Annotated in this window: 56 protein-coding genes and 1 pseudogene (1 of these 57 cut by a window edge); 18 read left to right on the top strand and 39 right to left on the bottom strand. The window is 56.3% G+C overall.

What is annotated here, in order from left to right:
• Nucleotides 1–418: the 5' end (the start) of a fasciclin domain-containing protein gene (locus ACR0NY_RS00285; protein WP_170368237.1), read on the bottom strand. It extends 1142 nt beyond the left edge of the window; the window shows 418 of its 1560 coding nt (coding positions 1–418); its start codon is at nt 416–418; its stop codon lies beyond the left edge, outside the window.
• A 213-nt stretch (nt 419–631) separates the two neighbouring features.
• Between ACR0NY_RS00285 and ACR0NY_RS00280 the strand changes: the two genes are divergently transcribed.
• Both ACR0NY_RS00280 and ACR0NY_RS00275 read left to right on the top strand, forming a co-directional pair.
• On the top strand, nt 632–2371 hold the full coding sequence (locus ACR0NY_RS00280; protein ID WP_170368236.1) for a type I secretion system permease/ATPase: 1740 nt from the start codon (nt 632–634) through the stop codon (nt 2369–2371).
• Nucleotides 2368–3693, top strand: coding sequence for an HlyD family type I secretion periplasmic adaptor subunit (locus tag ACR0NY_RS00275; protein ID WP_170368514.1), 1326 nt, complete (start codon nt 2368–2370; stop codon nt 3691–3693). Before ACR0NY_RS00280 ends, ACR0NY_RS00275 begins: the two co-directional genes overlap by 4 nt.
• Nucleotides 3694–3886: 193 nt before the next feature.
• Here the strand turns inward: ACR0NY_RS00275 and ACR0NY_RS00270 are convergent, their stop codons facing one another.
• The 7 genes from ACR0NY_RS00270 to ACR0NY_RS00240 form a co-directional block, all read right to left on the bottom strand.
• Nucleotides 3887–4489, bottom strand: coding sequence for an alpha/beta fold hydrolase (locus ACR0NY_RS00270; RefSeq protein ID WP_302478010.1), 603 nt, complete (start codon nt 4487–4489; stop codon nt 3887–3889).
• Nucleotides 4490–4762: 273 nt separating this feature from the next.
• Nucleotides 4763–5839 (bottom strand): PLP-dependent cysteine synthase family protein, encoded by a 1077-nt coding sequence (locus ACR0NY_RS00265; RefSeq protein WP_170368235.1) that lies wholly within the window; start codon nt 5837–5839, stop codon nt 4763–4765.
• 393 nt (nt 5840–6232) lie between these two features.
• Nucleotides 6233–7765, bottom strand: coding sequence for a phospholipase D family protein (locus tag ACR0NY_RS00260; protein ID WP_170339286.1), 1533 nt, complete (start codon nt 7763–7765; stop codon nt 6233–6235).
• Between the two features lie 549 nt (nt 7766–8314).
• A complete protein-coding gene (locus tag ACR0NY_RS00255) occupies nt 8315–8689 on the bottom strand; it encodes a YidH family protein (RefSeq protein ID WP_093961676.1) in 375 nt (124 codons plus the stop codon).
• A 124-nt stretch (nt 8690–8813) separates the two neighbouring features.
• Nucleotides 8814–9314 (bottom strand): Dps family protein, encoded by a 501-nt coding sequence (locus ACR0NY_RS00250; protein WP_170368234.1) that lies wholly within the window; start codon nt 9312–9314, stop codon nt 8814–8816.
• A gap of 69 nt (nt 9315–9383) precedes the next feature.
• The gene (locus ACR0NY_RS00245) at nt 9384–11009 is read right to left on the bottom strand and encodes an acetolactate synthase large subunit (RefSeq protein ID WP_170368233.1); all 1626 of its coding nucleotides are present in this window, start codon (nt 11007–11009) and stop codon (nt 9384–9386) included.
• Nucleotides 11010–11060: 51 nt separating this feature from the next.
• Nucleotides 11061–11222 (bottom strand): DUF1328 domain-containing protein, encoded by a 162-nt coding sequence (locus ACR0NY_RS00240; RefSeq protein ID WP_170339293.1) that lies wholly within the window; start codon nt 11220–11222, stop codon nt 11061–11063.
• A gap of 123 nt (nt 11223–11345) precedes the next feature.
• Here ACR0NY_RS00240 and ACR0NY_RS00235 point away from each other — a divergent pair, with 123 nt between their 5' ends.
• A complete protein-coding gene (locus ACR0NY_RS00235) occupies nt 11346–11630 on the top strand; it encodes a DUF883 family protein (RefSeq protein WP_170368232.1) in 285 nt (94 codons plus the stop codon).
• 166 nt (nt 11631–11796) lie between these two features.
• Here the strand turns inward: ACR0NY_RS00235 and ACR0NY_RS00230 are convergent, their stop codons facing one another.
• Complete coding sequence (locus tag ACR0NY_RS00230) at nt 11797–12651, bottom strand: formate/nitrite transporter family protein (RefSeq protein WP_170339297.1); 855 nt, start codon at nt 12649–12651, stop codon at nt 11797–11799.
• 187 nt (nt 12652–12838) lie between these two features.
• Here ACR0NY_RS00230 and ACR0NY_RS00225 point away from each other — a divergent pair, with 187 nt between their 5' ends.
• A complete protein-coding gene (locus tag ACR0NY_RS00225) occupies nt 12839–13030 on the top strand; it encodes a PLD nuclease N-terminal domain-containing protein (RefSeq protein ID WP_093961670.1) in 192 nt (63 codons plus the stop codon).
• Between the two features lie 94 nt (nt 13031–13124).
• Here the strand turns inward: ACR0NY_RS00225 and ACR0NY_RS00220 are convergent, their stop codons facing one another.
• Nucleotides 13125–13523, bottom strand: a complete 399-nt coding sequence (locus tag ACR0NY_RS00220; RefSeq protein WP_170339299.1) for a hypothetical protein — start codon at nt 13521–13523, stop codon at nt 13125–13127.
• A gap of 120 nt (nt 13524–13643) precedes the next feature.
• Between ACR0NY_RS00220 and ACR0NY_RS00215 the strand changes: the two genes are divergently transcribed.
• The gene (locus ACR0NY_RS00215; RefSeq protein ID WP_254432855.1) at nt 13644–14336 is read left to right on the top strand and encodes a Crp/Fnr family transcriptional regulator; all 693 of its coding nucleotides are present in this window, start codon (nt 13644–13646) and stop codon (nt 14334–14336) included.
• Nucleotides 14337–14423: 87 nt separating this feature from the next.
• On the opposite strand, the gene ACR0NY_RS00210 is transcribed toward ACR0NY_RS00215, so the two are convergent.
• From ACR0NY_RS00210 to ACR0NY_RS00200, 3 genes are all read right to left on the bottom strand, one after another.
• The gene (locus ACR0NY_RS00210; RefSeq protein WP_170368230.1) at nt 14424–14993 is read right to left on the bottom strand and encodes a PRC-barrel domain-containing protein; all 570 of its coding nucleotides are present in this window, start codon (nt 14991–14993) and stop codon (nt 14424–14426) included.
• A gap of 154 nt (nt 14994–15147) precedes the next feature.
• Complete coding sequence (locus tag ACR0NY_RS00205; protein WP_170339304.1) at nt 15148–15768, bottom strand: PRC-barrel domain-containing protein; 621 nt, start codon at nt 15766–15768, stop codon at nt 15148–15150.
• Nucleotides 15769–15863: 95 nt separating this feature from the next.
• On the bottom strand, nt 15864–16061 hold the full coding sequence (locus ACR0NY_RS00200) for a CsbD family protein (protein WP_093961665.1): 198 nt from the start codon (nt 16059–16061) through the stop codon (nt 15864–15866).
• A 33-nt stretch (nt 16062–16094) separates the two neighbouring features.
• Here ACR0NY_RS00200 and ACR0NY_RS00195 point away from each other — a divergent pair, with 33 nt between their 5' ends.
• The 4 genes from ACR0NY_RS00195 to ACR0NY_RS00180 are packed head-to-tail and all read left to right on the top strand — an operon-like array spanning nt 16095 to nt 18940.
• The gene (locus tag ACR0NY_RS00195; protein ID WP_170339306.1) at nt 16095–16784 is read left to right on the top strand and encodes a hypothetical protein; all 690 of its coding nucleotides are present in this window, start codon (nt 16095–16097) and stop codon (nt 16782–16784) included.
• Complete coding sequence (locus ACR0NY_RS00190) at nt 16765–17175, top strand: phage holin family protein (protein ID WP_254432854.1); 411 nt, start codon at nt 16765–16767, stop codon at nt 17173–17175. The genes ACR0NY_RS00195 and ACR0NY_RS00190 overlap by 20 nt, the downstream gene beginning before the upstream one ends.
• Complete coding sequence (locus ACR0NY_RS00185) at nt 17168–17929, top strand: DUF883 family protein (RefSeq protein WP_170368229.1); 762 nt, start codon at nt 17168–17170, stop codon at nt 17927–17929. Before ACR0NY_RS00190 ends, ACR0NY_RS00185 begins: the two co-directional genes overlap by 8 nt.
• A gap of 9 nt (nt 17930–17938) precedes the next feature.
• Entirely contained in the window at nt 17939–18940 is a 1002-nt protein-coding gene (locus tag ACR0NY_RS00180; protein ID WP_170339312.1) for an AI-2E family transporter, read from the top strand.
• Here ACR0NY_RS00180 and ACR0NY_RS00175 read toward each other — a convergent pair.
• The 4 genes from ACR0NY_RS00175 to ACR0NY_RS00160 all read right to left on the bottom strand — a co-directional run bounded on the left by ACR0NY_RS00175 (nt 18937) and on the right by ACR0NY_RS00160 (nt 22940).
• Nucleotides 18937–20433 carry a phospholipase D-like domain-containing protein gene (locus ACR0NY_RS00175; RefSeq protein WP_170368228.1) on the bottom strand — a complete coding sequence of 499 codons (1497 nt, stop codon included), beginning with the start codon at nt 20431–20433 and terminating at the stop codon, nt 18937–18939. The two genes, ACR0NY_RS00180 and ACR0NY_RS00175, sit on opposite strands and share 4 nt — an antisense overlap.
• Nucleotides 20411–21814 carry a sensor histidine kinase gene (locus ACR0NY_RS00170; RefSeq protein WP_170339315.1) on the bottom strand — a complete coding sequence of 468 codons (1404 nt, stop codon included), beginning with the start codon at nt 21812–21814 and terminating at the stop codon, nt 20411–20413. The genes ACR0NY_RS00175 and ACR0NY_RS00170 overlap by 23 nt, the downstream gene beginning before the upstream one ends.
• 363 nt (nt 21815–22177) lie before the next feature.
• Nucleotides 22178–22723, bottom strand: coding sequence for an RNA polymerase sigma factor (locus tag ACR0NY_RS00165; protein WP_170368227.1), 546 nt, complete (start codon nt 22721–22723; stop codon nt 22178–22180).
• The gene (locus ACR0NY_RS00160; RefSeq protein ID WP_254430821.1) at nt 22716–22940 is read right to left on the bottom strand and encodes a NepR family anti-sigma factor; all 225 of its coding nucleotides are present in this window, start codon (nt 22938–22940) and stop codon (nt 22716–22718) included. The genes ACR0NY_RS00165 and ACR0NY_RS00160 overlap by 8 nt, the downstream gene beginning before the upstream one ends.
• Nucleotides 22941–22997: 57 nt before the next feature.
• Between ACR0NY_RS00160 and ACR0NY_RS00155 the strand changes: the two genes are divergently transcribed.
• Entirely contained in the window at nt 22998–23813 is an 816-nt protein-coding gene (locus tag ACR0NY_RS00155) for a response regulator (RefSeq protein WP_093961657.1), read from the top strand.
• A gap of 58 nt (nt 23814–23871) precedes the next feature.
• Nucleotides 23872–24807 carry a mechanosensitive ion channel family protein gene (locus ACR0NY_RS00150; RefSeq protein WP_170368226.1) on the top strand — a complete coding sequence of 312 codons (936 nt, stop codon included), beginning with the start codon at nt 23872–23874 and terminating at the stop codon, nt 24805–24807.
• A 1027-nt stretch (nt 24808–25834) separates the two neighbouring features.
• Here ACR0NY_RS00150 and ACR0NY_RS00145 read toward each other — a convergent pair.
• From ACR0NY_RS00145 to ACR0NY_RS00100, 10 genes are read right to left on the bottom strand one after another with little or no spacing between them, the layout of a single operon-like run.
• The gene (locus ACR0NY_RS00145; protein ID WP_170368225.1) at nt 25835–26965 is read right to left on the bottom strand and encodes a cytochrome-c peroxidase; all 1131 of its coding nucleotides are present in this window, start codon (nt 26963–26965) and stop codon (nt 25835–25837) included.
• The gene (locus ACR0NY_RS00140; protein ID WP_141138453.1) at nt 26962–27339 is read right to left on the bottom strand and encodes a hypothetical protein; all 378 of its coding nucleotides are present in this window, start codon (nt 27337–27339) and stop codon (nt 26962–26964) included. Before ACR0NY_RS00140 ends, ACR0NY_RS00145 begins: the two co-directional genes overlap by 4 nt.
• Nucleotides 27336–28142, bottom strand: a complete 807-nt coding sequence (locus ACR0NY_RS00135; RefSeq protein ID WP_093961654.1) for an amidohydrolase family protein — start codon at nt 28140–28142, stop codon at nt 27336–27338. The genes ACR0NY_RS00140 and ACR0NY_RS00135 overlap by 4 nt, the downstream gene beginning before the upstream one ends.
• Nucleotides 28143–28163: 21 nt before the next feature.
• Nucleotides 28164–29030, bottom strand: coding sequence for a dioxygenase family protein (locus ACR0NY_RS00130; protein WP_170368224.1), 867 nt, complete (start codon nt 29028–29030; stop codon nt 28164–28166).
• Nucleotides 29031–29040: 10 nt separating this feature from the next.
• A complete protein-coding gene (locus tag ACR0NY_RS00125) occupies nt 29041–30345 on the bottom strand; it encodes a TRAP transporter large permease (protein ID WP_170339327.1) in 1305 nt (434 codons plus the stop codon).
• Nucleotides 30342–30893 carry a TRAP transporter small permease subunit gene (locus tag ACR0NY_RS00120; RefSeq protein ID WP_170368223.1) on the bottom strand — a complete coding sequence of 184 codons (552 nt, stop codon included), beginning with the start codon at nt 30891–30893 and terminating at the stop codon, nt 30342–30344. Before ACR0NY_RS00120 ends, ACR0NY_RS00125 begins: the two co-directional genes overlap by 4 nt.
• Before the next feature lie 30 nt (nt 30894–30923).
• A complete protein-coding gene (locus tag ACR0NY_RS00115; RefSeq protein ID WP_170366813.1) occupies nt 30924–31997 on the bottom strand; it encodes a C4-dicarboxylate TRAP transporter substrate-binding protein in 1074 nt (357 codons plus the stop codon).
• Between the two features lie 34 nt (nt 31998–32031).
• Nucleotides 32032–32487 (bottom strand): OsmC family protein, encoded by a 456-nt coding sequence (locus ACR0NY_RS00110; protein WP_170368512.1) that lies wholly within the window; start codon nt 32485–32487, stop codon nt 32032–32034.
• Nucleotides 32488–32505: 18 nt separating this feature from the next.
• The gene (locus ACR0NY_RS00105; protein WP_170339332.1) at nt 32506–33171 is read right to left on the bottom strand and encodes a malonic semialdehyde reductase; all 666 of its coding nucleotides are present in this window, start codon (nt 33169–33171) and stop codon (nt 32506–32508) included.
• Nucleotides 33168–34052, bottom strand: a complete 885-nt coding sequence (locus ACR0NY_RS00100) for a fumarylacetoacetate hydrolase family protein (protein ID WP_170339334.1) — start codon at nt 34050–34052, stop codon at nt 33168–33170. Before ACR0NY_RS00100 ends, ACR0NY_RS00105 begins: the two co-directional genes overlap by 4 nt.
• Nucleotides 34053–34136: 84 nt before the next feature.
• On the opposite strand from ACR0NY_RS00100, the gene ACR0NY_RS00095 reads away from it, so the two are divergent.
• From ACR0NY_RS00095 to yghX, 5 genes are all read left to right on the top strand, one after another.
• A complete protein-coding gene (locus ACR0NY_RS00095) occupies nt 34137–34523 on the top strand; it encodes a YciI family protein (protein WP_170368222.1) in 387 nt (128 codons plus the stop codon).
• A gap of 33 nt (nt 34524–34556) precedes the next feature.
• Nucleotides 34557–35231, top strand: coding sequence for a GntR family transcriptional regulator (locus ACR0NY_RS00090; protein WP_480771279.1), 675 nt, complete (start codon nt 34557–34559; stop codon nt 35229–35231).
• 1 nt (nt 35232) lies between these two features.
• Entirely contained in the window at nt 35233–36531 is a 1299-nt protein-coding gene (locus ACR0NY_RS00085) for a malonyl-CoA decarboxylase (RefSeq protein WP_170368221.1), read from the top strand.
• A complete protein-coding gene (locus tag ACR0NY_RS00080) occupies nt 36528–38051 on the top strand; it encodes a malonate--CoA ligase (RefSeq protein ID WP_170368220.1) in 1524 nt (507 codons plus the stop codon). Before ACR0NY_RS00085 ends, ACR0NY_RS00080 begins: the two co-directional genes overlap by 4 nt.
• Before the next feature lie 89 nt (nt 38052–38140).
• Nucleotides 38141–39031: a YghX family hydrolase gene (yghX, locus tag ACR0NY_RS00075; protein ID WP_093961643.1), complete on the top strand. Its 891-nt coding sequence runs from the start codon at nt 38141–38143 to the stop codon at nt 39029–39031.
• 598 nt (nt 39032–39629) lie between these two features.
• Here the strand turns inward: yghX and ACR0NY_RS00070 are convergent.
• From ACR0NY_RS00070 to ACR0NY_RS00050, 5 genes are all read right to left on the bottom strand, one after another.
• The gene (locus ACR0NY_RS00070; protein ID WP_367646338.1) at nt 39630–40445 is read right to left on the bottom strand and encodes a CHAP domain-containing protein; all 816 of its coding nucleotides are present in this window, start codon (nt 40443–40445) and stop codon (nt 39630–39632) included.
• Nucleotides 40446–40488: 43 nt separating this feature from the next.
• Nucleotides 40489–41832 (bottom strand): metal-dependent hydrolase family protein, encoded by a 1344-nt coding sequence (locus ACR0NY_RS00065; protein ID WP_170368219.1) that lies wholly within the window; start codon nt 41830–41832, stop codon nt 40489–40491.
• 321 nt (nt 41833–42153) lie between these two features.
• Nucleotides 42154–43386, bottom strand: a complete 1233-nt coding sequence (locus ACR0NY_RS00060) for an alpha/beta hydrolase family protein (RefSeq protein ID WP_170368218.1) — start codon at nt 43384–43386, stop codon at nt 42154–42156.
• A gap of 306 nt (nt 43387–43692) precedes the next feature.
• The gene (locus tag ACR0NY_RS00055; protein WP_170368217.1) at nt 43693–45120 is read right to left on the bottom strand and encodes an adenylate/guanylate cyclase domain-containing protein; all 1428 of its coding nucleotides are present in this window, start codon (nt 45118–45120) and stop codon (nt 43693–43695) included.
• A 20-nt stretch (nt 45121–45140) separates the two neighbouring features.
• Nucleotides 45141–45437 (bottom strand): putative quinol monooxygenase, encoded by a 297-nt coding sequence (locus ACR0NY_RS00050; protein ID WP_093964997.1) that lies wholly within the window; start codon nt 45435–45437, stop codon nt 45141–45143.
• Nucleotides 45438–45986: 549 nt separating this feature from the next.
• Between ACR0NY_RS00050 and rsgA the strand changes: the two genes are divergently transcribed.
• On the top strand, nt 45987–47069 hold the full coding sequence (gene rsgA / locus ACR0NY_RS00045) for a ribosome small subunit-dependent GTPase A (protein WP_170368216.1): 1083 nt from the start codon (nt 45987–45989) through the stop codon (nt 47067–47069).
• Nucleotides 47070–47073: 4 nt separating this feature from the next.
• On the top strand, nt 47074–47841 hold the full coding sequence (locus tag ACR0NY_RS00040) for a VOC family protein (RefSeq protein ID WP_254432853.1): 768 nt from the start codon (nt 47074–47076) through the stop codon (nt 47839–47841).
• 604 nt (nt 47842–48445) lie between these two features.
• On the opposite strand, the gene ACR0NY_RS00035 is transcribed toward ACR0NY_RS00040, so the two are convergent.
• The 7 genes and pseudogenes from ACR0NY_RS00035 to ACR0NY_RS00005 form a co-directional block, all read right to left on the bottom strand.
• Complete coding sequence (locus ACR0NY_RS00035; RefSeq protein ID WP_170339355.1) at nt 48446–50134, bottom strand: ABC transporter ATP-binding protein; 1689 nt, start codon at nt 50132–50134, stop codon at nt 48446–48448.
• The gene (locus ACR0NY_RS00030; protein WP_170339357.1) at nt 50131–51045 is read right to left on the bottom strand and encodes an ABC transporter permease; all 915 of its coding nucleotides are present in this window, start codon (nt 51043–51045) and stop codon (nt 50131–50133) included. The genes ACR0NY_RS00035 and ACR0NY_RS00030 overlap by 4 nt, the downstream gene beginning before the upstream one ends.
• Complete coding sequence (locus tag ACR0NY_RS00025; RefSeq protein ID WP_093964992.1) at nt 51042–52010, bottom strand: ABC transporter permease; 969 nt, start codon at nt 52008–52010, stop codon at nt 51042–51044. Before ACR0NY_RS00025 ends, ACR0NY_RS00030 begins: the two co-directional genes overlap by 4 nt.
• Nucleotides 52011–53564: an ABC transporter substrate-binding protein gene (locus tag ACR0NY_RS00020; RefSeq protein WP_170368214.1), complete on the bottom strand. Its 1554-nt coding sequence runs from the start codon at nt 53562–53564 to the stop codon at nt 52011–52013. It abuts the gene before it with no gap.
• A 55-nt stretch (nt 53565–53619) separates the two neighbouring features.
• On the bottom strand, nt 53620–55194 hold the full coding sequence (locus ACR0NY_RS00015; RefSeq protein ID WP_093964990.1) for an ABC transporter substrate-binding protein: 1575 nt from the start codon (nt 55192–55194) through the stop codon (nt 53620–53622).
• Nucleotides 55195–55498: 304 nt separating this feature from the next.
• A pseudogene (locus tag ACR0NY_RS00010) lies at nt 55499–55720 on the bottom strand (integrase core domain-containing protein); the annotation flags it as partial.
• A gap of 445 nt (nt 55721–56165) precedes the next feature.
• Nucleotides 56166–56614: IS6 family transposase (locus ACR0NY_RS00005; RefSeq protein ID WP_480771278.1), on the bottom strand; the 449-nt coding region annotated here is incomplete at its 5' end.

Raw genomic sequence — 56614 nt, 5'->3', positions numbered from 1 at the left:
CCGGCTCCAGATCGCCAAGTGTCGGCAGTTCGGACGCGTCGATCACTCCGCCCTGAAGTGAGGTCACCGAACCCGCCGACGCAATCTCGGACGACCCTTGGGTGCCTGCTGCAACATGATAGGTGACGATCGTCTCAAGCAGCGTTGCGGTTTCCACCGGATCTTCGTTCAGAGAGGTCAGAAATGCGGTTACGGCTGCGGTGTCAGTAACGTCGCCCGCAAAACCCAGATCAGCTGCAAGCTGCCCGAATGCCGCGTTTGTCGGGGCAAAAACCGTGTAGGTCGCAGAAGGGTCACCGGCAGTTCCACTGAGGACACCAAGGTAGTCAGTCCCCTTCTGGTCATCGATAAAACCTATTGCTGCGACAAGAATGCTAAAGCTTGGATTTCCTGCGGCAATTCCTGCAATTGTCGTCATATTTTCCTCCACCTGAGATTTGCAAGCCAACGATTGGCTTACCGCTGGTACGGAGCGCACAGGCCGTTCGGATCAAATATTTCTGAACCACGATATGTCCCCGGCGGTACCGTGTGGATCGTTCCCGCGCCCACTGAGGCCGAAACCAAAAAAGAAATCCAACCGGGTCAGATCAGCGTATCGGTCATCAGTTGAGATCAAAGGTGACGGCCAATGGGAAAACCCAAATTCGTAGTCGAGACGGGGCGTCAGGAACTTCGCGAAGTGCGTCGAGAAAGCTGGCGGCTGTACGTTTTTGTCGGTGTTCTCAGTTGCTTCACCAACCTTCTGATGCTGACCGGGCCATTGTATATGCTGCAGGTATACGACCGGGTTTTGGGCAGCCGATCGGTGGAAACGCTGGTCGCTCTCTCGGTGCTTGTTGCGTTCTTGTACGGCATTCTGGGCCTGCTTGAATATGCTCGGGGGAGGATTTTCGGACGCGTCGCGGCCCGATTCCAGGCGCGGCTTGACCGTCGGGTATTCGAGGCGGTGCAGCGCAAAGCCTCGGTCGCTCCGGACGATCAAACGGAAACCGGCCTGCGCGATCTTGAGGCTGTTCAGCGGCTTTTGTCTTCTCCGGTTCCAATGGCCTTTTTTGACGTGTTTTGGACGCCCGTTTTCCTTTTGGGCATCTGGATATTCCACCCTTGGCTTGGTGCTGTCGCTGCGCTGGGTGGCTTGGTCATCTTGGCACTGACCGGCTTGAACCGAGTCTTTTCGGCACGCCCCATGTCGAACGCCAGCCGTGCTGTCGCCTCGTCCGAAGCGATGTCCAACCAGTTGCGGAACGAAGCCGAAATAGTTGAGGCGATGGGTATGCGCGATGCGACCTATACGCGGTGGAAGACCTTGCGCGACCGGGCGCTGAAGGAGCAGATCCGCTCGGCAGATGTAAGTGGCAGCTTTGCCAACGTAACAAAGACTTTCCGGTTGTTTTTGCAGTCGGCCATCCTTGGTGTAGGTGCATTTCTTGTGCTTCAGGGGGAACTGACTGCAGGCGCAATGATTGCCAGCTCAATCCTGCTGGGCCGGGCGCTGGCACCGATGGAGCAGCTTGTGGCGCAATGGCAGTTGGTTCAGACCGCAAAAAGAGGCTGGGACAATCTGGCCGAACTGCTCGGCACCGTACCGCCCGAACGTGTGAATACGCGACTGCCGAAACCCAAAGCCAAGTTGGTTGTTCAAAACCTGACCGTCTTTCCGCCGAACTCACGGCAAGCCGCTCTGAAATCCGTTTCGTTCAGCGTGAACCCAGGCGAAGCAGTTGGCTTGATTGGATCATCCGGCGCGGGGAAGTCCACACTCGCCAGATCCTTGACTGGCGTATGGCGTCCGCACAGCGGCACAATCCGACTGGATGGCGCCGCGCTGGATCAATACGGCTCGACCGAACTTGGCAGCCTTATCGGCTATCTTCCGCAGCGGTTTCAGCTGTTCGACGGCACCATTGCCGAAAACATTGCCCGAATGGCGCCCGAGCCGGACGATGCCGCCGTCGTGGCAGCCGCAAAGAAAGCAGATGCGCATGAGATGATACTGCGGCTCGCTGATGGCTACGACACCTACGTATCGGCGAACGGAGGGCAACTGTCCGGTGGTCAGATGCAACGTATCGGCCTTGCCCGCGCCATGTACGGAGACCCCGTGCTGCTCGTGCTGGACGAACCAAATTCAAACCTCGACGTGGAAGGCAGTGCCGCGGTCAATCGCGCAATTGAAGAGTTCAAGGCAAACGGAAAATCCGTGTTGATCGTGGCTCATCGACCGGCCGCAATCCAGGAATGCGACAAGCTGATAATGCTGGAAAACGGCACCGTCCGGGACTTCGGCGCCAAGAAAGACGTGCTTCGGAAACTCGTTATCAACCACGAACAAATCGCAAAAACCGCCAGACAGGGAGGCCTGAAATGAAACCGGAACGGTCCGACGTAAACTCGTCCCCTTCCTGGTCAGCGCGCGGACCAGTGCTCGTGGGTCTCGTGGGTCTGATGCTGTTGCTTGGGGGCTTTGGGTATTGGTCCTTCACGACCAATATTGCCGGGGCAATCGTTGCCAGCGGTCGAATTGAAGTCGATCAAAATCAACAGGTTGTGGAACACCCGGATGGCGGCGTGGTGGCCGAGATACTTGTCGACGAAGGGTCCTTGGTCGAGGCCGGTGACGTCCTGATCAAGCTGGCATCCAATGACCTTGCTACCAAATTGGCGATCGCCGAAAAAGAGCTTTACGAACTCATGGCCCGCCGTGGTCGTCTTGAGGCGGAAAGAGACGGAACCGAAGAAATCCGATTTGATCCCATACTTCAGCAAGCCGCATCTTTGGACATCGACATCGCGGACTTGGTCTATGGGCAGGAACGATTGTTTGTGGCGCGCAAGGAATCCATCGCGCAGGAGATTGATCAGCAACTCAAAAGAGTTGGTCAGATCGACAGTCAGATTGTCGGGATTGATGCTCAAAAACTGGCGCTTGCCACCCAGCTGGACCTGATACGAAAGGAACTGACGGATCAGGAATCCTTGTTTGAACGCGGATTGGCCCCCGCATCCCGCGTTCTGTCATTGCAACGGGAAGAAGCACGCTTGAGCGGCACGATGGGTGATCTGACTGCCCGTATCGCGGAATCCGAGGGGCGAAAGACCGAAATCGAGATTCAAATCCTCAAGTTGCAAAGCAAACGCCGCGAAGATGCCATTACCCGCCTCAGGGACCTGCGGTATCGGGAACTGGAATTACGCGAGGAAACGACGAATATCGCAGAGCGTATCGCCAACCTTGAAATCACGGCGCCGGTCTCTGGGGTCGTACATGGATTGAACATCTTCAGCCTTGGCGCGGTTGTGAAACCGGCTGAACCGGTATTGCACCTCGTTCCGCAGGATCGTCCGCTGATCATAAGTGCCCGCGTCGACCCCATTCACGTTGACCAGATGTTCGTCGGACAAGAAGTCGTTTTGCGCTTTTCGGCCATGGATCAGCGCAAGACGCCCGAATTGACAGGACGGGTCACCCTGGTTTCTGCGGATGCGTTCGAGGAAGCTTCGACAAACCAGACCTACTACACGGCCGAGATCGCACTGAATGCCGGCGAGCAGAAAAAACTGCCCGCGGAAACACCTCTGGTTCCTGGAATGCCGGTCGAAACCTTCATACGGACGCAGGACAGAACACCGATTGCCTACCTGATCAAACCGTTCAGCGACTACTTTGCGAAAGCGTTTCGTGAGACTTGAGTGTGGGCCCTTTGCCGACGTCAAATCAAGCCACGAGCGATTCACATAGGTCTTTCCGGCCCTGCGCGGGAAACACGTGCGCTTAGACCGGCACGAAGATAAACCCGCTTGGCTCTTGAATAAACGCCAATGAAACTTCAACAGCTCGAACTCGGCTGTTTCCTGCAGAGCGCCCTGCCGCCTGCAGTGCCCATCACTCAAGAAAGTCGGAGACCAGAAGCTGGAATAGTTCAGTTTTCTCGGGATGAACCGCATGGGCGCAACCCGGCACGACCGCAAGCGAGGTCTTGGAGATTTCTTGCCAAAGCAACTGAGTCTGACTCCACGGATAAGTCCGATCCCGATCGCCCCAAAGCACAAGTGTTTCCTGCCGGATTTGGCTGAGGTTCTGCTCTCCGGACCAAGAGTACATCGCGTCCAGGCCAGCGTTTGTTGCAGCCAGTTTGCTTTGCGCGGCGACGGCGGCGCAGTGCTCAAACCCTTGTGCGGCTTCACGATCCAGAAACCAAGTTGCAGCGATCCGATGGGCGGTTGCGGCGGGGCCGTCCTCTGCCGCACGCTTCTTACTTTCCTCAATGGTCTCGAACCGCCCGGGCAAAACGCCAATCGCGCCGGTTGCGTACAGCACCAACCGGTCCACCCTTTCAAAATCCCGCCGGGCGATTTCCTGAGCGATCATGCCGCCCATCGAATGCCCCAGAAGATGATACACCCCCAGCCTGAGGCTGCGGAGGTGCTGGATCACCCAATCCGCCCTGCGGAAGGGCGCCCGAACACTGCTCAGTTGGCGTTGCAACTTCTGCGCTTCCCACTGAGTAGACAGTCTTTGGTCACCGACAGGCTTTCTCGATCAACGCAATAGGTCAGTATGCACCCGCACAGGCGATGATACAGGACACTCGGCAGCCATCCGTTGAAGTCGGTTCAACTTCTGCAGCGCGACCCAACCGGAGCGTTTGATCGTCCAGCCACGCATTGCTATAACCACGTTGTCCGCAGAATTTCCGACGGCATCAACGCTACAGATCGAACGTTCTAATACCCGGATCGATGAGCGACGAGACCTGGCTCACTCAGACGGCATTTGCGCCGTTGGTGTCGACATGGAAATCGCTCGTTCCTCATCCGTCATATCTTCGGCAATCCCGTCAAACAGCGGTGTCGAAAGATACCGCTCGCCTGTGTCGGGCAGCATCACCAGCATCACCGATCCGTCCGGGGCGCTTTTGGCCACTTCCATTGCGATGGCAAATGTGGATCCCCCTGAGATTCCGGTGAAGATCCCCTCCTCTGCGGCCAGACGCCTGGACCAGGCAATACCATCCGCTCCGGCGACAGGGAGCAGTTTATCATAATATGCATTGTCCAGAGCTTCCTGAAGCACATACGGGATGAAGTCGGGCGTCCAGCCCTGAATGGGATGCGGCTCGAAGGCCGGATGGCTCTCAGTGGGCTGATGGGCCTCGTTGCGGGTGTTCACGTAGCCAGACCCGACAATCGCAGCGTTTGCAGGTTCGGTAAGGATAATCTTGGTGTCGGGGCGATCGCGCTTGAGCACGCGCGACACGCCCGAAACGGTACCGCCTGTTCCATAACCGGTGATCCAGTAATCCAGCCGCTCTCCTTCGAAATCGCTTAGTATTTCCCTCGCTGTCGTGGCCTCGTGGATGTCGGCATTGGCGCTTGTCTCGAATTGGCTGGCGAGAAACCAGCCATTTGCCTCGGCCAACTCCTTGGCCTTGGAGTACATCCCAAAACCCTTGAGCGCACGAGGCGTGAGCACAACCTTGGCCCCAAGAAACCGCATCAACCGGCGGCGTTCCACCGAGAAGCTGTCAGCCATAGTGACCACAAGCGGATAACCCTTTGCGGCACATACCATCGCAAGACCAATCCCGGTATTTCCCGAGGTAGCCTCGACGACCGTTTGCCCGGGTTTAAGCCGACCTTCCCTTTCACCAGCTTCGATGATGTTCAGCGCAAGGCGGTCCTTGACCGAGCCCGCGGGGTTGAAGGCTTCAAACTTGACGTAGACCGTCACGTTGGCCGGCGCGATTTTGTTGATGCGAATGCACGGCGTGTTGCCGACCGTGTCCAAGACGCTGTCGTATAGACGGCCGCGCCCCGATGTGGTTCGAATTTCCATCTGCCCCTCCTACTTATCCACTTTTCTTCAAATGCGACGAAGACTGCCACAAGCGCGATGCAATTGATAGAACGTCGACAGCACAGCAGAAGAACGGACCTTCTCGAAGCACGAGCAAGTCAGACACGCGTGACCCAATTTCTTGATCGATTAGATTGCCCTAGAGTTGCCGCCATTAGGCTCAATCGTCTGGACCGCCGAGGGCCATTGAAGCGATTTGCCTGGAGATGACTGCCGCCTTCTGCATCGATAAACTTGCCCGTAAACCGGACGCGCTGACCTGGGCGCCTGACCGAACCTTCGAGAACGTGGCTCACTCCAAGCACTCGACCGATTTCCCGGATAGGGGGCGAGGTTGCGCGTCTCCGCTCTCACAGGCCCTCTCCGAAGCCACTAAAGCTGAGAGCCGATTGGCAAAATACTGAAAAATCCAGCTACGATATGATCCCATGCCGAACCGGTTGGTTCTGAGTCATATTCGAGAACTTCTCCGTTCTCGCCCCGGGTTCTCCATTTAAGTTGGCCAGCACTCTCCAGCGTCACATGATATGTATATGCTGGAAGCGCATCGTCCAAAGCACCCATGGTTTGTGCGGTCAGCGCCGGAGAGTCGATGAGAATGCCCATTTCCGTGTTGATGTTGACTGAACGAGGGTCCCAATTGAACGAACCGACAAACAGATATCGGTCATCGACAGCGAACGCTTTGGAATGAAGACCTGACCGAGATTGAGCCCAGTTTATTCCACGACGTTGGACCTGATAAGCGTCAGGCCGCAATTCATAAAGCTCGACCCCACCGCGCAGCAACGCCCGGCGTTTCTTGGCGTAGTGCGCATAGACTGGCGCTACGTCGTTTGAAGCAAGCGAGTTGGTTACGACTTTGACTTCGACACCTCGGTTTTCCAGTTCGGTCATCCACTTCACGCCGTTGTTGCGTGGCACGAAGTAGGCCGAAACGATATTGACCTCCCTGTCAGCACCTTCGAAGTAAGGCAGCAGTTGCGACGCGAGAATTGGATCTGAGTTATCAAGCCCTGCGGCTTTGGAAGGCGGGTCGGCGTAGAGTTTTGCAGGCACCCAATCCAAGGAAAGCGTGCCGTCTGCAAAGCTCTCCCTTGCAGATTTTCTGAGAGCTTCGCCGTACTGGGTCCGCTTTGCCGCCTCCACGAGCTCATTCAGTCTGCTTCGCGCTTGGCCAAGCGAAAATTCTTCAGGTTGCCCGACGACCACGCGGGCCGGAACCGCGAACTCACTGTTCCAATATTCGTCAAAACTTTTGGAAACTTCATTTACGACGGGACCGGCTGCCAGAACATCCAGATCCGCATAGTTCATTTCCTCCCGTGCCAGGAAGTACTCGGCGCCTATGTTCCGGCCACCGACAATTGTGAACACATTGTCTGCGGTCATCGACTTATTGTGCATTCTGCGATTGATCCGCTTGAAATCCGTGAGCCCGGCGATAATCAGGCTTTGATTGCGCCAGAAAGGATTGAACAGACGGATTTCAATATTCTCGTGGTAGTCCAATGCGGCTGTCATCGCGTCATATCCGGATGTGTCCATGTCATCCAAAAGCAAGCGAACACGTACGCCTCGGTCCGCCGCCTGCAAAAGACTGGCCGCAAAGAGATGACCTGTCGGGTCGTTATGCAAAAGGTAGTATTGAGCGTCGATCGATTGTTCAGCTGCTGCAGCGAGTAGAAGCCGTGACACCAAGGCTTGTTCACCGTCGCTGATCAATTTGACACCGGACCGGCCGTCTTTTGGGTCCCCAAGCCGGGTCGCCGCCTGCCCAAGTGCGTTGTTTGTCCTAGCCGAAAATGAAACCGAATTAACCTTCTCATATGTACGAACTTTCGGGGTACAAGCGACAAGAGCGAATGTGCAGAACGCACAAAACATGATTGTCCAAGGCTTCATCGACTTCCTCCGCTCGTCGCTCATAGGTGACTACGCCAAGAGGCACGATTGCAAGTATGTTCCGAGAAAGGTGGGGAGGTTTCTTGGAGTCGTGTCGTTCCAGAGGAATTGCGGCTCAAAGCCAGTCAGCCTGTCATACTAAAAAATTTGATCGCCTGACGAAGCACCCTGTCCAAAATCGCAAGGCAAACCGCAACCTCAGAAGCTCTGAATTTGGAATGTGCACAGAAGACAAGATATACGGGCGCGAAGTCAGGGTTCGTTCTATCGACGCGTTCTAAATAGCCCGAGCTATTGGGCAAACGGCCGATAGCTCCAATGAGAGGTCACAAAGCAATTCCGCGAAGGGCCACTTCGAGCCCAAAATTTCGATGCTGCAAAAAACAAACAAAAATTAGTGCACTGCTCCCCGGCATTGGACCGCCGAAAGCTGGATTTTTCCTGGACCAGTGCAGGCAGAGCAACTGGGGATCAGGCAAGCGGGAAATTAGGGTTGGCTTTCTTTGGCCGCACCGTAAACGAAGTCAAACAACGACGGCACAAGGGCGTCTAAACCAACCACAACACAAGGCAACACGCGACTGAACCTAGGGACAGGCTTCCGACAACCAGTTGCAAGTGGAAGCGAGATGCCGGTTGGGCGCTGTGCGCTTCCAATCGGGAATACACGCGGCGGGCGTTCATCCACGCTCCCCAATAGATCAGCAGCGAGATCAACACAAAAAGAGTGGCTGCGGCTTTCGCCAGCCACTCGGGCTCGACGGCGGAAAATACGGCCTTGAGGCCAAGGGCGATGGCCACGCATGCCATTCCGGTTCTCATCCATCCCGCAAATGTACGCTCATTTGCCAAAATGGTGCGGTCTTCAGCCCAGTCGGTCCGCTCTTCGGCCAAGTTTTGGCTTATTGTGTTTTTTTCAGACATTGCCGCCCTTTGGACTGGTCACCAGATCAGAATGTGCAGGCTTGCCGGTTTTTCGGCAAGCCTGCACAAGACCATAAACGCGCACACTTGGGTCGCAAAACGACACACGCGCCCGGTCACCCCGTCAGCTTGATTTCGAGATCGCCCGCAGCATCCACGCTGCCTGCTCATGAAATGCCGAACATTCGGTCGCCAGATCTTCGGTCACGACGTCTTTGCGGCTTCCTGCAAGCTCGGTCAGGGCGTGCAGGCGGTGCGCCACCCGCTCGTGATCAGCAGCCAGATCTTCGATCATTTCGGCGGCGGACAGGTCCCCTTCGCGATCGTTGATGGCCGAGAAATCCAGGATGTCGGACATCCGCGAGGGCGCCAGATGGCCCAGCGCGCGAATGCGTTCCGCGATCTCATCAGCGGCGGCGAACATGTTTTCGTACTGTTCTTCCGTCAGCTTGTGGATCGAATAGAACAGCGGGCCTTCCACGTTCCAGTGATACGCATGTGTCTTGAAAGTCAGCCGGTAGGTGTCGGCCAGAACATCAGCCAGACCCTTGGCCAAGGGCGCGGTGTCGCGCACGCCAGTCGAAACGGGGTTTTCGTTCGGGACAACGTTCAATGCGTCGGTCATGACAACTCCTTTTTTCTACTGGGGAAGAAACGCCCAAAGCCGGATATGGTTCCACTTTCGGCGGAAAAATCAGGTGACAGTCGGCATCCCGCCATCAGCCGAATAGTCAACCGACACCCGCAGCAGGGTTGGAACGGCGACGTCAGCCGCCGCCTGCAGCGCAGGAGCAAGTTTGCTGTGACTTTCGATATCGTGGTAGACCCAGCCAAAGGATCGGGCCAGCGACTCCCAATCGGGGTTGCCGAAGGAAAACTCGCGCGCACCAGGTTGTTTTTCGTCGATCAGACCATAGCCGTTGTCTTCCCAGACCAGAACGGTTACGGGCACGCACAACCGGGCCGCCGTCTCCATCTCCTGGACGTTCATCAGGAAATCCCCATCACCGCAAACGGCGATCACCCGACCCTCGTCCAACAGACGGGCCGCCTCGATCGCTCCGGGCAGCGCAAGGCCCATACCGGCCAGGCCGTTCGGAATGATGATTTGCCCCGCCCGGCGCGCTTGAACCTTGCTGGCGACCCAAAGTTTGTGCAGGCCAACGCCAGACAACAGAACGTCGCTTTCGCAAAGCGTTTCGGAAATCGCCTGACAAATGTCCGACGGCGCGACACAAGCGGCATCGGGAGGTGTTGGTCCACCTTCCAGCGAGGCGTCAATCCTCCGCTGGAGATCTTTGAACCAGCTTTGCGTGGGACGTTCGGCCGTGGCCTTCGCCAGAACGTCGATGCAGTGCGGAAGGTCGCCTGTCAGAGCGGCCTTTACCGGCCAGTCCACATCAACAGTCGAGGCCACGTCCGAGATCTCGAGAACCGGCTTCTTACCGCCTATCGAAATGTTCGAGGGTGGATATTCAACCGGGTCAAACCCGATGGCAATGATCAGGTCGCACAGGTCGAAGGCTTCAGACGCCAACTCCTTGCCCGGCTGACCGATCGAATGCAGCGAGAGCGGGTGCCCCGGAGGCAAAACGCCTTTGGCCATGAATGTCGTGACGACCGGGGCAGAAAGGCTTTCTGCAAGTGCCCGAACGTCGCTTGCGGTGCCGGATCGGATCACCCCGTGTCCCGCAAGGATCAAGGGCTTTTTCGCCTCGGCCAGCAGGCGCGCGGAACGGATGACCGCATCGGCCGCCGGTCGCACCTCGGCTGGCGGCGGCGCCACGAAAGGTTCGGCCAGAATCGGGACCTCGGCCAGATCTTCGGGCAGGGAAAGATGGACGGCTCCGGGTTTGTCGAGCTTGCTCAATCGCACGGCCTCGGCCACGACTTGGGGGATTTCATCCGCAACCATCAGCGTTCGGCTCAACTTGGTGACTGGCGCGAAGAGTGCTTCAAGATCGATGATCTGATGGCTTTCGCGGCCCAGCCTGGACCGCGCCCCCTGTCCCGTGAGGGCGATCAGCGGCACATGGTCAAGCGTAGCGTCAGCCACACCGGTGACAAGGTTGGTCGCTCCAGGTCCAAGCGTCGAAAGGCAAACCGCCGGGTTCCCCGTCAATCGACCGTGAACCGATGCCATGAACGCCGCCGACTGCTCGTGCCGGCACAGGACGAAGTCGATGCTCGACTGGTCGATTGCGGCGATCAGATCGGTTGTTTCCTCACCCGGAACACCGAATGCACAGGTCACGCCGTTGGCCTCGAGGCAGGCAATCAGCAATTCGGCGGCGGTTTGGGTATGGACGGCATCTTTCATGGGGCTTTGAACCTCGGGGTACTGTTTCAGGGAGTGCGGATGCGCCGGAGTTTACCCACGGATCAGCCGCAAGATCAGCGAACCGATGAACAGGACCAGAAAGATCACGAAAAGGACCTGTGCGATACCGGCCGAGGCCGATGCGATGCCGCCAAACCCGAAGATGCCAGCAACGATAGCAAGTGCGAAAAAGATCAGCGCCCAAGACAACATGGGATTTCCTTTCATTTTTGTGACTACTGACGGGTCAACGCTTGGAACCCCAGATTCGTTCCGGATCATTTTGGTGGAACCTTTGGCGACCGCCCGCGTTGGGTCGATGAAAGGAGATCTGACATGACACAGAAAACGGCGAAGAAGGCCCCTCAGGACACTCCCCATGTCGGGATGGCGGCGCGGATCGACGAAGCGGCCAAGGAGGCAAAATCAGCGTTGGAAGATGGCGTAACCGCAACGCGTGACACGTTGAAGACGGCGCGCGACGAGGCGCAAAAGCAGCTGACACAGACATCCGAGAAAAGTGCCGCATTCGTGCGCGAGAACCCGGGCTTGGCAATGGTCGGAGCGTTGGGCGTGGGTGTCCTGCTGGGCCTCGCGTTGCGCAAGGCGGACCGCGGTTAGAACACGCGGTACACCGCGACCGATATGGGCATCGAATACGTATTGCCGGCCATGCTCGGCTTGGGTTTGGCCGGTCTACTGATCTGGTTTTTCATCAGGAATCGCTGACAGCGCTATTCGTCAATGCCACGCCAACCAGCCCGCCATCCCAACGACCCAAAGCGCCTCAGCCGCGCTTTGGGTCTTCTTCTATTTCGGGTTTGATCTGGGCGTAGGCCAGCATCGTGAAGACAGCGGTTCCTCCGATGATGTTGCCGGCGAGAACGGGTAGGAAAAAGCTGAAAACGGCTGCGCCTACTGGCAACTGCCCCTGAAGCATCAGAACCGCCATTTCCACCGATCCGGCAACGACGTGGGTAAAGTCACCGGCCGCAATCATCCAGGTGAAGATTACAATGACCAGCACCTCGTTGTTTTGTGCCGATGGCAGCATCCAAACGATCGCCGCAATCAGGATCCCTGCCGGTATTCCGCGCAGAAAGCCAACCCGGGCGCCCATGCCGGTGGCGTGATGGCTCAGGTCGTTGATGACTGAGACGAGCTGGGGCGACAACACAGGCGTATGGATCAGGAAGGCAGATATCGCAAACGCCCCAAGCACATTGGCACCCAGAACGATTGCCCACAACCTCGCGGTTTTGGTGAAGCAGGCAACAGACGGATTAATCATGGCTGGAACGACGGTCGTTATGGTGTTCTCGGTGAACAACTGCATCCGCCCCAAAATGACCAGAACAAAGCCGAGAGAATAGCCCAGGTTCTCGATCAGGAACCGACCGCTGGTGTCGGGCAGATGTGCCCGCAAGATCGCTTCGCCCAGCACCGAAAAGCTGATCAGCACTCCTGCGGCAATCCCGGACCAGAACAACGCTTTGGTCGGCCGATCCAGTTCCTCCTCGCCGTTTTGGCGGATGGTCTCGAATATCAGGCGCGGAGACAGCCCCGACGCTTCTTCGACCGCTTCGCGCTCGCTTTCTTTCTCGACAAGATCTTTTCGCGGCGCTTCGTGTGTATCGGACATTTTGACCTCATGTATCGACCTTCAATCCCAACGTTCTGCCGGTCGTTTTGGTTCCGTCAGGCGAAGAAATCCTCAAGACTTCTACGAGAACAGGTACCACACCCAGATCTTTGTCGGGAACTTTCAGCCACCTATCGCGTTGTATCCTCGTAGGAACAACGACACGTAATTCGAAAGGAACTTCGGTATGGTGGAAGTATATGGCATTGGCGGTCTGATCGTCCTGGTTTTGTCGATCTGGGCCATTATCTCGATCATCGGTTCGTCTGCGACGACCGGTGCAAAAATCCTGTGGGTCCTTTTCGTTCTGTTGCTTCCGGTCATCGGATTCATCTGCTGGCTGATCTTTGGCCCGAAGGCCGCGCGCAGCGCGATCTGATCAGTTCGGAAATTGTCAGTACAAAACAAAGCGCGGCATCGGCCGCGCTTTTTTCGTTCAAGGATATTGGGGGCACAATGCGCCCTGCGCCGTTTCACCCAGGATCAGAACCGATCTTCAAGCCGTTCCCACTGAAATCAATGGATGCAATCGTGCGGGCAATATCCGCGGCCGTGAAAGGCCGTGTCAGAGCCGCGCATTCAAATTGAGCTTGCACCTCGGGGGACGGGTCCAACAGCAACAGTGCACTGCCGCGTTCAACCAACAGCCGCGCGACGGCGTTGAATGACGTCTCACTTCTGCGATAGCTCAGAACGCCTAAGACCGGGGCGAATTGGGGATCCTGCCAGAAGTGCCCACCCGCGTGCAGCTCGCGTATATGGACAATGCGATCGGGCGAAACTCCGGGGACGGCATCACTGATGTCCGCTGCTTCGATAAAGTTTTCCGTAACAATCAAAACATCTGCTACGCTGCGGGAAGAGACTTTCATCAATACCATCCTGAAATCTGTTCGATGCCACCGTAGGGCAATCCCGCAGCACCGCAATAAACTATGACACAGCAACGGAAAATTTCTCTGATCGCATGTGCGGACTGTCCGCTGAGGCAGATGGACGTCTTCCTGCCGTTCGCGGAAGACGACCTGCGGTTCATGCAGAGTTTCAAAACCGGCGAGATGCAGGCCGAACCCGGAACGCAACTGTTCATCGAGGGCACGAAATCCGCGCATCTGTTCACGGTTCTGAGCGGGATGGGCGTTCGTTACAAAACGCTCGAAAACGGTCGCAGGCAGGTCATCGGTTTTGTGCTTCCCGGCGATCTCGTCGGGCTGCAGGCTGGCGTCATGGGCGAGATGCGGCACTCCGTCGAGGCGACAACCGCGATGCGGCTGTGCTTGTTCAATCGCTCGCGGCTGTTCGAGTTATATCAGAACCAGCCTGATCGGGCCTTTGACCTGACATTCCTGGCAGCCGTCGAAGAGCATTTCCTGGGCGACGCCCTGACAACCGTTGGCCAGCGCGGCGCGATCGAGAAGATCGCGTGGAGCCTGCACCGCTTCTACACACGGTCCCAGGCCGTCGGATTGGCCAAAGGCTTGCGGTGTCCGCTGCCCTACCGGCAGCAGGATCTTGCGGATGCGTTGGGCTTGTCGCTGGTTCACACGAACAAGACCCTGCGCCGGCTGAAGGATCTCGGCCTGGCCGAGTGGGCCAACAATGTGCTGCAGATTAACGATCTTGAGGGTCTAGCCGAGCTTGGCTTGGTCGAAATCACCGAAGCCGTTCCGCGCCCGCTGATCTAAACGTGGCGGATGGACAGGAATAAAAGAACCGCCGACCGAAGAATCGGCCGGCGGCTTGACCACATACTTTGCGACTGAGCAGCCGGTTTACGACCCTTCGTAGGCCGGCATGTCCTTCAGCATCTCCTTGTCCGCGTGAACGAAGGCATAGGTGGTGTCACCATCGACTTCACGCATCAGCGACACGCGCGAGAAATCGATCAGAACATCCTTTTCCCCCAAGCCGAGGAACCCGCCGACGCCGATCACGGCCCCATCGACCGATCCGTCCATGTCGACGACAACCTCTTCGATCTCACCGATCCACTCTTGCGAGACGTCATAGACGCGCATGCCGGTCAGATCTTCGGCCGGGATGGTGCCTTGGGCAACGGGGACATAACCCTCGATCTCGATGGTGGTGGGATCAACTGCATCGGCCATCTGCCCAGCTTTTTCGCTGATGTACTCACCGGTTGCTTCGGCGGCCTGGTCGACGTCTTCCGCCGTGTTCTGCGCAGCGTTCTTGATGTCCTGCGCGGTATTGGACAGTGCATCACCGGCTGCCTCGGCTGCCTCTTCCAGATTCTTGCCGACTTCTTCGACATTCGAGCTTTCTGCATAGGCCGATGCCGACATCACCAGAACGATCGAAGTTGTGGTCAGAAAACGTTTCATAGCTCACTCCTTTGGTCTGTTCTGACCGCATTTCCCGCGGTCTTGTTGAACAAACGAATGACGCCGCGACTTGTTCCCAGAAAAATGCAAAAATATTTGTTTTAAAAAGAAAAAACCGCGCATCTGCGCGGTTCGACAAGTTGTGTCCAGATACTCAGACCGGGTGCAGCGGGTCGGAAGACCTGGATAGAACCATGTAGTGTTCGTCGTCGGGAATATTGCGTAGTTCAGCGAACGGAAAACTCAGGATAGCTGGTCGCCCGTCGATCAGGAGAAACCGCAGAGCCTTGGTGTCTGGGTCGAGCTCAATATCCAAAAATCTGCCCAACTCACCAGTCGAGTCAAACGCAGGGTTGCCCTGCAACTTCGTAAACCATCGGAAGTTGCTACCGGGTGGCGTGGGTTGGGGGCATTGGCGGAGGGCGTCATTCAGGACCGCCCCCATCACAACCGGCGCAATCGCGTTGCCGAACGGCCCTACGACCAGGGGCGGCAGGCCTTCGATGTCCACTGCCAGGGGATCTTCGTCGTCTTTGCGCTGGCGCAGATGATCCACTTGCTGTTGGGAAATCGCGCACGTTACCTCGCTTGCGCCAAGTTCGAGCGTATCGGCCGTGAACGCCACCGGGTCATTCCCTCCGGTGAGGCTCAGATTGACCAAGACGTACTCCAACTCGGTCTGCCCAGCGCGGATGGCGATATCGGAAACGCGACCAATTTCTTGGTCGGTTCCGGCTGGGACAACGGGCGTGTTGATGAGGTCAGACAGCTTCATGGCGGTGGTGATTTCGTATTGGGGTCGATCTTGGGAGCCGGTGGGGCGCCATTGACTTGATGCCGCCCCACGCGATGTGCGTATCCACCTTTGGGCTACATGTCCTTCATCAGGCGATCCACGATTTCCCGCACGTCTTCTTTCGAATCTCCGTATTTCTTCTGGATGATGCCTTCCAGTTGCTCGCGATCGCCCCGGGCTTGTTCGATCTCATCATCAGTCAAATCGCCGAAACGCTCGATCAGCTTGCCTTTGAATTCGGTCCAGCGTCCAAGAATTTGGTCCCAGTTCATCGTAATTTCCTTTCGATTGCTTCGTCGCTGTCAGTGAAACGCGCCAAACGCGAGCTGGTTCCGGGCGCCGGCGATATTTCTGCGTTGGCCCCGGAAAAAAAGGGGGTCGGGCAGTTACCGAACTTTGTCCTCAGTGGCGTTCGAACTGGTCTTGGGAACAATCTCGCCTTCCATGCGTTGGTGGACCGAGACCTCAACACAGGAGATCGAACCATGCCACGTCGAACCGAGACCACGGAGAACGCAAAAGCCCATGCCCAGGACTTGGCCGGCAAGGTCAAAGACACCGTGACCGCCGAGGCATCGGCCCGGGCCGAATCCTTGAAAGACAGCGCAGCGCAGGAGGCTAAGAGCGCCGCTCATGCAGCTGACGCAGCCGCCGATGCATTTCCCGACCAATCTGTGCAGCATCAGGTCCTGTCGAGGATTGCCGACAACATGGAGGCTGTGGCTGGGCAGGTGCGCTCTGCCGACTTGGCCAGTATGAGCCGAAAGGTATCTGATTTCGCTCGCGAAAACCCGCTGTTGTTCGTCGGATCGGCTGCCCTGGCAGGGTTTGCCGCAGCCCGTTTCCTGAGTGCGCGCAATACGGGCGCGGCCCAATCCGCATCTTTTGGTGCAGATCCGTGGGATATTGATCCGTCGCCGTTGCATGGGACCTCGGTCGATACCTCGGGCCACACCAGCGCGTTGGCGCGAATGAATGGTGGCCGCGATGCATAACCCCAACGATCTGCGATCTGCACCGGGGCTTTTGGCACACGCGCTCAAACATCTGTCGAGTTTGCTTCAGGCTGAGGCGAAGCTTGCCAAGGAGGAGTTCTCCCGAAACCTGACGCGAGCGGGCGTAGGGCTGGCCTGCATTGGCATTGCTCTGATCCTGTTGATGATCGCGCTGAACCTCATGGCAACAGCCCTGGTCGCGTATATCGCCGCCAATGGATTGTCGGTGGGTATGGCCTCGTTGCTCGTTGGCGCGGGCTTGGCACTAGTTGCTGCGTGCCTCGCGCTTTTTGGCCGGTCCCGCATGTCCGCCACCGCCTTGGTTCCCGAGCAAGCCATGAAAAACCTGCAGCGCGACATCGAAGCGATGAAGGAGTCCACCCATGTCTGACCTGACACCCCTTGAAACGCAGATTGCATATGAACGCAGCGCCCTTGCGCGCTCGCTGAATGCTCTGTCGGATACGCTGGCGCCGCAGCGCCTGGCCGACGAGGCGAAATCGACACTCGAAGCCTATGGCGGGCAGATCGGTGCGCAACTCTGGTCCGCGGCTCGAAAAAACCCGGCCGCCTTTGCTCTGTTCGGTGCAGGAGCAGCCCTTTTTGTTGCGGGTCCCGGGTCTGGCGCAATAAGCACCCAATCCCCGCCCCAGGCCGTACCTCCGCAGCAGGCGTTCGACGGGTTTGACCGGCGTGTTGCCGACGCTGACAGCCGCATGAAACAGGAGATGACCGGTATGACTGAACACAGCCAATCTGCCAGCGTGCTGTCTGCAGCCTTGGATCGTGGTCTGGACAAGCTCTCACCCCAGGCCCGTGCCCGTGTGATCGAGGCGCGCAAGGCCGCAATCGGTGCGCAGCAAGCGGTCGAGAAGCGTGCGCAGAAGGCGGCAAAGGCCTCGCAAACCTTCGTTCATGATCAGCCGCTGGCGGCCGGAGCATTGGCGCTGGGCGTAGGTATTCTGGCTGGCGCTCTGCTGCCCAACACCCGCAAAGAGGACGAGTTGCTGGGCCATCGGCGCGATCAGCTGATGCGACACGCCCAAAGGGTTTTGAACGAAGAACTGGACAAGCTGCATGCCGCGGCCAACGCACGGCTGGATGAGGCGGCTGATCGGGCCTCTGACGCTTTGCGCAGTCAGTGAAGCGCGCCCATGCCAACTGCCTTCAGCTCTCCATCGGCCTTGCGTGCAATGTTGGCGATCCTGACCGGGATCGCCATCATCACCGCTTTGTACCTGGCCCGGTCCATCGTCGCTCCGATCACCTTTGCGTTGGTTTTGGGGGTCGTGGTCGCCCCGCTTGCCGACAAGCTTGAGAAGGTCGGTTGCCCACGTGTGATATCCGCTTCGTCACTGCTGTTCGTGACCAGCACCGTCATCGTCGCGGCTTTCCTGCTGCTCGAACCATTGCTGTCCGCGCTGGTCGAACAGTTGCCTGCCATCAAACGCGAGTTGCGCTCTTGGGTCGCTGCGATGTCCGAATTCATTCGGGGTATCGAAACGCTTGGACGCGAGATCGAGGAAACCGTCGGCGCCGATGGGGCAGCGGAAACGGAGTCCGCCCTTCCGTCAGTGATGGATGCCTTGTGGCTGGCGCCCAATTTCGGATCAAAGATCCTGATTTTCATCGGCACGCTGTTCTTCTTCGTTTTGACCCGACCCGAGCTATATGCCGCAGCCGGCCCGTTGACGGAGCGGCTGTATCTGGCCGACCGCGCGGTCTATCGCTATTTCGCTGCCGTGACGTTGGTCAATATCGGCCTCGGGACGGTAACGGCCGTGGCCTTGGGACTGATAGGCATCAATGATGCCGTGATCTGGGGGGTGGCCGCCGGCCTTCTGAACTTTGTGCTGTATCTGGGGCCTCTGATGATCATGACCGGCCTTCTGATTGCCGGTTTGACTCAGTTCGGCGGGGCAGCGGCCCTGTTGCCCCCGCTGGTTTTCCTCGCAATCAATTTGTCCGAGGCGCAATTCGTGACACCCGCCTTCGTCGGCCAACGTCTACAGGTGAACCCGCTGGTCGTGTTCATCGCCATCATCTTCGGACTTTGGCTGTGGGGGCCGGTCGGGGCCATCGTCGCGCTGCCGATCCTGTTGTGGTTCGGCGTGTTGATGAACCCCAAGGTCATGAGTTCGATCGAAAACACCTAGACGATGTTTTCAGTAACCCCCGGCAACGGTTGCCGCATATCACGCGCGACATCGGCGTCATGCGGGACCAAGAAACCACTGCGCGCTTCGGGGCGACGCAGGCCGTTGGCGCGAACCTCTCGCTTCCACCACGCGAACATGGCATCGGGCTCGATCGGTTTGCTCAGATCATCCGAGAACCACCAATGGTCCACCAGGGCCTGCCGCAGAACCGCAACCCGCTGCCGGTCGGTTACCCGAAGGGCGACTTCTGTGTCCCACCGCAAAGACCGTCCGTTCAGGTTGGCGGACCCGACCAAAGCATGATGGTCATCCACCACCAGAACTTTGTTGTGAACGTGAATGATCGGAGACCCGCTCAGAACCTCGGCGCTGGCATCGGCCCCACTGGCTGAAATCGGTTGGACCGGGGTCGACACCGAAACCCGGTCTTGGAACCCCTGCTGGATGATCTCCAGGCATTTGGCTTGCAGGTCCAACCCGAATTGCGCATCCAATCCGTCATGCCCGCCAAAGGCCACTTCCTCGGGCAAGGCTGGCACAACAAGCACCAGTTTCAGATCCTGCTTGGAATGGCCCGCCTCAGCCAAGGCCTCGGCCAGCCGGGTTGACCTGAAATACTGGGTCTCGATGTGCAGAAGTTGCCGCGCGGCCTGAAAGGCGGCGATGTGCTCGTCCTCGATCTCATGCGCGATGGTCTTTGGCGACAGCCGCCAGAACGCAAACCGGCGTGGGCTGGACAGGGTGCGGCGCAGATGGGTCGTCTGGGGGTCCGGTTGTCCGGTTGCGATTTCATGTTCGAACCGGTCGATATGGCGCGCGGCCTCGGCGGCCTCGGGTCCGCGGACCAGCAATTGAACGTCTGACCATGTGTTTCTGGCCAGACGGTCGTGATCCGGTGTGTCAAAGCGCCTTTCGTTCAAGTCCAATCCGCCGAGGTAGCAGACCTCATTGTCGATTACGGCGACTTTCTGATGGTGCGACACGGTGTGAAGCCGGGGCAACATGTCCGACCCCAGCCGTACCGCCTGCCGTTCGCGTCGTTCGCGGGACAGTTCCTGCATCCGCTGCGCCTTTTTTCGCAAAACCGCGGGTAACAGCGTGGCCCAAGGCAATGCGCCGGCCTGCGCGGGATGCATGGACACGCGAACGCTCAAGCTCGAAGCCAGTTCGGGACCCAGGATTTCCGCAAGCGCAACTGCCTGCCGTTTGGTGCACCAGCTCAGCTCGTGCAACTCGGTCGCAAAGATCGGGTCGAAATCGCTGATGACCAAATGAAACGAGACACCCTTGCGGATGACATGCTCGATCAGGTCAAACCAGGTATCGCCGATCTGGCGCGCCTCATCGCTGCGCAGCCGCGTCATGAAATCGAATACCCGAAAACTTGCCTTGATTTGGTGCCGGGCCTCCAGAACCGCTTTTTCCAAAGCGGGCCAGGCTTGCTCGGCCGTGATCAGGACCTCAAAGTCATTCTGCTGCGGCACGGGCATCACCGCCTCTCTCATCCGCAATGGTCTTTTGTTCGCTATCCCCTTCTACTTCGGCGATATCGAACGTCACCTCATACACATAATGCGAGGACGTCTCGGTTATGGTTTCGGAACCGTCCAATTGGCGGAGGAAGGCCTGCATCAGCCGCTGACCGATCCCGCCACTGTGGAACAGATCCGCACCGTCGTCCGTCTGCCCGCGCGTGTTGGAGATTTTCAGATGCAGGGTGTTCTCCTCGGGTCGGGTCAATTCCACCGAAATTGTCGGCGGTCCGTCCTGCGGAACGCCTACGTATTTAACCGCGTTCGTCAGTGCCTCGGCCACCAGCATCGACAGCGTGACGGCCTGGTCCTGCCCCAGTTCGACCGGAGCGATCCGACAGTCGACCTCGACCACCTGACCCAGAATTGGCGGTCGATGCGCCAGTTCGGCCACCAAATGCCCGATGAGCGCCTCGGTGTTGATCGTCGTCATCTGCGAGTTCTGGTTCAAGGTTTGGTGCACCATGGCCAGGCCGCGAACCCGGCGCTGCAACTGTTCCAGCAAGCGCCGGGCCTCGGGGGTTTCGGCCTTGCGCAAATGCATGTTCATGATCGAAGCGATCAGTTGCAGGTTGTTTTTGACGCGATGATGCACCTCGCGCAACAACAGCGTTTTTTCCACAAGATCGCGTTCGTGCTGCGCCTCAGCCTCGCGGATCAACAAGACCATGCGGTTGAATGCTGTCTGGATTTGCTGAAACTCCTGCGGCGCGCCTTCCAGGCTTTCAATCGGATCGCGCTCACCCAACGCAAAACGACGCACGGCCGAACGCAAGCTGTCGAGGTGCCGGATCACCAATCGATGCAGGCCCCACAGCGCCACCCCCAGCCCCGTTACCCACATAAGGATCGGGAAGGCAATGGTCAGGGCGGTACTGCCGGCGCCGACCGAAGCCAAGGCCACGTCTCGTGGCCAACTACCAATCACGGCGACTTCACCCGGAATGATCGTCGCAACCGCGAAGATACGCTCCTCTCCGAGCGGTGTACGGTCAGAGAACGTCTTTCCCGAGTTGGAAAGCACCAAACGCTTGTCCGGCGCGGGAGGCAAATAGCCGCTCACTTCGTCGAGACCGACATTCGACAAGAGCACCTCACCGCTCGCATCGAACAGGGCAATGACGACGTCGCTTTTTTGGTCCTCGACATCCAAAGGAATGCTGGCGAGGGCATGGGGGATGGATATGGATACGAACCCCAGCAGCTGTGCCCGATCCATGACCGGTCGGGTGACGATAATCACGGATTGCCCTGAAACAGCGCCGGATCGGTTGACGGAAAAAGTCAGCTGCGGGTTTTCGATAATTTTGGAGAATCCCGGAGCGTCGGACAGGTCCATGACTTCGTCCGCTGTCGAACACGCCATGATACCGTCGGGTCGGATGAACCCGGCAAATACAAATTCCGGCGCACTTTTCAGGAACCGATGCATAAGGGCGGAACAGCCGACCCCATCTTCTCGCACCTCCGCCAGCGCCGCCGCCAAACCGGCGCCGGCGCCCACGGCCTTTTGCAACAGCTCTTGTTCCCGGCTGGCCGCCTCGATTGTTCGGGCCAAAACCGAGGAGCGCGAGTTGTCGTCGGCTTCTGCGATGACCGCACGGGTCTGGAGGACGGCAATCAGACCCAACGGCAGAAGCGCCAGAGTGACCAGCGCGGCAAGATAGACGGTCAGGCTGCGCGGCTTCGCATCCATCGATCGTCAGGCCGCCGGTTGCGTCTGAACGATTGCCGCCGTTACCGCATCGGTCAATTCGATGGGTTCGTCATCTTCCAAATCCATCAGTTCGGCCAATTGCGCGCGGGCCCGGTTCACCCGGCTTTTGATCGTTCCAAGGGCGACGCCACACATCTCGGCCGCTTCCTCATAGGAAAACCCTTGTGCACCGACCAACACCAAAGCTTCGCGCTGCTCATCCGTCAACTGATCAAAAGCAACCGCAAAATCCTTCAAGGCCAAACGTCCGTCATGGTCGGGCTTCTGCGACAGGCTCTCGGCCATGGCACCATCGACATCCTCGACCTCGCGCTTGCGTTTGCGGTGCAGGGAAAAATAGGTGTTCCGGACTATGGTGAACAGCCAGGCCCGCATGTTGGTGCCTTCCTGGAACGAGTCGATATTACTCCATGCCTTGATCAATGCGTCCTGCACGATGTCATCGGCCGTGGCCCCGTTTCGGCACAGGCTGGTCGCAAAGGCACGCATCGCGCCAATATGTTCGACCAGCTCTTCTCGGGGATCAACCATCCGAGCCTCCCGTGTCACCGCTCTTGGGAACACTGGTCTGATTGCGCAGTTTTTCAAGAAGATCGACGAACCGATCCGGAACCGGTTCGCTGGCAACCTCATCGAAAGCCCGCTTGAGGTTCTCGTCGATCCTTTGTTCTATTTCTTGCCGATGTTCTCGGCTGGGCTGTGGTTTTGTCATGGCATCATCAAAAATTTTTACTTTTGCTGGAACCATAACGCCCCAGTATGCGTTTGGTTCCCGAGTTTAGAGAAAAAAATGAGGAAAACATAGATGACTGAGCTGACCGGAGTTTCCGTCGCAGATCAAATTGGCCCGCTGCTGCCGTTTCTGCGCCGTTATGCCCGTGCCCTCACCGGCTCACAGGACAGTGGCGACGCCTACGCCGCAGCATCGCTTGAAGCGATCCTTGCAGATCCCGCGCAGTTCGATGCCGATCTCACGCCGCGGGTCGCGTTGTTTCGTGTTTTTCACGGTATCTGGTCAACGTCGGGAATGCCCGTTGACGCCGATGGCGGCAGTTCTGACATTCAATCGCGCGCTCACGCCCAGTTGGCACGCCTGACGCCGAACACGCGCGAGGCCTTGCTGCTGCGCACGGTCGAAGAGTTCTCGGTCAGCGATATCGCCGCGATCATGCAGATAGAACCCGCCGAGGCTCAGAAGCTGATCGATATCGCCTACGAGGAAATGGCCCGCCACACCTCTGGGCGCATTTTGATCATCGAAGACGAAGCAATCATCGCGATGGATCTTGAGACGATGGTGACCGACCTGGGCCACCGGGTCACCGGGGTCGCTCGCACCGAGACCGCCGCCATCGACCTGGCCGAGCGCGAGCCGTTCGACTTGATCCTGTCAGACATCCAACTGGCGGACAAATCCAGCGGGATCGATGCGGTGAACCGCATCATTGCCCAGCACGGCGATTGCCCCGTCATTTTCATCACCGCCTTCCCCGAGCGCCTTCTGACGGGCAAAGGCCCCGAACCGGCCTTTTTGATTTCCAAACCCTACACCGAAGAACAGGTCAAATCGGCCGTCAGCCAGGCCATGTTCTTTGCCTCTAGCGCAGTGATCGAGGTCTGACGCGGCAGGACCGCGCTGCAAGACACGAAAACTCAGGCGATGAAACACGAGGAACACCATGGAAAACGAGATTGCACAGACCGCAGAGACCGTGACGAACACCGTTTGGGCCGAACTGTCGCAAGTTCTGAATACCGAGCTGTATGACGGGAAATCGCTAAGCGACCTGCTGACGCTCGAGGCCCTTCTTGGCCTCGTCGCGAACACGATCGCGGCTCTGATCCTTCTGGTTCTTGGGCTTGTGATTTCAAGATATGTCAGCCGGAAGATCCGGGGCGTCGGTGAAAAATCGGAACGCCTGGATGATACGCTGTTCAACTTTCTCGGCAATCTGGCGCGCTATACGATTCTGGCGTTTACGGGGCTGTTCATTCTGAACACGTTCGGGGTGCAGACCACGTCGATCATCGCGCTGATCGGTGCCGCGGGTTTGGCCATTGGACTTGCGCTGCAAGGCACATTGTCCAACGTTGCAGCCGGCGTGATGATCATCCTGTTCCGGCCACTCAAGATCGGCGATTTCGTCGACGTGAACGGCGTGCTCGGAACCGTAAAAGATATCACCCTGAACTACACCGAAATTGCGGATATGGGGAACGTCAAGGTTATCGTTCCCAACGCCGAGGTGTGGGGAAACACCATCAAGAACTATTCCGTCTATGAGACCCGTCGGGCCGAGTGGACGTTTGGCGTTGGATACGGCGTAAACCTGGCGGAGGCCGAGCATGTAATTCGCGACACGATCATGTCGGACGCTCGTTCGCTGGCAGACCCAGAACCGTTCATCCAAGTGAACAATCTTGGCAGCAGCAGCGTCGATTTTCTTGTCCGCGTTTGGTGCAAGTCTTCGGACTACTTCCAGTACCAGGCAGACATGAAGCGCAAAGTCAAAGAGGCACTGGACGAAGCCGATATCAATATTCCGTTTCCGACCCGCACTTTGTTGGTTGAAGGCGAAAAGACTCAGCAAGAAAAAGCGATCGCTGCGGAGTGACTTTGGATTTGGCCTAGGGCGGACAACCAACAGTCTTCCGGAACGTGGTGTCGGACGGATGAGAACCAGTCTCCGCAAAGGCAGTGCCGGTCGCCGTTGATCCCCACAAACATCTCATCCAAGCGCCATCGCCAATTGGAATATCCGCGCATAAGCTGGAAGTGTTACCTGCGCATCTCAGCCGCAAACTGTGCGCAAACCGCCGCAAGGACCGTACCGATGTATTGGTCACGTCGATGCAGCGCTCGTGCTCAAGATCCTCCAGATTCCGCAGCGGCAGCGGAAACCGAATGCAGTCTTTTCCTCCAAGCGAATAATCTCTGGCCTGGTCCGAAAAAAGGAACAGAGACTTGCATCAAGAATGCGCTCTCAATCTGCAAATCGGGCCGTCTCCGATTGAGGAATGCGGCACAACCCACGGTAATGCCGACAGAAGCCTGTGACGGAAAAGTTAAGTGCAGAGTAGCGGCGCTGTCAGACGAATTCGAATTAGTCTCAGTTTACTGCGGAAACCACAAACCTATCCGGAACAGAGTTGACACCACTCGCTGAGACCGGCGGCACGGATCAGCCTGAAGGTGCCCGGGCTGGTTAGCGATCTTTCCTAGTTGAGGTGGTCAAATTCAGAGGATTTGAAGGCGGCTAATTATTATAGATATCGCATGTGTTTGAAACGCTGTAACGCGAGGTCGAGTCGTCGAAACGGCAGGTGGGAATTCTCGAGGTGGTTGTTGAGTCACCTGCCCATTTGCCGTTTGTTGATAGCGCCCAACCCAATTCCCTTAGTGCAGCCTTGCAGGATGCGAAGCGACCCGTGACGAGAGTTTTTGTGGGTAGGCGCTGGAGCAATACGAAATTTTACTCGGGAACGGCCCAACCACGGTAGCCGACAAGGTATTCGGCATAGATCATTCGGACGACAGCAACGACCTTGGTTTGATGGCCACACTCTCTGACGTGGAGATGGGGTCAACCAAATGCGGCGTGCCGCATAACTCGGGCGGCACTTAGGCTGAAATAGAGTATTTCAACGCCATGTAACGTCGGACAAAGTCTCCAAAAACGTAACGAGATCAGCGATCTCCTGCTCGGACAAGCTCAGTTCCGAAAGTATGGCCTCACCGTCGGCATGCAGCCTTTCGGTATCAAGCTCGCTGTAGTGCCGGACCACCGCATCCAAGTCGATCAGACTGCCGTCGTGCATGTAGGGCGGAGTTTCAGCCACACCTCGCAGGCTTGGCGTACGAAAGGTCCCAAAATCAGAATGACGCCTACGCACACTGCGAACCGCCCATGCACCTTGCTTGGCGGGATCGTCGTTCCATTCCCCGTCCAGTGTGTAGACGCTTGAAAACAGGAAGTTCAACCCGCCGAACCGTCCTTCATCGACTTCGGTTTCGCTTAGGAAGTAAGGCACCCCGGCGTCGTGAAATTCATTGTTGGAAAATGCCGGGCCATTGTGGCAAAGGGCACATTTCCCGCGCCCCAGAAAGAGCTTTAGACCTCTCTGAGCAGCTTCGGGATAGTTCGCAGCCGCCAACAGATCTCCGCGTTCCAGCGCATCGCGGAAACTGTCAAATTGTGTCCGCTCGGTTCTAAGCGTCTCCAAATAGGCTGATAGAGACTTGGCAGTGTTGACCAGCACCAACTCCGGGTCTTGATTTCGGATATTGCCAAAAATGGACTCAAAATCAGCAGCATAAGAACTCTCGGAAATTGCCGCCTTTAGACTTTCGCTGCTATGAGCCATCTCTTGTTCTTCGATGATCGGATGCAGACTTGCTGCCCAGAGACTATCGCTCTTGCCGCTCCAACCGTACCAGCGCAGACCCGCAAGGTTTCTCAGGGATGGGGTGTTCCGATCCAACCTGACACGGCCGAGCGCCCGCGCCTCGGATGTTGCAAATGCCTGTTCGGGGTCGTGACAACTCGCGCAAGAAAAAGCGCCGTCTACCGACAGCACCGGATCGTTGAACAAAGCCGCGCCGAGCGAAATAGCTCTTATGTCACCTGAAACGCGATTACTGGGGTCTGGCTGGTATGTTGGCGGCCACGGCCCGAAGGAAAGCGTTTGCTGTATTTCCTCTTCGGACAATAGAATTTCTGAGTGTACAGTAACCGGAAGCGTCATTAGCGCGGTTAAAGCCCAGAACTTCATTTGAGCGTAATCTCTGACGTGTAGGACAACGATCGCCCTCCAATATCAACGTCAGCCTGCAGTTCCCAAAGTCCCGGCATGTGAAACAGCAAATCATCGACCCGGAACTTTCCGTCGCCCAATGGCGAAACTTCGGGAGCGTAGTTCAACCCGTGCTGATGAGCGGGCATGATTGCATCAACATGCATCTCATGTGCTGTTGCTTCACCGCAGACTGAAATCAGAACGGAAAACGGTTTGGCCAACGGAATTTCGATGACATCCAAGTAAACCTCAGGCGCATCTGGGGCTTCCGACCCCATGCGTTGCCCCACAGCGTCACAAGCAATTGCTGCGCCAGGTGAAGCAAGAAGCCAGACAACCCAACGGATCATTCTGATTCCAGCAAACGTTCAGCGTTGGCATAGGCGATGTTGTCTGCGATCCGATCCGGCAGCAGATCCAGCCATTCACGCGAAAAATCTGCGTGCGGGCCAACATAGTACCAACGTTCCGGCGCAAATGTGTCCGTCCCAACCATGAACCGTTCGGGATGCGCCTCGAACGCGGCCTTCCAATCCGGGTCCAAACGGCCGCGTGAAACCATATCCGACCGAAAAGCCAAGTCCGCCCAAAGCCTGGGATAGGTATTCAACGCGTCAGACACACTGGCCGGGTCATCAAAGCCAGAATGCGCCCACAAAACCCGCGCCTCTGGCCAAGTTTCGAAGATTAGGTCAACTGCCTCTCGATCACCGTGGTGGTGTAAAATGAGGTTCCGCTCTTTGGCCAGTGCAATCATACGCTGGATGACCGGCGTTTTGATATCGTCGCCGTAAGCGTGAAACTCGCCGATAGCTTCGTAGTCGTTTTTGGCCAGGTTTCCTTCCAGATAGTCAATTACAGTTTCATCGTGCATCCAGGTGTTGATTTCGCCGCGACGACGGTACGGGCGCAACGCTGGAACGACGATGTCCGGTGCCGCGGCCAACAACAGCTGAGTGCCATTGTCGTCTGAGCTGGAAACTAGCGCTTTCCGCACGCCCGCATCCCGAAGGATTTTAGCCACCTGTTCTGGTGGCACCAGTTCGACGGCGTCGTGGCTGTAATGAATATGCGCGTCGAAGATGGGGCGCTCTTGTGCGATGGCGGCACTGCAAAACAGCGCAGTGCCCAAAATGAAGATACGTTTCAGCACCTCAAGCCTCCTATCTGTCAATCAGTCCTTGGCAAGCGTCACGTCGAAATTCACATGCAAGAAAGGTTCAGTGATCTTACCAGAAAGTTCCATGCCATCAGGAAATTCAGAAGCTGGGCGTTCAACATAGGTCATCACTAGATCGTCGCGCACGCCAAACACCGTGTCTTCATCCAGATAGGGATCATCGTCGGGAAATATCTCGGTCACCAAAGTAAGATAACCGGGAGCTTTGACGATGTAATGCAGGTGCGACGGTCGCCAGGGATGGCGACCACAGGCTCGCAGAATGTCTCCGACTGGCCCATCAGATGGCACCGTGTATTCGACTGGTTTGACTGTGGTGAAAGCGTAACGGCCATCTGAGCCGACCGTCATCAAGCCATGAAAAGAGTAGATATCCTGTTCCTCATCCTGACTGGCGTAGAGCCCGTTTGGCGCTGTTTGCCAGATGTCGAGCTCGGCACCCGCAATCGGATTGCCCCTTGTATCCCGGATCACGCCTTCGGCCAGCAGAACCGGCCCTCCATAGTTACGTTTCATATCGCCACCGATCGGCAGCGGGGGTGCGCCCGAGACGTGAAATGGACCCAACACAGACGAGCTGGTCGCGTCAGGGCTGGAATGCAGCATGTCAACCAATGACGACAGGCCCAACACGTCCGAGGCTAGCACGAATTCATGCCTATCCTCGGTTTCCACCGCGGCGCAGCCTTCCAGAAACGCAATCCCGGCCCGCCACTCGTCATGCGTCAGGTTGGTTTCCCGTGCGAAATCGTGCAGGTGTTTGACCAGAGAGCCCATGATTTCGCGCATCCGTGGATCGGTGTCTTTGGACAGGTACCCCATGAAGACGTCAGTGATATTGTCTTTGGTGACAGAGCGCATCTTGGCCTCCTTAAATCAGGGCAAGGCTGAGGATCGGGAACTCGATCAGAATGAACAGAACGATCAGCATCACGAACGCAAAGGGAAGTGCGCCCATGAACACGTCTTTGAGTGATATGCGGTCATCGTTGATCGTGGATTTGATAACGAAGCAGGATATACCCAAAGGTGGTGTCAAAAGCCCGATTTCGGCTCCAACCACGGTGATAATGCCGAACCAGATCAGCGACATATCCAGCGCTTCAGCCATGGGCAGGAACAACGGAACAACGATCAGAATGATCGACGCTGTGTCGAGCAATGTTCCCAGAAACAGCATCAACAGAACATAGAGCAGCATGATCGACCAGAAAGATGCGGAATTCCCTGCCAGCAAGTCCTGCAACTGATTGGGCAACCCCGCCAGTCCCAGCATGCGGCTGTAGATTGAAGCGGCCGTGATCAGGAACAGGATCGCCGCCGTGATGTGACCGGTTTCCAGCAATGCGTCCCAGAATGCGCGTGGTGACATCGACTTGCGGGCAACCGCTATGATTAGCGCGACAAAAGCCCCGGCGGCCCCTGCTTCTACTGCTGTCAACCAACCCGTATAGATACCACCAAGAACGATGGTAATAATGAACAGTGTCGGCAGTGTCTTGGAGGCGATCTCGCGCCCAGACATCCACTCAGTGTCTTCAACAACACGACCACCGACGAAAGCTGGGGTGAAGCGCCCCATGACCCAAATTGCGCCGACATAAGCGATTGCCAGCATAATCCCAGGAATGACCCCCGCCAGGAACATGTCCCCAACGGATTGTTCGGCGACGAAGGAATAGATGATCAGCATTGCCGACGGCGGGATGATCATCCCCAGGACCGAAGACCCTGCTACTACCCCAACCGCAAAGCGCGGGTTATAAGCCTGCGCCATCATTTGCGGGACCGAGACTTTGGTAAAAACGGATGCAGATGCAATTGACGAACCGGTAACCGCGGCAAAGACGGCGTTGGCTCCGACAGTTGCCATACCGATACCGCCTTTGACCTTACGAAACCGCATGGTCATGACTTCGTAAATGTCGCGACCCAAACCCGCCTTCGAAACAATCAGCCCCATAAAAGTAAACAGCGGGATGGTCGCAAAACTATACTCCATCGCACTATCGCCAACCGCCACTTTCAACAGGTTGAGCGCAAGCGTGAAGTTGTCCCGCATCAGCCAGATCGACACGAACGAGACCACGCCCAGAGCGATAGGAATGTAAACGCCCGCGTAAATCAGAAAGACGATGGCGATGACCGAGATCAGGCCAATCTCGATCGGAGTCATTTTGCGGCCTCGTCATGCTCTGGGGTGCGGACAAGTTGCGGGCGGTCCTGCGCCGTGACGACCTTGAGCAGGAAGATCACGCAGGCAAGCGCAGTACCGCACGCGATGACCAGTTTGACCGGCCACCAAGGCAATGTGAAAAGACCCGGTACTCCGAAGTAGTCCTGTGTCTCCCACATAAGAAGAAATTCCGGGAAGGTTACATAAGCGATCAGGGCCATGAAGATTGCGGAAATCGCGTTGATGATGCGCCTGAGATTGGCTGTCAGACCGGGGCGACGATGGTGTAGCAGGTTCAAAAACCCGTCCGAGCGCGTCAATCGATCCACTCTGACCACATCGGCCAGCTGCAGGAACACGATCATCACGACCGAGAATTGCACCATCTCATAGGTTCCGCGCAGCGGGGCCGAAAACAGACCCCGCGCAATGACGTCAACATTCAGAATGACCACCAACGCAAGGACGACAAGCGTACCCAATACGTTGGCGGCGATTGCAAGCGAATTGGCGACCCGCGACAAGCCAGCAACTGCGGTCTTCAGCATGAGAGGCCCCTTTCGTGGATCGCCAACCGGTTATTTGGCCGTCCAGTCACGAACTCCGGTGAAACCGGCGTCCTGCAGCTTGCCGAGGTAAGCGGCCAAAATCGCGTCGCCTTGTTCTCCGTTTTCATTCAGGGTGGCTGCCCATTCCTGTGCAACATTTGGCATAGCGTTGGCCCAAGCCGCTCGTTCTTCGTCCGAAACTTCGACAATCGTTCCGCCGGCTTCGGTATAGGCATCCCTAGAGGCCGCGGCGCGGTCCATGGCGATACCGGCCACATGATCACGGTAGTCGATGGCGACGGCCTTAAGAACGTCTTTGACTTCGTCCGGCAACTTTGCCCAATAGTCAGAATTCACAGTTATCGTCTTGGAATTCACCGCACCCAAGTCAGCTTTGAGCATGTAAGGAGCTACTTCGGCGATCTTGAATGTTTTGGCAGCCTCGGGCCAAAGCATCGCACAATCGACCAGGCCAGTTTGAAGCATATTGTAGAAATCGGTCAGGCCACCACGCACCCCGGCCGCGTCTTTGATGCCTTCAAGATATCTGAGGTTCAGTCCAGCTCCGGCCACTTTTCGGCCTTCCAGATCTGAAACAGCCGAAACCGGCTCTGTACAGAAAACCTGATAGGTATCGAGCACGACACCAGTTGCCAGGTAAACTTGGTTCTGCGCGGCAAACTCATTTTGCATCGCCGGGAACTCACGCGCGATTTCATCCACGGCTTTGGCCACAGCACGGGCGTCGGATGCAACGAAGGGCGTCGAACCCGAGATACCCTGACTGGGAAGCTTTGAAGAATGGAAGATCGTTGTGACGATCCCAATATCTCCAAGGCCAAGCTGGACACCTTCCAAAACACCCTTCGGCTTGACGATCGAACCGCCATAGTTCTCTTGCCAATTCATCCTGTAGTTACCGGACTCAGCCAGCCGCTTGTCAACTTCTGGAATGAAGAAATTGGTGAATTCCTTCACCCATAGGGCCCGATCTGGGTACCCATCAATCACAACGGCTGAAATGGTCTCTTCCGCCTTGGCAGGCATCGCCATGACGCTTGCCACAGCAGCCGCAACAAGGCTGCGTTTGGTCCAGTTTTTCATTTCTCTCCTCCCAGAAAGTCGGGTCTATTGACTTTTAGCTGCTTGTTTTGACCCAGTTGACGGTCAGGTCAGTGCCTGCCGCTTCGAACAGCTTTGCGATGGCACAGTATTTGGCCGTTTCCTCACCCACGCGTGTCAGCTCCTCCTGACTGGCGGGTGTTTCACAATTTACGGTGAGTACGATTTCCGGAAACGGAACATCGATCTCTTCTTCCATTAGGACGCCGCGCCGATCCAACCTGCATTTCGCGTCTATCGTCACTGTGCCAAGATCAATTCCCAAACGGTGCGCATTCTTGTGCCCAATGACGTTGGTGCAGGCGATCAGCGCTGCCATCGCGGTTTCGGTCGGAGACGGGCCAAGATTTGTTCCGCCCCGTTCGACCGGTTCGTCGACGACAACATCCAAATCACGAATGGAAATTTCGGTACGCGCGCGCGTCGGGCATTGAGCTGTCGTGCGGTACGTGACGACAGGTTTCAATTTCATGGCCACTGGGTCACCTCCTCATGCATAAGAGCAAACCTTTTCGAATGGGAAGCGAGGCAGCTTGTGAAACAGTCCCGTTTCATCTGCGTAGCCCAGATTGCACAAAAAGTTCGACTTGAGCGTTGTTCCTGCAAAGAACTCCTCGTCGACGATCTTGTTCGAAAAGCCTGACATCGCACCGACATCCAACCCTACCGCTCGGGCGGCGATCATGAAGTAAGCGCCCTGAAGCGTTCCATTGCGAAACGCTGTATCGGCTACATATTCGGGATTGTTCTCAAACAATGGCCGTCGGTCTTCGTGCGGGAAAAGAAAAGGCAATTCCTTCCAGAAGTCCATGTCATAGGCAATGATCGCCGTGACCGGCGAATCCATCATTTTTGGAACGTTCTTTGGCTTCAACGACTTGGCAAGCCGCTCTTTTCCTTCGGCACTTTTCACGAAAACGAAGCGGGCGGGCAGCGTATTCATGCTGGTCGCGCCGTTGATCGTGATGTCATAAATCTCTTCGAGCAGATCGTCAGAAACTGGCTGGTCGGTCCAAGCATAGTGAGACCTGGACTCGCGAAGGATCAAGGCAATTGCATCGTCGGACAAACGCGGAATGCGCTCGCGCAGATCACGATGATCTTGCTGCGCCTTGGCGCGAAGTGCTTCCAGCTCTGCCCCGGTTGGTGCGGTCATGCTGCGGCCACCTTGGACTTGGCGTCTTTTTCGTCAATGACTGGGCTGGCGCAAATTCCAATGCCTTCAATCTCGACCTCTACGGTTTCGCCGGGCTTCAACCAACGGGGATTGGGCTTTTTGGCGTGTCCCACACCAGGCGGCGTGCCCAGCGCAATCAGATCCCCCGGCTCCAAAGTGGTATATTCCGAAATCGTCGCAATTACCTGCCGGACCCCCCAGATCATGTTGGCCGTATTCGAGCTTTGTAGGATTTCATCGCCCACACGGCTTTCGATCTTCAGACCTGATGCCCCTTCCGGCAACTCATCCGGCGTCACGGTGAAAGGACCGATCGCGCCCGTGTCATCAAAGTTTTTGCCGGGCGTCCACTGAACGGTTTTGCGCTGATAGTCCCGCAGCGAACCATCGTTGAATACAGTGTAGCCAAAGACATAATCCAGCGCGTCCTGCTCCGAGATATGGCGGCCGCGTTTTCCAACGATCAGCATTAGTTCGGCTTCGTAGTCGAGTTTTTCCGAACACGCAGGCCGCACCATAGGCTGGCCTGCCGCCATGATCGAATTCTTACCGCGCATGAACAGCGTTGGATATTCGGGGATGTCGTAGCCGCCCTCTTTGATGTGATCCGTATAGTTCAAACCCATACAAATGATCGTGCCGGGTGACGCCACGGGCAACGCCGGTGTGACTGAGGATAACGGCACACTATCTGCCGAGGTGATTTCTTCAGCCAGCGAGTCGGCCAGGCCAGGCTTGCTGATCAAACCCATCAAGTCGGAACCGACGGCAGGGTCCAAAGCCGTTAGATTCACTGCGTTTTCACCGTTCACGGCAAAAACCGCTGTGCCTTCCGAAGTCTCTCCCACCAGGTATTTCATTGTCACCTTCCATGTTAGCTTGCTTGATTTTTGCCGACTATTTTGCCATATGTCAAATAATATCGATATTTTTGGGGGCCGCGAATGGTTGCTTGGGCAGACTACAAATCAGAAGCAAAAAGCCGCGGTGCGCTTGCTTTGGAGCTTTACGTCGCATTGAGCTCGCCAGCTAAAGCGCCCGAAGACGTAAAGGCTTCACTGCCGGATCACCTGGCGTATCAGGCGAAGCTTGAACATTCGGGGCAGCTGGCTTTTGCAGGTCCCATGTCGGATGAAACCGGCGAGCATATGCAGGGCATTGGCCTCATCATCTATAGGGCCGACAGTCTCGAAGCCGCCCGAAAGCTTGCAGAAAATGACCCGATGCACAAAAGCGGGGCACGCAGCTTTGTACTTCGGCGATGGCTGATAAACGAGGGCTCGCTGAACATCTCAATCGGACTATCGACTGGAACGAGCACGCTCAGCTAAGAGCTCCCAATAGACTGCGCCACGAAGAAGGGAATGCCAGACATGGATGCCATGCTTGATACCGAGGGCAAAGAGACATCCGCCACTCATGGTGCGTATCGAAAACTGCGCGAAATGATCCTGACTGGCGAGCTGCCGCCCGGTCAAAAGCTCAAGATCGAACAGCTCCGCGGGATGCTGGACACCGGCGCAAGCCCGGTTCGCGAAGCACTAAGCCTTTTGACATCGGATATGTTGGTGGAACGAATTGACCAGCGCGGCTTCAGGGCGGCACCAGTTAGCAAATGCAACTTCGAGGAAATCCTTATGTTGCGATGCAATCTTGAAGAAACCGCGTTGCGTACGTCCATCGCCAATGCAAACTCAGCCTGGGAAGACAGGCTTGTTTTGCGGCACCACCATATGAAGAAGGCGAGCCAAAAAGGGGCACACGACTTTGAAGACGCACACAAGGCGTTTCACATGGCCTTGTTGGACAATGCGAGGCTTCCATTACTCTTGCGGTATTGCTCGCAGCTTTACGATCTGAACATCCGCTATCGTTATCTGGCGGCTGGCGGGTCGAGTTACAAAAAGCGCGATATCAACGCAGAGCATCAGGAAATTTTGGACGCAGCACTGGATCGAGATGCAGAAAGCGCAACCCGGCATTTGATCGATCATTACCGTCGAACAGGTGACTATCTGAGCAGTCAGATGGAGTCGTGAAATGCAGCGGAACTGGTTTCTGGGCGATCTGCTTGATCAGCTGTTCGACCGCCCCGGCAAAAAGCGGGGCATAGATGACAAGCGATCCGTATCGGAGCTATGTGAAGCACTTTTATCTGCGGAAGGTGAAGTATCAGGTTTCGCGCTCGCATCAACGATACTGGATCGATACCAGACCTTGGACGACCCGGAAAAACTGGACTTCTTCGCCTATTTGAATGACCAGCTTGAGTTAGACGCGGATCAACTGTGTGAGACGGCGCGTCATTATGCCGAGTATAGAAGTGTAGATCTGTATAAAAAGCTTAGCGAGGCGGCCGAACCCAAACGGCAAGAATTGCTGCGCCGTCTGAATCAACCTTCCGGCGCGACGCAAGAGCTTGTGGCAATGCGCGTTGACCTGTTGCGTTTTCTCAAATCCAACCCCGAACTCAAGCGCACAGATGTAGATTTTGTGCATTTACTGCGAAGCTGGTTCAACCGGGGTTTTCTAGTCCTCAAACAAATCAGTTGGGATACACCAGCCCGCGTTCTGGACAAGATCGTCGCGTATGAGGCCGTCCATCAGATTCATGATCTGGACGACCTGCGGCGCCGGCTATTCCCGCCCGACCGACGCTGTTTTGCGTTTTTTCATCCCTCAATGCCGGATGAGCCGCTGATTTTTGTCGAAGTGGCTTTGACGACTGAGATTCCGAACGCGATTGATGTGCTTTTGTCCGAAGTTCGAGAACCGATCGAACCAGAACAGGCAACAATCGCCGCATTCTACTCAATTTCAAACTGCCAGAGGGGTTTAACGGGTATCAGCTTTGGAAACCTGCTGATCAAACAGGTTGTGACCGAACTCTCGCGAGAGCTTCCGGGCCTCGACACATTTGTGACCTTGTCTCCGATACCTGGTATGAACCGATGGTTAGCTGGCGAAACAGGGCATCTCGAGCATGGCCATGCTGCCGAAGCCGTACTTGCGGGAACAGCCCCTCCGCAGGACGTGCGGGCGATGGCCGCCCGATACCTGTTACTCGCCAAGCGCGAAGATGGGATGCCGCTGGATCCTGTGGCCCGCTTTCACCTGGGCAATGGCGCCGAGCTTCACGAACTGCATGCCGGGGCCGATCCGTCGCAGAACGGACGATCCCAATCCGGCGGCGCAATGGTCAATTACCTTTACGACTTGAAAAAGACTGAACGTAACCACGAAGAATTTGTGGCGCACGCCACAATCGAAACCTCGCGTTCCGTGCGCGCGGCTTCAACCGCAGTACTTGCGGCCAGACCAGAGGAAAATCCAGCGTGACTAACACTCTCTACGACAGCTTGTTTGCCCACCACGCGGGAAACGAGGTTCCGTTCCTGCTACTCGATGACGGAGAGGTAGTGTCATATGACTCGTTTCTGAAACGCGCGGCACAGATCGCGCATGTTTTGCAGAACAACGGAGTTTCTCCTGGCGACCGCATCGTTGTGCAGGCCCCAAAGTTGGCCGATACGATTGCACTCTATGCTGCTTCAGTTCAGGCAGGTGCTGTCTATTTGCCGCTAAACACTGCTTACACAATGGCAGAATTGGACTACTTCGCATCTGACGCCCAGCCTGCGGTGATCGTCTGCGACGACAACGACGCAGCCGAGATCAAAACACTGGCGGATCGGTATGGCGCAAGGCTGCTTACCCTTGGTGGTGAAATATCAAGCTTAAGCCGCCAGGCTGACGCGCAGCCCCGCGAGTTTGAAACCGTTGATCGCGCCCCGGACGACCTTGCGGCTTTGCTTTATACGTCGGGAACCACGGGTCGCTCTAAGGGCGCAATGTTGAGCCACCAGAACCTTTTGTCCAATGCGCAAGCTCTCGCGGATTTGTGGGGTATCACAAACAACGATCGCTTGGTTCACGCGCTGCCGATCTTTCACACGCACGGGCTTTTCGTGGCGATGAACACGTCATTAGTCGCCGGGTCCGAGGTTCGGCTGATGGAAAAATTCGACATTGGAATGATCTTGGAGGAATTACCGCATTCAACCCTTCTAATGGGTGTCCCCACTTTCTACACTCGATTGCTGGCGGATGACGGTTTCACCAAAGAGATAGCGGGGAACATGCGGTTGTTCGTGTCGGGCTCTGCCCCATTGCTGACCGAAACCCATCAGGCGTTCGAAGCGCGCACAGGCCACCGCATCCTAGAGCGCTACGGTATGACCGAGACAAACATGAACACCTCGAACCCTTATATCGGCGAACGTCGCGCAGGAACTGTTGGAATGGCATTGCCCGGCATCGAGGTGATCGTCACTGATCCTGAATCCGGTGAGCAACTGCCCAGAGGGGCGGTAGGAATGATCGAAATACGCGGCCCTAATGTTTTCCAAGGCTATTGGCAGATGCCTGAAAAAACCGCTGCAGAACTTCGCGAGAATGGGTTCTTTATCACCGGGGATCTGGGTAAATACAGCGAGGATGGCTATCTGTCGATTGTAGGTCGTTCAAAAGACCTCATCATCACAGGCGGTTACAACGTCTACCCTAAGGAAATCGAAGACGTTTTAAACGACATCGATGGCGTACTGGAGTCGGCAGTTTTTGGCGTCCCTGACAACGACTTCGGGGAAAAGATCATCGCCGCTCTGGTTGCTGAGCCAGGCTTAGAGCTCGACACGGATCAGATTGCATCAACCGTCAGGGAAAGGCTGTCGCGCTTCAAACATCCGCGTCGCTACGAACTCGTCCAAGAGTTGCCACGAAACACAATGGGCAAAGTCCAAAAGAACGTTCTGCGCGATCAGCACACAAAAAAGGAATCCGCATCGGCAATATCTTAGCCGACCTGCCTAGAACTTCGAACAAACCATAACCCTTTGAACTGATAGTATCCCATGGATTGAACCACCACCTCATCAGGAGATTGACCATGACTCGCATGACAGCAAAAGACTTCGATCAGGAACTGCTGGATCTGTACGACTATTATGCGCACGGAAAGATCACCAAACGCCAATTTCTGGACCGCGCCGGAAAATTCGCGGTTGGCGGCTTAACGGCTGCCGCGTTATTGAACATGCTCAGCCCGAACTATGCGCTGGCACAGCAGGTGTCGTTCAACGATCCCGATATCCACGCAGACTACATAACCTACCCCTCTCCGAACGGAACGGGTGATGTCCGAGGCTACCTTGTTCGTCCCGCTGGTGTGGAAGAACCCCTGCCCGGGGTGCTCGTGATACACGAAAACCGCGGTCTGAATCCCTACATCGAAGATGTGGCGCGACGCTTGGCGAAAGCAGGCTTTATGGCACTGGCTCCTGACGGCCTAACGTCGGTTGGCGGATACCCCGGCAACGACGCAGATGGGCGCGAGTTGCAGAAGACCGTCGACCGGGTTGAGCTGATGAATGATTTCTTCAATGGCTTCGAATACCTGTTGAACCGGGAAGACTGTACTGGGAAAGTTGGCGCTGTAGGTTTCTGCTATGGCGGTGGTGTGGTCAGCGCAATTGCCGTGGCCTACCCCGAATTGGCCGCCGGCGTGCCATTCTATGGCCGGCAGCCGGCCGCTGAGGATGTGGCTAAAATTCAGGCACCGTTGCTGATTCAGATGGGCGAGCTTGATGAACGCATCAACGCAGGTTGGCCGGAATTCGAAGCTGCGCTGCAATCCAATAATAAGGTTTACGAGGCCTACATCTACGAAAATGCCAACCACGGCTTTCATAACGACAGCACGCCTCGTTATGACGAGGAAATGGCAAACTTGGCCTGGGACCGCACCATTGATTGGTTTAACACCTACCTAAAGTCCTGAACTGAGTTCGCGGAATGGCGAAGCGACGGCAAAAACCTGTCGTCGCTTCGGTGTTCAAAAAGCTTCGAGAGAGTGTCATCAAACAAACCCAAAGCATTCTCGGCCAGCCCCAAATAGCTGCCTTTTTGCTGCACCAAGCTCGCGCCACTCGCCGAGTGGTAGCGTTGCATGTCAGCTTCAAGGTGTCTCGATTGGTAAGAGATCGCTCCTGGTTGAAGTGATTTTAGAGGGAGGAGTGAACGTCCGCGAGTTTTTGCAATTTTGCATCCGACTTACTGGCTGCATAGTATGTCGCGAACGGTTGTTTTGGTCCGGGACCCGGTCATTCCGGATCGCAATCTCGCTGCGTTCTGCCTGAACGTCCGCATTTTCCTCTGTTATGCAGCGGGTGATTTTCGGCGGTGCGGCGGGTAATCTTGCTACGCGCGCTCGCAGCGTAAATTATTCACTTCTACGGAGGGCTCGATGCGGTCATTCGCTCTACCGCGAAGATTATCCGATTTGCGGACCTTTTCCGTCACTGGCCCGCGTGCACTGCTGAGCCGCTTGTGACCCATCCGTCGGATACGCACAGTATGCGGTTCACAATTGAATAAAATTATTCGCCAACTTTGGGATAAATGAACCCGTTCACCGGGTAGAAGCTGCCATACCGGCCCGGATGGCTTTCAACGCGGACCAATGTCCAATCATTGTTTTTGGATACATCCTTGACGCCCATTTTCAATGATACCTTGTTGCGGTGCCAGTTGGCGTGGTTCACGATGACTTCTCTGTCAGTGACGACATCGGATACGACAGCCACGTGACCAAGCGGCATCCCTCGGGTTGCTCGAAATGACATGACCGCACCAACAACCGGTTCATTGCCTCGCTCAAAAGTATTGCGCGCCTTCCCCCACCAGTCCTTGGCGTTTCCGCGAATTTCGATACCGCTGAGGTTACGTGCGTAGGGTACGCACCACACCCTTTGCCCTCGAGCTTGTTTTTGAGAGACCTGGCGCAATGCCATAGCCTGACGTTCTGGATCGAGATCCGCGTCGTTTGAGCCCTGAGCGCAGGCCGAAACAAGAGCAAAAAGCCCCATCGCAAACGCAGCGCGAGCAGCACCGGGCAAGCGCGGCCGTTTCGTATTCGTTTTGCTGTCGCTGTTTTTCAAGAAATTACATTGACGGTTTGTGGAGTTGACTAGTTTTATGGTGATCTTGTGGCTTATGAAAAGAGCCCGGCCTGTTTCCCGGCAGAAATCTGCCAGTTGATATTCATCCTCGATGGGCCGAGCGCGAGACTTTGTAAAGTCAGCTTTCTGCGCACAGCCGCCGTCGGTCGATCGCGCAGCATTCGGTAGTTTGGGCTCAGAGCGGTCATTTGTTGCATTCGCCATGAGCAACCGCTGTGCGGACTCTTCGGTCATTCGCATGCAACACCAGTGTCTATCTTGACCCTTGGCAAATGGCTCAGGCCAGATTGTTCTTGTGCGCTTTGCCGTTCTTCATAATCACATCGAAATTGTCCGCAGAGCCCATGACCGTAAGGTCGGCAATCGGGTCTCCGTCCACGAGCAGAATATCGGCGTAGGCTCCGGGTTGGATGACACCGACTGGACCAGCCTGGTAGGGATTACGCGGGCCGGTCAAGTCCCAAAGCTGACCATTTAGACCAGTTGCCTGCCGCAAAATCTCGGCGTTGCTGAACCATGGCGTCCTGAGCTGCAATTCCTCCAACTGCGTTGCTTTCGTTTGCCTCGATCCGACGAAGTCTGTTCCGAGTGCAATTTTAGCTCCGGACTCTCGCGCTAATCGAAGCATGGCGTCGAGACCATCAAACGCCATCTTTTGGCGCTCTGCCTGGGCGGGTGTGAACCCTGCCGGAATTTCTGCTGCAAAAAAGCCAACCTGGGTTGAAAGCCAGACCCCTTTTTCCACGGCCAACTCCATCGACTCAGGCGTCATGAGGTTGCAATGTTCAATACATTGGTAACCTGCCTCAATGGCGGCCCGAACCGATGTGTCCATGTATGCGTGCGAGGTCGCGTAAGTGTTCCAACGTTTGGCCTCCTCTACTGCTGCTTCGAGTTCTGCCGGCGAATACTCGTTGATATCCAATGGGTCGTAGAGGCCAGTCACGGCGCCGCCTGAAAAGACTTTGATGAAGTGCGCGCCCTGCCGGAACTGCTCGCGTGCAGCCGCCAGAACTTCAGGAACCCCGTCTGCGAAAAGTGTGATCCCAAGTCGCTCCGCTTCTGTGAACGGCGGCCCGCCGAAGGCTCTCGGACGCACGGATCGCGGCCGAAGGTCGCCATGACCGGCGGTCATTGAAATCGCAGCGTTCGAGGCCTGAATACGTGGGCCGGGGTGAAGCCCTTCATCTATGGCGCGCGCCATACCGAGAATGCCGCCACCGGTATCGCGGACACTGGTAAAGCCACGCATCAGGGTGGCTTCACTTTCGCTCAATGCCAATGCAGCAATGTAATCTGGACGTGCCGTCAGGAAGCCAGCAGGGTCCTGGTTCCACTGCAGGTGCACATGCATGTCGAGGAGCCCCGGCATCAAGGTCCGTCCATCTCCATCGATGCGCGGCACCTCTGGCGCGGCATCAATAGCGGGCGAGACATCCTTGATCATTTCCCCTTCGACAAGAACGCTCGTGAGTTCGGTCAACTCATCGGACATCCCGTCATAAACACGCACGTTCGTGAAGAGCGTTGCATCTGGAGCTTGAGCTCGGGCTCGCGCCGGCACCAGCGCCAGCGCAGCGGTCGATGCAAGGCTGGACAAAAATACGCGTTTGGAGATCATAACTGAACCCTCAAGATGGCGAAGAAGTTATTGAAGGCTAACTCAGGCTCACCTGTAAAACCATCTGGTAAACCTAATGAAGAGGGTGACGTAAGGTATCGAGCTATTTGGGCGTTAAACTGAAGGTAATCCTACGTAGCAAGAACGCCCGCTTTGGGCTCGTAGCGGTCTTCCGGCAAGACTCAGTGTATGACTTCTCCGCGGACAGAAGCTGCAATCCCAATCATATCGGTAAAGCTTGCTTCCAGACAGAAACGGAAATTCGCATAAGCATCTGGAAAAAAACACGGAACTGACAGGGTCGCAATCCAATTCATTGTTTCAACGTTGATCCTGAAGACGCCGGATGTAGTCGCTGACGATCTCTTCCCAGAGCATCGGCCACCACAATACCCAATGACCTTTGTTGTAGCCAGGAACGGCCACGATATGAGTCTCACTATTGGCACCCATCGCTTCCATTGCGGTGAGGTTGGATAGGGAATGCTCGATGCTGTAGAACATGTCATCTTCCCCATAGATGGAAAGCACCGGCCCATCGAATGTTCCAATACGTCGAAAGAGCGTCGGATTGATTTGGGGATCACCGGAGCCCTCTGCCATCCATCCCCCAACGAAGTTGATCACACCAGCGGTGTTTCCCGGATCGTCGCCGGCCTGCATAAGGGCAACAATGCCCCCGCGCGAGAAACCAATCAGTAGAACCGATCCATCACTCACATCCGGTCGTTCCTGCAACGCATGCAGCGCTGCTTTTGCATCCATCAGCGCACGTTCCGCCCCTGCCAAAGATAGCCGGGCCTCCGTCGAATAGCCCTCGGTCCGATCTTCAGCAAAGCCTTCGTCATACAATCCGTCGGACCCGCCCCGACCGCGGCGCTGCGGGAACGCGGCGATCCAACCGTGTGAGTTCAGAACGTCCGCAAGCCAGTCGTTGGAAAAGAATCGATCAAAGGCCTGCGGATCGGTTCCAGAGCCGGTTGAGCCGTGATGAACAAGAGCCAACGGGAAAGGCCCATCACCGGGAGGTCTATAGATAGCCACAGCAAGCTCGACTGTTGCGCCGTCCTCTCGGAGTTCCGTCGCAAGGAAGTCTCGCGTTCCAACCTCAAACCACTGGCGGTTCGCCGTCGCGAGGACCTCTGAGAGGGTTTGTCGCTCGAGAATTGCAACGCGATCCTCGGATGGATAGATGCCCCGCAGTCGCCCGGTACCCGAAATTGAATAGCGCGCCGCGAAGTCATTGTCGGTGAACACCAAAGTGTTCCCATCTAAACGCGCCTTGCTTCGAAACCAGTTTCCGCGGCCATGCTGGCCACGTCCGACCGAGTAAACAACATTGAACAACCCATCCTCATCTCGGCTTTCGACGACGAGGATATGACTTCTCCAAGAGTCCCATCTCCCCGTCCAAATTCCAAGAAAAGGAGAATCTAGCGTTACATCAATTGCAATTTCGGCAGGAAGCGGGGCGTCCCCGATGAGAACGGAGTCTTGCGCAAAAGACTGAGTGGCCAAGACAACGAGTGTTGCGATGGCAAGAGAAAAGCGCATGACGAATGCCCCGATTCTGTACGTGATACGAGTCCATCCTTTTTTAGCACAGTACACGGTGCGTTTAGTGCAACTCATCTCTCTGGACTGCCAAGCCTGATACTCACCATCTTGTGAAGCATGGTTGGCATGGCCTTTGGTTCCCACTTGCACGCGTGCAAGTGGTCCTTTGCACACGCGAATTCTCAATGAAGCAAGTCCTGGCGTCGCAACGCGGCGGGAAACTGGCCTTTCGATTGTCGTGCAGCCATTTTTAAGAGGTGAGGTTACAAGTTTTGGACTGAGCTTCCGTGACCGAAAATTTGGCTAGTCGCCCAAACCTGAAACAAGGGACTTTAGTCGGAGGATTGCCCCCTTGCTAATGCGAGCCCGATCAACTGTAAGAGAAAAGCCTTCATCTTCCTCGTGAATAATGCGGCTATCGCGGTCGGCACTTTCATAAATCGCGGTCGCAGCATACGTCCGAATGGGATTTTGAAACCCCTTCACTCGAACAGGCTCTCGTTCCTCAACCTCAAGCCAGTCTTTTACCAAAGAATAGGTTTCGGCAGCGAGTAAGAGACCTCCGGGATCACACTCGGCCTCAAGTCTCGCAGCAAGGTTCACTTCGCGTCCAATAGCCGTGTAGTCCATCCGGTCTTCCGAGCCGAAGTTTCCAATCGTGCAGTAGCCAGTGTTTATGCCCATGCGAGCGCGAAATGGTCTATCGATCAATCCTTTGCGCTGCCATTCCGTTTGCAAGTGACTTAGGTTGCGTTGCATATCTATTGCCATTCGCACACATGCAGCGGCATCTTCTTCTACCCCGAGGCTTTCGGGTTCGCCAAAGTACAGCATCATGGCGTCACCAATAAACTTGTCGAAGTATGCGCCGTGCTTCAGGGCGATTTTGGACATTGCTGAAAGATACTCATTCAACAAAGTGGTCAGCTCCTCGGCTTCGAGTTGATCTGTGATTTCGGAGAAGTCGACGATGTCAGAGAAGAAGATCGTGAGCTTTCGGCGGCGGCTTTCGATGGCCGCTTGTTGGTCACCGGCAATGATTGACTCGTAGAGTTGGGGTGGCATGTATTTGGCAAGCTGTTTGGACAGGTTTGTCAAAGTTTCATTCGCTTCACGCATCTGGCTCAGCAAGTGTAAGTTGTCCAAGGCGATGTTCGCTTGTGCCGCAAATGTTGTGAGAATATCGAACTGCTCTTTTTGAAGTTTTCCGGTTGAATGCCTCAACACGGCGAGAGCTCCAACGGTTTGTCCTCCTTGTGAAATCGGCACCATGGTGACTGCCTGAAACCCTGAGGCGAGGAAGTTTCCAGCCCCAATGCGAAACCTGTCTTTCGATGCGGCGACGTCCGGCAAATCAATCGCCTCGCCGTTCAAAATGACATGTCCATGGATTGTCTCTGGATGAAGTGGCGCCGGAAATCGTCGCCGCCAAGCCTCGACGCCAGCCGGTTCGGGACCAGAAATTGCTCCCAATATCAGTTTGTCGCCGTCCTGTAATCCAATGCTGATTGTCGACTTTGGGAAAAGCGTTTGACCCGCTTCAACAATCGAGTTGAAGACAGGCTGAGGGTCTTTGATAGAGCTGTTGACGACCTCCAGGATTTTGGCAGTCGCCCTTTGCCGATCCAGCGCCTCCCGCAACCGGAGTTCCAAGGCCGCCAAGTCCTCAGCCTTCTGTTCGTTCGGATCAAGGACGCGTTCTGGCAGCGATTCCCCCCTACCCTTCGACATCCTGATCCTCCCGTTCGCGATTAGCCGTCGACCAAGTCATAGTGCTTGATGGATCGAGACTCGACGAGGTCTGCTTCTATTGGATCGATGTGCGGACTTTGATAGTCCTCACCCACAAACGACTTCAGTGCCTCCAGGCTCTCCCAAACCATAACGAAACTGAACTCTCGTGGCGCATCCTCTCTCGGCGCACCCGGAAAAAGGTGCACGATTCCAGGGGTGCTTTTCATCAACGGGATCGCAGTGTCGCGAAAAAAGCGGCCAAACTCCTCTTCTTTTCCCGGCCGCGTTGTCACCTGAAAAATGCGCATGATCATACATCCGTCCTCCAAAAGATGCGGTTTCTGAATGTATGTGTGCCTCACACGATCCAGCTTAGCATACTCGATGGCGAGTGTCAGATTATGGCTCCGAGCCGTCTCTCGGTGAGTTCAGTTCAGCAAACGCCTTGCAGACGAAGCTGCCTAATATTCAGCTTGTTGGTATGTCTGATAACGGCCCAAGGCGGACATTGGGGGAATTTTGGCTCGGTGCGGTCAACAGCTGTTTTTGGCGTAAGTGGCTGATACGGGGTAAAGCTCACACAGTCTTCTTCGTGTTGAATGGTCGCTACAGAGAACTGAAGAAGTGCGCCAAATCACTTGTCAACTGTTGTGTTGTGCCCGCAGTCATCCTATGTGCACTTCATCTGAAATGGAGATTTTATGTCCCGGTAAGGAAGGGAGGCAGCGCGCCTCCCGGAGCATATTCAAGATCTGAAGCACCGCCGTCGCTTTGTTGCGGACGGAGTTCTTCGATGTGCGCACTCTTTCCTACCATCAGCGCCCAAATCTGACTTGGGCCGGAGACATGAAAGTGAACACCCTATGACCAGGGATTACTCCGATTTCCTTCCGCTTCGCGCACGCGACGCCGGATCGCACGCCAATCTCAGCCCCCTTCAGGCATTGGGATGGCAAACGTATTTCGCCCAACAGATCAGCGTAGAGGACTTGTCGGCGACACCTCCCGTTCGCGTTGTCGAAGTGCATCGCAATGGGCTGCATGTCGTCGGTGACGGCATAGATACGGTACTTCCGCCGGGAGCCGACGCAACTGTCGGAGACTGGCTGATGCTGGACTCCACACGTCCGCGCTCCAGTCGGGTTCTTGAGCGCACAAGCCTCATAAAGCGGCGTGCGCCCGGAACCGACCGGCAGGAACAACTGATCGCGGCGAACATTGATACGGCCTTTATCGTCACGTCTTGCAATCAGGACTTCAAGGTGGCCCGGCTGGAACGCTATGCAGCTCTGGCTTTGGAGGCACGGATGACACCCGTCATCGTCGTCACAAAGACCGACCTCGTGACAGACCCGCAGAACTATATCGACGCTGCTCGCGCGGTATCGGACATGATCGACGTGGTCGCCTTTGACGCCCGCGGCGACGCGCCCCGGACAAAACTGCTTCCCTGGTGCAAACCCGGCAAGACGGTGGCGTTTCTCGGCTCATCTGGTGTTGGTAAATCAACGTTGGCCAATGCGCTGCTCGAGAGTCAGTCCATTGAAACCCAAACCATTCGTGAGGACGACGCAAAGGGGCGGCATACGACAACGCGGCGCGAGCTTCATGCTATGCCCAATGGCTGTCTGGTCTTGGACAGTCCGGGCATGCGGGAACTGCAGCTCACCGATGCAGCGGAAGGTATCAATGATCTTTTCGCCGACATTCAGGAGTTGGCCGCGCAGTGTCGATTCAAGAACTGTCAGCACGATTCTGAGCCGGAATGCGCTGTTCTGAAGGCTATCGATGAGGGTGTTCTTGATAGCGATCGGCTTCGCAGATGGCGCAAGCTCATGGCCGAAGATGCGTTTAACTCGGCGAGTCTTGCGGAACGCAGGTCGCGCGACAAGGCGTTCGGGAAGATGGTCCGCGGAGTCAAAAAACTCAAAGATGTCAGGAAGTAAGGCGATGACACAGTCGAAGGCCGGTCAAATCGTATGGCATGACCTTTTCACACCGGACAGGGCGCGTTCAATGGCATTCTACCAGCACGTCGCCGGCTGGTCTTATGAAGTCGAGCGGGCATCGGATTTTGCATGGGGTGGCGGCGAGCAGGATTTCGTCCTCGCCCTTTCCGGTGACGAAGCGGGCGCGGGTTTGATCGAGACGCCGCCCGAGCAAGCGAAGGGCTGGGTCGCCTACATCGAGGTCCCCGACGTGGACCTGGCGGCCAAGCGCGTCGACACGCTCGGAGGCAAAATTGTTCGGGAGCCATTCGAGGTGCCGGGCATCGGGCGCAACGCACTCGTTCGCGATCCGCTCGGCGCTTTGGTGGGGATTTCGCTGTCTCGGCACAGTTTCCCCGTGCCGAGACGGCAGTTTGGCCCTGAAGTGTATATCAGCAACGATGATGGCTTTCCGCAGGCGTTCTACATCGAACTCTTCGGATGGCAGGTGTCTCCCGATCGGGACCAGGATTGCGCCACTCTCCTCGGGCCTCGGGGCCGTCTTGTTGCAATCCAGCATGCCGCGACTTGGGCAACCGCCTCAAACGCATCTTGGGTCCCGAGCCTAAAAGTTGCTTCAGTCCCTGACGCCTTCCGTGCCGCTGAAACCAAGGGGGCGCATCCGGCCTCCTTGAACTTAAGCGAATCCGTTCAAGCTCAAATCCCCATCCTGTGTGATCCGGACGGAGTGCCGTTTGCGTTCGGCGGCAAGCAGGCAAACCCTTTCTAGCCACCTGCAGATTCTATTCAGGAACTGCAGAGCGGATATTTTCCGCTCTGCAAGGTCCGGAACTCAGCGCTTATGCGCGCTAGTGGACAGTGTATTGGTTGGAATCCAGCCGCAGACTTGTTTCTGAGGTCAGTTCTCCGATGCTTTGGTCCGGCATAGGGGGTGTGTGCCGTAGCCGCTCGGTTTGAAACCAATGACCGACACCTAGTCCCCTACAAGTCTCGCGTACTGCCGTGTCGAGATGTTTGGTGAGGCGCGGAAAGCTGTCTTTCAAGGGATATCCTGAATTCTGAAGTCGCAAACCGCATTACTGCCGTCGGCTGCGACTTCGACACAGATGAGTCACTTAGGCCTGAGAATGGGGTTTGTTTTGGGTCACTCGGCGGCCACCATCACGCTTTTTGCGACGCAGACCTCATTGACCGAGATTGCATTTCATTCAGCTTCGTCCGGGTCCGAAGTTGGGTCGATAACGAGTACCAGACGCTTTGCGATGGGGCCAACTCAAGTCGGTGTTTGAGTTCAAACTACCGTTGATTGCTTGCGCGAGCACCTCTCAAACAACTACTTCTGGAATAACCGATGCAAAACCAAACCGTTAGGGTTATGCCAATTGCTTCAGCCGTGGCATCAAGTCCAAGAGTTCCCGTGTATACGGATGCTCTGGTGCTTCGAACAACGAGTCCGTCTCCTGAACCTCAAGCAGCTTCCCATGTCGCATCACGCCCACCCGGTCACACATCTGACGTACGACCGGGAGATCATGGCTGATAAAGAGCATAGTCAGGCCCAGATGTTCTTGCAGGTCTTTGAGAATGTTCAGGATTTGCGCCTGAATGGATACGTCCAGGGCGCTGGTCGGCTCATCGCAGATCAGAAAACGGGGCTGAGTTGCGAGGGCGCGAGCAATACAAATGCGCTGACGCTGCCCACCAGAAAACTCGTGTGGATACTTACGCCACGCGTCCTTGGCCAGGCCAACCCAGTCAAGCAATTCGCGCACGCGCGGTTCAATAGCGGGCTTGGGCAGGATTTTGTGATGATGAATGGGCTCAGCCACGAGGTCCCCGACCCTCATGCGGGGGTTAAGGCTGGAGAACGGGTCTTGAAAGATCATCTGGATCTGGCGGCGGTAGGCTTGCAGGGCCTCTGCCTCCATCACTGTGACGTCTTCGCCATCAAAGATCACCCGCCCACCGTCCACGGGATAGAGTGTTCCAATCATCCGGGCGACTGTGGACTTGCCAGAGCCACTTTCGCCGACAAGGCCGAAAACCTCTCCGTCGCGAATGTCGAAACTCACTTGATCGACGGCAGTGAAGTACTTGCGTTGCGATGGCAGCAGCCCGCCTTTTTGCAGGAACGTCTTAGTTATGTTTTCGATTTCCAGCAGTTTGCCGGATTTCGACAGATCGGTCTTGTCCCAATGGGCCGCCAGATCTTCGATCTTGAAGGTTCTTTCCCGCTCGCCATAATTGACCACTGGGAAACGCTCGACTTTGGTATGCGGCCGCGGCACGGCGGCAATCAGAGATTTGGTATACTCATGTTTCGGTGCGCCGAGGATCTGATCAGTCGTACCGCTTTCAACCACATGACCGGAATACATCACGGTCACCGAGTCGGTGGTGTCGGCGATAACGCCCATATCGTGGGTGACGAGGATCACGCCCACCTGACGCTCTTTCGCCAGTTCCTTGATCAGATCCAGCACCTGCGCTTGGACAGACACATCCAAGGCCGTTGTGGGTTCGTCCGCGATCAGAACGCTGGGCTCGGTACAGAGTGCAAGCGCGATTACCACCCGCTGACGCATCCCGCCGGAAAACTGGTGTGGATACTGGTTGAAACGGTCCGCCGGGTCTGGGATGGACACTCGATCCAGCAGCGCAATGGCGCGCTTTTTGGCCTCGGAAGCCGAAAGGCCGAGGTGCAGCTGGATCGTCTCGACCAATTGCTCACCCACGGTGAACAACGGGTTCAGCGAGGTTAACGGGTCCTGAAAGATCATGCCGATCTCTTTGCCTCGGATTCGGCGTTTGTCCTCGGCGTCCAGTTCGTCAATCCGGCGACCGTTCAGCCAGACCTCACCTTCGGAGACGTGGGCCGGGGGATCCAGCAGGCCGATCACGGCATTGCCGGTCATGGACTTGCCAGCACCGCTTTCGCCGACGACGCCTCGGATTTCGCCAGGATGCAGATCGTAGGTCACATGCTCGACCGGCTTAAAGATGCCGTGGCGAGTGGGGATTTCCACTGTCAGGTTGCGGATCGAAAGAACTGGATCGGTCATTTCAGCCTCGGGTTCAGAACGTCACGCAGCCAGTCGCCCAGCAGGTTTACACTCAGCGCCAATGCCAGCAGGGTGCATGCCGGGAAGAACAGAATCCACCACTCACCCGAGAACAGGAAGCCCTGCCCGATGCGGATCAGCGTCCCCAGCGAGGGCTGTGTCGGTGGCGCGCCAACGCCAAGGAAACTAAGCGTCGCCTCGGCAATGATAGCCAGCGCCAATGAGATAGTCGCGATCACCAGCACCGGTGACAGCACATTGGGCAGGATATGGCGCAGCATGATGGTCAGCGGGCTTTGCCCGATGATGCGAGCGGCGGCGACGTAATCCTTGTTCTTCTCAACCAGCGTTGCGCCCCGAACTACCCGAGCAAACTGCACCCAATCGGACAGTCCAATGGCCAGAATCAACACCCAAATCGCCATCTGGTCGCGATACTCCACCGGGGTAATGCCTTTGGCGATCCCAAAGATCAGCATGGCCAGAAGGATCGATGGGAAAGTCAGCTGCACATCCGCCGTGCGCATGATGATGGTTTCGGTCCACCCGCCGAAATACCCCGATAGCAGGCCCAGTATGATCCCAAGAACCATCGCGAACAGAACGGCCGCCACCCCAACGAATAGCGAGATCCGCATTCCGTAGAGGATGGTCGAGAACACATCGCGCCCCTGATCGTCTGTGCCCATTACGAAGGTTTCGCCTGTAAAGGCATTGGGTTCCATCGGCGGGGTGAAGCCATTCATAAGGTTCAGGCTGGCCGGGTCAAACGGGTTTGTCGGCGCAATCAGTGGTGCGAGGATCGTGGCTAGGATCAGGATCAATGCCACCGTCGCCGACACCATGGCGACAGGCGAGCGGCGGAAGGCGTAGAACTGGTCGCTATCCAGAATGCGTTTCACACGGCTCATGCGCTGACCCTCAGGCGCGGGTCGATAAAGGCGTAAAGGATATCGACCGCAAGGTTGATGGTGACAAAGATGACCGAGATCATCATCAAGTATGCTGCCATGACAGGGATATCCACGAATTGGATTGCATTGATGAACAGAAGGCCCAGGCCCGGCCACTGAAACACTGTCTCGGTGATGATGGCAAAGGCGATGATGGCGCCCAGTTGCAGGCCGATAATGGTAATGACCGGGACCATAGTATTCTTCAGCGCATGGCGGAAATTGATGGTCCGGTCACTCAGCCCACGGGCGCGGGCAAAGCGGATATAGTCTTGCCGGAGTACTTCCAGCATCTCGGAGCGCACCAGCCGCATGATGAGGGTCATCTGGTATAAACCCAATGTAATCGCGGGCAGGATCAGCGCCTTGAGGCCACTGCTTGTCAGCAAGCCGGTGCTCCACCAACCCAGGTCTACGACTTCTCCGCGTCCAAAGCTGGGCAGCCAGCCAAGTTCGACCGAGAAGATGTAAATCAACAGGATCCCGATCAGGAACGTCGGCAGGGACACCCCGATCAGAGAGGCTGACATGATGAAATTCGCTGCAAACCCGTCTCGCCGGATTGCGGTGAACACACCCAGCGCGATGCCCAAGACTATGGCAAACACGGCTGAGACCAGCGCCAGTTCCAACGTTGCCGGAGCGCGTTCGGCCAGGATTTCCGCGACCGGACGCCCTTGACGGAAGCTGACGCCGAAATTGCCCTGTACCGCTTCCTGCAGAAACTTCACATATTGCACCGGAAACGGCTGATCGAGCCCCAACTGCGCCCGCAGACGTTCCACATCTTCCATGGTCCGCTCTTGTCCCAGCATATTGTCGATCGGATCGCCGACAAAGCGGAACATGGAAAAGGCGACCAGGCCCACTACGAACAGAACCAGCGCCGACTGAGCCACACGCCTGATAATGTATGACAGCATTTAGTTGACCGTTACCCAGCGCAGAAGGAAGAAGTTGTCGGGCCGTTGTGTCAGCTCGATATTGCTGCGCGCGCCCCAGACCAACGGTTGAACGTATAGCGGTACATAGGCCACCTCGTCGTGCAGGATACCTGCCACCTCGTCCAGCATTGCCTGACGTGTGGGTTCGTCAATCTCGGACTGGATCAGCGGCAGCAATTCATCCACGCGAGCGTTCGAATAGCCGCCAAAATTCCACGAACCCAACTTCTTTTCCTCATTTGGGGTCGAAGCGAGGAAACGCACGGGATGCTCGGCATCGAACGTGCCGGGTGACCAACCCAACAGATACATGTCAAAATTGTCTGCCCGCAGTTCGGGCCAGTAGTTCTGAACCGGCATCGCATCGAGCGTCACGTTCAGCCCGGCCTGAGACAGCATGGCGGTGATCGCCTGGCAAACGGCTTCGTCGTTCAGGTAGCGATTGTTGGGGCACTTAAAGCTGATCTCGGCCCCCTCAGCGCCAGCCTCAGCCAGCAAAGCTTTGGCACCCTCGGGATCGTAGACATAGGGATCCGCGTTCGCAGCCGAATAGCCGCGCATCGCAGGACTGACCAACTGGCTCGCCACCTCAGCATTGCCACGCATGATGGTTTGCAGGATAGCGGGAACGTTTACTGCCTTTGCCACCGCCTCGCGGACGCGCACATCTCGGAACAGGTCCGAGCCAACCTGCCCGGCTTCGCTCGCGCCTTCCTGCTGATCAAAGCCCAACATGATCACGCGCGCTTCGACGCCCTGAATGACCTTCACATCCGGATTGCCTTGCAACCGAGCCACATCCTGAATTGGGACCGGGTTGATGAAGTCCACATCTCCAGACAACAAAGCCGCCAGAGCGGTCGCCGGGTTTTGGATTGGCACCAGTTCAGCGCGGGTCAGGTTGTGTTCTGCTGTGTCCCACCAGCCGTCAAACGGTTCCAGAACAGTGCGCAGGCCCGGCTCTCGCGCGGTAACTCGGAAAGCACCGGTGCCATTGGCGTTCAGGGTCGCATAGTTGCCCGTTTCTTTGTCAGGCAGTGCTGCGTCGTTTGCCTCGGCCCAACCGCTATCCATGATCATCCAGTTGGCAATGCTGTCCGGGAAAATCGGGTTCGGCGCGGTGGTCATGACATCGACGGTGTAGTCGTCAACCTTCACTATCTCGCTGACGGGCGCGAACCAGCTGCGTGTGTCCGAATTTTCGTCAGACGCCCGCTGGTACGAGAAGATCACGTCATCCGCATTGAATTCAGAACCATCATGAAACGTTACGCCCTCGCGCAGTTTGAACCGCCATCCAGCTCCGTCCCCGATGGTCTCCCAACTCGTGGCCAGCGCCGGTTCAATGGTCATGTCCTTGCCCCGGCGCACAAGCCCTTCGTAGACATTGTTCAAGAAACCTAGAACCGGGGCAGAGTTGACAGCATGAGGATCCATTGTTTGCGGGTCCGTTGTAACGGCAAACGTGAACTCTTCGCCTGCGACGGGCAAGGCAAGCGCGCAGAATAGCGCGGCAGTGGTCAGACGTTTCATGATAGCTCCCACTCTTTGGTGGCGGGCCCCGCATCCCGAGGCCCGGCCACGTTTCTTAGTTCAGGCCAAAATGTTTGACCATAGGCTGATCTTCAGGATCAACGTTGATGTCCAGGTTTTCAGCCATACCCCAGTTCAACACTTGATGGTGGATCGGAATATACAGCTGTTCATCCTGCACCACGCGCCAGATCTCGGCGATCGCTTGATCTCGCGCGACGAGATCCGTGTTCGAGGCCAGCGACTTGATCTTGGCATCCAACTCATCATTGTCATACCCGGTGCCGTTCCACGTCCCAATGTCGCTTTCACGGCCATGGACTAGGAAGTTGAAGATGTATTCCGAGTCATACGTCGGAACGCCCCAGCCCAGCATGTAGAAATCGGTCTTTCCGTCCGTGATCAGCGGGAAATGCTGTGCTTTCGGTTTGGCATCCAGATTCACAGTGATGCCAATCTGACCCAGCATCCCTACAGCGGCCTGACAGATCCCTTCGTCATTGATGTAACGGTCGTTGGGACAATCCAGCCGGATCGAGAAACCGTCCGGATAACCCGCTTCGGCCAAAAGCGCCTTTGCGCCTTCAACGTCCGTTCCGCTTTCACTGTCCATCTCGGCAGTCCAGCCGTTCACGAACGGCGGGGCGATCATCCCGGCAGGTTGCGACTGACCGCGCATGACCACCTGTTGGATGGCATCTCGATTGATCGCTTTGGACATGGCCCGACGAACGCGGACGTCGGCAAGGGGGTTCTTGCCATCGACGTTATCCGCCTCGATGTCGTCCGCGCCTTGGTTCATGCCAAAGAAAATCACCCGGTTTTGCGGCGCTTGTTTTACGACCAAACCGTCCACAGCATTCACCCGGTCCAGGTCCTGCACCGGCATATCCTGAAGGAAGTTCACCTCGCCAGACAACATCGCCGCAACGCGGGTCGCATCATTCTGGATCGGTGTATAGATGATTTCGCTGATCGCCATCGGGAACTGATCGCGCCCCCAATAATCCTCGTTCCGCTCCATCACCGTTTTGACGTCCGGTTCGCGGCTGACCAGTTTGTAGGGGCCGGTTCCATTCACATTGACGGTCGCAAAGGTGATCTCACCGCCTTCAAAATCCTGAACGTTGACCGCGTTATTCGCCTCGGTCCAGCCTTTGTCCATGATGAACAGGTCGGTGAGGTTCGCAGGCAGAATGGGGTTCGGACCGTCCGTCTCGATCTCGATCGTGTGGTCGTCGACAGCGCGTACCTCGACAATCGAATTGATCAGTTCTTTCATGTCCGAGTTAGGCTGCTTCGCACGGTTGATGCTGAACACCACGTCTTCTGCGGTGAAATCGGCGCCGTCATGGAATTTCACGCCCTGACGCAGGTTGAACACCCAGACATTCGGATCGCTCTCGCTGGGGGCCCAATCAGTCGCAAGCGCAGGCTCAAATGCACCGCTCGTATCGCGAATGATCAGAGGTTCATACATCTGGTGGCGCACGGTATGCGTTGGCCCTTCGTTCTGCGAATGCGGGTCAAGCGTCAGCGCATCCCCCGAGCGCGCCCAACGCAGAGTTTCGGCACTGGCCAAAGACGTCGTCGTCATCAACAGCGTCAGTACGAGTATTGGATTTTTCATTATTTTCTCCCATGTTGCAGTCGTTTAACCGCATTGAATTCACGATACTGTGTCGCAAATTTCTGTTAACGTTATGGTTGCGGATAGCATACCAACTGCGAATGCATGTCAATCGTTCAACTCGGTGCTGATTTGCTAAACATAAGCGACCCGGGATTTTAGAAGGACAGCCACTCTCCCAAAAAACACCGCATCAAGTGTCTATTACTCAGAAGAGACGAACACAAACCGCAATAATCAAGCAGAGGTGGTCCTACCTTTTGACCAGTTTGCAGCCTAGATTAAGGTGTATCTTGGTTTCGTTTCAGGCTGCCGTTTTCTTGGATTCAGGTTTGGTCACATAAGCCTCGTTCGGGGTCAAGATGCCGTGGGTCGAGTGGGGCCGATCAGCGTTGCAATAGTCGATCCAGCGCCCGTTTCCCTCCCGTGCCTCTGAGCCGGTCTCAAACGCGTTCAGGAAAACGCATTCGTATTTCAGCGACCGCCACAGCCGTTCGATCATCCGGTTGTCGACCCAGCTCCGGCGCAGAGCTTCCCTGTTACCGTGAAAAAGTTTCCCGGTTCCACAGTTTAGGGAGTTTTGGGGCGTAAATTATTGATATCATAACGTTACCACAAAGGCGCAATCAGGAATTTCCGCCAAAGATGCCGAAATTCACTGTAAACTCCCAGCAATCAGGGAAAACCCGCGCAAAGCAACCCCGCGAAAATACGGAACCGAGACTGGCGTCAGAACCGTGCCCTAGTTGTACTTTTTGGAATCTTCTCTGATCGAGGCAGGGCGGCCCACCACACAGAAATATCGACAGGATTTCGTGGCGAAAAAATCAGTGCCGAAAGGTAGGAGTGAGTGGCGGTGCTGTCAGACGAATTCGAACCAGTCTCAGTTTACCGCGAAAACCGCGAACCTATCCGGAAGGTGCTGTCAGACGAATTCGAACCAGTCTCAGTTTGCCGCGGAAACCGCGAACCTATCCGGAACAAAGCTGACGCCACTCGCTAAGAGCGGCGGCGCGGGTCTGCTTGAAGGTGTCTCGACTGGCTAGCGATCTTTCCTGGTTGAAGTGATTGTAGACGGAGGAATGGACGGAGGCGAATTTCTGTAGACTTCGCATGCGCCTGAAACGCTGCATCGCGCGTTCGCGTCGTCGAAACGGCAGGTGTGAATTCTCGGCGCGGTTGTTGAGCCACCTGCCCGTCTGTTGTTTTTCGAACGCGCCTATTTCTCTGAGCGCAGCCTTGTAGGAAGCGAAGCGATCTGTGACGACCTCCTTGGCGCAACCGTGCCGTTTCATCAATTTCCTGAGGAATTTTAGGGCTGCAGCCTTGTTTCGGCGCTTGGTGACAACTGCTTCCAGCACTTCACCTTCGTGATCTACTGCACGCCACAGATAATGTCGCTTGCCATTCACCTTTACGA

This window comes from Ruegeria sp. BJ5, assembly GCF_056537865.1.
Note: the sequence above shows the minus strand (reverse complement) of the source record. Positions and strands in the feature narration are given on the sequence as shown.

Bases quoted from the DNA above. Each gene is read 5' to 3' on its own strand.
- ACR0NY_RS00280 (WP_170368236.1), top strand. From the start codon at position 632: ATGGGAAAACCCAAATTCGTAGTCGAGACGGGGCGTCAGGAACTTCGC.
- ACR0NY_RS00275 (WP_170368514.1), top strand. From the start codon at position 2,368: ATGAAACCGGAACGGTCCGACGTAAACTCGTCCCCTTCCTGGTCAGCG.
- ACR0NY_RS00265 (WP_170368235.1), bottom strand. From the start codon at position 5,839: ATGGAAATTCGAACCACATCGGGGCGCGGCCGTCTATACGACAGCGTC.
- ACR0NY_RS00260 (WP_170339286.1), bottom strand. From the start codon at position 7,765: ATGAAGCCTTGGACAATCATGTTTTGTGCGTTCTGCACATTCGCTCTT.
- ACR0NY_RS00255 (WP_093961676.1), bottom strand. From the start codon at position 8,689: ATGTCTGAAAAAAACACAATAAGCCAAAACTTGGCCGAAGAGCGGACC.
- ACR0NY_RS00250 (WP_170368234.1), bottom strand. From the start codon at position 9,314: ATGACCGACGCATTGAACGTTGTCCCGAACGAAAACCCCGTTTCGACT.
- ACR0NY_RS00245 (WP_170368233.1), bottom strand. From the start codon at position 11,009: ATGAAAGATGCCGTCCATACCCAAACCGCCGCCGAATTGCTGATTGCC.
- ACR0NY_RS00240 (WP_170339293.1), bottom strand. From the start codon at position 11,222: ATGTTGTCTTGGGCGCTGATCTTTTTCGCACTTGCTATCGTTGCTGGC.
- ACR0NY_RS00235 (WP_170368232.1), top strand. From the start codon at position 11,346: ATGACACAGAAAACGGCGAAGAAGGCCCCTCAGGACACTCCCCATGTC.
- ACR0NY_RS00230 (WP_170339297.1), bottom strand. From the start codon at position 12,651: ATGTCCGATACACACGAAGCGCCGCGAAAAGATCTTGTCGAGAAAGAA.
- ACR0NY_RS00225 (WP_093961670.1), top strand. From the start codon at position 12,839: ATGGTGGAAGTATATGGCATTGGCGGTCTGATCGTCCTGGTTTTGTCG.
- ACR0NY_RS00220 (WP_170339299.1), bottom strand. From the start codon at position 13,523: ATGAAAGTCTCTTCCCGCAGCGTAGCAGATGTTTTGATTGTTACGGAA.
- ACR0NY_RS00215 (WP_254432855.1), top strand. From the start codon at position 13,644: ATGGACGTCTTCCTGCCGTTCGCGGAAGACGACCTGCGGTTCATGCAG.
- ACR0NY_RS00210 (WP_170368230.1), bottom strand. From the start codon at position 14,993: ATGAAACGTTTTCTGACCACAACTTCGATCGTTCTGGTGATGTCGGCA.
- ACR0NY_RS00205 (WP_170339304.1), bottom strand. From the start codon at position 15,768: ATGAAGCTGTCTGACCTCATCAACACGCCCGTTGTCCCAGCCGGAACC.
- ACR0NY_RS00200 (WP_093961665.1), bottom strand. From the start codon at position 16,061: ATGAACTGGGACCAAATTCTTGGACGCTGGACCGAATTCAAAGGCAAG.
- ACR0NY_RS00190 (WP_254432854.1), top strand. From the start codon at position 16,765: ATGGTGGCCGCGATGCATAACCCCAACGATCTGCGATCTGCACCGGGG.
- ACR0NY_RS00185 (WP_170368229.1), top strand. From the start codon at position 17,168: ATGTCTGACCTGACACCCCTTGAAACGCAGATTGCATATGAACGCAGC.
- ACR0NY_RS00180 (WP_170339312.1), top strand. From the start codon at position 17,939: ATGCCAACTGCCTTCAGCTCTCCATCGGCCTTGCGTGCAATGTTGGCG.
- ACR0NY_RS00175 (WP_170368228.1), bottom strand. From the start codon at position 20,433: ATGCCCGTGCCGCAGCAGAATGACTTTGAGGTCCTGATCACGGCCGAG.
- ACR0NY_RS00170 (WP_170339315.1), bottom strand. From the start codon at position 21,814: ATGGACCTGTCCGACGCTCCGGGATTCTCCAAAATTATCGAAAACCCG.
- ACR0NY_RS00165 (WP_170368227.1), bottom strand. From the start codon at position 22,723: ATGGTTGATCCCCGAGAAGAGCTGGTCGAACATATTGGCGCGATGCGT.
- ACR0NY_RS00160 (WP_254430821.1), bottom strand. From the start codon at position 22,940: ATGGTTCCAGCAAAAGTAAAAATTTTTGATGATGCCATGACAAAACCA.
- ACR0NY_RS00155 (WP_093961657.1), top strand. From the start codon at position 22,998: ATGACTGAGCTGACCGGAGTTTCCGTCGCAGATCAAATTGGCCCGCTG.
- ACR0NY_RS00150 (WP_170368226.1), top strand. From the start codon at position 23,872: ATGGAAAACGAGATTGCACAGACCGCAGAGACCGTGACGAACACCGTT.
- ACR0NY_RS00145 (WP_170368225.1), bottom strand. From the start codon at position 26,965: ATGAAGTTCTGGGCTTTAACCGCGCTAATGACGCTTCCGGTTACTGTA.
- ACR0NY_RS00140 (WP_141138453.1), bottom strand. From the start codon at position 27,339: ATGATCCGTTGGGTTGTCTGGCTTCTTGCTTCACCTGGCGCAGCAATT.
- ACR0NY_RS00130 (WP_170368224.1), bottom strand. From the start codon at position 29,030: ATGCGCTCTGTCACCAAAGACAATATCACTGACGTCTTCATGGGGTAC.
- ACR0NY_RS00125 (WP_170339327.1), bottom strand. From the start codon at position 30,345: ATGACTCCGATCGAGATTGGCCTGATCTCGGTCATCGCCATCGTCTTT.
- ACR0NY_RS00120 (WP_170368223.1), bottom strand. From the start codon at position 30,893: ATGCTGAAGACCGCAGTTGCTGGCTTGTCGCGGGTCGCCAATTCGCTT.
- ACR0NY_RS00115 (WP_170366813.1), bottom strand. From the start codon at position 31,997: ATGAAAAACTGGACCAAACGCAGCCTTGTTGCGGCTGCTGTGGCAAGC.
- ACR0NY_RS00110 (WP_170368512.1), bottom strand. From the start codon at position 32,487: ATGAAATTGAAACCTGTCGTCACGTACCGCACGACAGCTCAATGCCCG.
- ACR0NY_RS00105 (WP_170339332.1), bottom strand. From the start codon at position 33,171: ATGACCGCACCAACCGGGGCAGAGCTGGAAGCACTTCGCGCCAAGGCG.
- ACR0NY_RS00100 (WP_170339334.1), bottom strand. From the start codon at position 34,052: ATGAAATACCTGGTGGGAGAGACTTCGGAAGGCACAGCGGTTTTTGCC.
- ACR0NY_RS00095 (WP_170368222.1), top strand. From the start codon at position 34,137: ATGGTTGCTTGGGCAGACTACAAATCAGAAGCAAAAAGCCGCGGTGCG.
- ACR0NY_RS00090 (WP_480771279.1), top strand. From the start codon at position 34,557: ATGCCAGACATGGATGCCATGCTTGATACCGAGGGCAAAGAGACATCC.
- ACR0NY_RS00085 (WP_170368221.1), top strand. From the start codon at position 35,233: ATGCAGCGGAACTGGTTTCTGGGCGATCTGCTTGATCAGCTGTTCGAC.
- yghX (WP_093961643.1), top strand. From the start codon at position 38,141: ATGACTCGCATGACAGCAAAAGACTTCGATCAGGAACTGCTGGATCTG.
- ACR0NY_RS00070 (WP_367646338.1), bottom strand. From the start codon at position 40,445: ATGACCGAAGAGTCCGCACAGCGGTTGCTCATGGCGAATGCAACAAAT.
- ACR0NY_RS00065 (WP_170368219.1), bottom strand. From the start codon at position 41,832: ATGATCTCCAAACGCGTATTTTTGTCCAGCCTTGCATCGACCGCTGCG.
- ACR0NY_RS00060 (WP_170368218.1), bottom strand. From the start codon at position 43,386: ATGCGCTTTTCTCTTGCCATCGCAACACTCGTTGTCTTGGCCACTCAG.
- ACR0NY_RS00055 (WP_170368217.1), bottom strand. From the start codon at position 45,120: ATGTCGAAGGGTAGGGGGGAATCGCTGCCAGAACGCGTCCTTGATCCG.
- ACR0NY_RS00050 (WP_093964997.1), bottom strand. From the start codon at position 45,437: ATGATCATGCGCATTTTTCAGGTGACAACGCGGCCGGGAAAAGAAGAG.
- rsgA (WP_170368216.1), top strand. From the start codon at position 45,987: ATGACCAGGGATTACTCCGATTTCCTTCCGCTTCGCGCACGCGACGCC.
- ACR0NY_RS00040 (WP_254432853.1), top strand. From the start codon at position 47,074: ATGACACAGTCGAAGGCCGGTCAAATCGTATGGCATGACCTTTTCACA.
- ACR0NY_RS00035 (WP_170339355.1), bottom strand. From the start codon at position 50,134: ATGACCGATCCAGTTCTTTCGATCCGCAACCTGACAGTGGAAATCCCC.
- ACR0NY_RS00030 (WP_170339357.1), bottom strand. From the start codon at position 51,045: ATGAGCCGTGTGAAACGCATTCTGGATAGCGACCAGTTCTACGCCTTC.
- ACR0NY_RS00025 (WP_093964992.1), bottom strand. From the start codon at position 52,010: ATGCTGTCATACATTATCAGGCGTGTGGCTCAGTCGGCGCTGGTTCTG.
- ACR0NY_RS00020 (WP_170368214.1), bottom strand. From the start codon at position 53,564: ATGAAACGTCTGACCACTGCCGCGCTATTCTGCGCGCTTGCCTTGCCC.
- ACR0NY_RS00015 (WP_093964990.1), bottom strand. From the start codon at position 55,194: ATGAAAAATCCAATACTCGTACTGACGCTGTTGATGACGACGACGTCT.